The sequence below is a fragment of the Roseovarius sp. A-2 genome (assembly GCF_002072155.1).
Classification (GTDB): Bacteria; Pseudomonadota; Alphaproteobacteria; order Rhodobacterales; family Rhodobacteraceae; genus Roseovarius.
In genome coordinates, this window is record NZ_BDIY01000026.1 from 1 (window position 1) to 41,456 (window position 41,456).

Here is a 41,456-nt window from a genome sequence, read left to right on the forward strand (position 1 = left end):
TCGCTGAAATCCACGCCCGGGGTCGGTTGGCCTGGCAAGTCAGCAGTGGCTACAATCAGCGCAGCCGGGTGGAAGCGCAGATGGGGCGCTGGAAAGGTATGATCGGGCCAAAACTGCAGGCACGGTGCTTCGAAAATCAGAAGACGGAAGTCAGGATCGCCGTCAATGTTCTCAACAAAATGACCGGACTGGGCCGCCCCGAATTCGAGGCGGTCGTGTGAGGCAATTCTTGGGTAAGGGCGCGCTCCGACCTTCACCGGATACGTGCAACATGGCCTCGTGCCGTAGGTTTGCGACTTCCGCCAGCTCCAGTCGTCGATCCCGATGACCGTCGGCGCCTCGGCGGTGCCTTGAGCACACTTCTTCAGCTGCCTGAGCACCGTGTCATCGCTGACCCCAAGGCCCACACGATGCAACAACCGCTCGGCAGGCCGTCCGCCGGTCGCATGCCCAAGATGGCTGACAATCTCCCCGACAGGCGAAGTACGACGTGCAAATGAACGCGCAATCGAGGCGATTTGGTCTGAGAAAGTCCGGCGTGGGCAAGCGGGTGCCTGACATCGCCAACGGCAAATCGCGAGACCAACCGTTACCTGGTCTCCATGCGCGGGATAATCCTGCAGCCGCCGACGCCGCCAGCCGTGACGTCGGCGTGAATGCAATCCACAGTCTGGGCAAATGCCGTTGGGTGCCAAAACGCCAGATACAATCCACCCGCCGGATTCACTTCGCTCAACGCTTTGAACGGCAACATCGCTCCCGGGCGACCAGTGCTTCTTCGAACTCACAACTATCCCTCCTGAATTTTTCAGTTTCAGGATAGTTCCGCCACACAAATTGAGGCAGAGCCCCTATTTCCTCTATTCGGCGTCGAAGGTGCGCCTTTGATGTCGCAAGCTCTTCTTGGGTCAATTCTGGCCTGGGTTTCAGGCATAGGAGACGCGCTGCAACAAAGGGCTCTGCATCCTCGTGTGCGCAGTGCAGTTCTTCCGCGATACTTGAAATGAAGGCGTGGCGGTTAAGCTCTGCGCTCTGCAACCCACCCAAGGTCCGCTGGAGGAAGATGGAGGCGGATGCGATATCCTGATACCCCAACGCAGCAGCCTTTTCGAACTGTCGTGCATCGAGCTGGCCATCAAGGGCATCGAGTGCTTTGCGCAGATCACCGACCGCCTGGGCGACACCAAAGACTTCGGCCATGACCGCTTGATCGACATTTTCAAGCTCACCTGTCCTTGCGTCCAAAACTCAGTCGGCATCGGTCATATCCACCAAGGCCCCCTACCCTGCTGCGCGATCCAGAACCTCTTCGGCCCACTGGTTCAGGCTCTTGCCGGAAAGCTCGGCTGCGAGCGCGGCCTTGCGATGCACTTCGGGATCGACACGGAACATAACCTGGCCGGAAAAGGCCTTCTGCGGCTCCTTGCCGACCTTTGCGCAGGTTTCGATGTAATCTTCGACCGCTTCGTGAAAGGCATCCCGCAAAGCTTCAACCGTGTCCGCGTGAAAGCCGACACCATCGCGGATACCGGCGAGGCGTCCGGTAAAGATTCCATCATCGTCGTCATATTCGATGCGGGCCGTATAGCCTTTATAGGTCATGGAATTGGTCATGGTGTAACTCCGATCCGTTCCAAGAACGCGCGGGCGGCGCGAACTTGGTACCGTTTGGCTTCCTTGGCGGGGTGTGGACGATGAAATGTCTCGACCTCGCCATCCTTTTCGAACCGCACCCGCGAGCCGCGTCCTTCGATCACCTGTGCGCCAGCAGCGACAAGTAAACGCTCGATTGCCGACCATTCGACAGTGCCGGACACCGGGTCTGTGAAGACAACGGCTAGGGTCTGGCGGTGTTTGCTGTTCATCAGGTCATATAGCAAGTGCTAGCGAAAAATGCAAGCACACTTTATTCTCAGAGTAGGGGCAGGATGTCATCCATCATCGAGAGCTGTAGAGTTCCCACATCTGTTCGATCAGTTGGCCCTGGGTGATTCCAAGTTTTTCCGCTTCGGCCTCAATAGCCTCCCCTTCTTTGGGAAAAACCTTCGGGTGCAGCTGGTGGGTGCGAGGACTGGGTTTGCGGCCAGGCTTCTTGCGAGGGGTGCGATCAAGGAACCCCCTAGCCGCCATAATTCACCACGGTCGGATTTTTGCCTGGGGTCGTGCGGTTTGTTGCGTGCATGACCTTGATGCGCAACCGGAGTGTTCGCCCCTGGGCTGAAGGCCGGGCGTTTTCTTGTTTTGAGGGAGCAAATGAACCTTCACGGCCGTGCGACCGGCAGGGCGCTGCTGTCCGACGCCGACAACATCACCGCAGCCGGCAGCCTTCTGAAGTCACGCCTTGCGCACAGGACGTCTCGGGAAGAGATTTTCACCACCATCCATGCGCTCCGAAATCAGGGGCTTTCCTGCAGCGAGATCGGGCGGCGAACAGGGTTCCCGCGTCGCAGCATCGCGAAATGGCTGCAATTCGAGACACCACCGGACCGCAGGCGGGCAGCTTTGAAACCAACTTCGCCGTGGTACTTTGAACCGTTCCTGAGCAAAAGCTGGAAAGACGGCATTCGAACTGGAAGCGCCCTGTTCCGTCTGATCCGAGAGCGTGGTTACGAGGGGAGTCAAACGCATTTGCAGCGGCTGCTGGCGGGCTGGCGCAGAGCCGAAAAGCAAGCGAGCGACCCCAAGGTAGCGCACGAAATCCTTAAACCAGTCCGGGACCCGGAAACGGGGCACGCGATTTCCCCAGTCATCGCGGCCGCGCTGTGCATCAAACCGCGCGGCAAGCTCACCCCGGATCAGGCGCGTAAAGTCGACGCTCTCAAGACCGGCTCTCCCGCCTTCGTAACGATGCGCAGCCTCGCCATGCGGTTCAACGGTATCCTGCGCGGCCGCGAAGCAGACCCGCTTCCAGCATGGATCGACAACGCGATCGAAACCGACCTGGCGCCACTCGTGCGCTTCGCCCGCACCTTGAACCGAGACTTCGATGCGGTCAAAAACGCCATCGAGACGCCTTGGAGCAACGGCCAAGCAGAAGGTCAGATCAATCGCCTGAAGACCCTCAAACGCGCCATGTACGGCCGAGCCGGTCCAGAATTGTTGCGGGTGAGAATGTTACCGTTCCGCCACACAAATTGAGGCAGAGCCCTTTTTTGGGTGATATCGCGTAAGCTCTGTGCTCTCAGCGTTTGATGTTCGGTCGCTAGTTCCGGTGGCATCGCCAAAACACTATCAGTATCGTTGGCTTGCGATGTTATCTTGAATCAACTGTTTATAGAGGATTTGTATTTTCATTGTGACCGAACGCTGGCTGGTGCCGATGGATTTGCCGTCAATCTCGGCGACGGGGGTTTGCGCACCGAATGTGCCGGTCAGAAAGGCCTCATCTGCACCATAAGCCTCGTAAAGCGAATAGTTTTTCTCGAACACCGGAATGTCATTGGCGCGGCAAAGGTCGATCACCTTCTGCCGCGTCACCCCGTTCATGCAGTAATCCCCCGTCGAGGTCCAAACCTCGCCCCGCCGCACGATGAAGAAGTTGCAGGCGTTGGTGGTATTTACGAAACCGTGCGGATCCAGCATCAGGCCTTCGTCCGCGCCGGCCTGCTCGGCCTGCAGACAGGCAATTACGCAGTTGAGTTTTGAATGGCTGTTGTATTTCGCGTCTTGGCTCATCGGCAGCCCGCGTACCTGCGGGACGGTGGCCAGCCGGATACCTTTTTTGCGCAGGCCCTCAACGGGCTTTGAATGCTCCATGATGATGACCAGCGTGGGCCCGGTTCGGCTGAGCGAGGGATGCTGGAACGGCTTTACCTTCACGCCGCGCGTCACCATCAGGCGGCAATGGACATCCGATGTCATCCCGTTCGCTTCGGCCGTGCGGGTCAACGCATCGAGGATGCCTGCCGCATCGGTGCCGACATCCAGCGACACGGCCTTGCAGGAGTTGAAGAACCGATCCATGTGCTCGTCGAAGAACGCCCATTTGCCATCGTAGAGGCGCATGCCCTCCCACATCCCGTCGCCCAGCATGAAACCGCTGTCATAGACGGAAACCTTGGCCTCGTCGCGGTGGACGATTTCGCCGTTCACATAGATCTTGATGTCGCGGTTGCGGGCGTCTTCGTCGGCATCATGGGTCGTGATCGGCTGATCGGCTTTGGCTTGGGTCATGGTCTTTCCGGTGTATCGTGTTGGGATGAAGTCGGACATGCCGGGCGGTTCGCACACCCGGCATGTCTGCTGTTCAAGTCGCCGTCACTTGCTGAAAAGAAGCTCGCGCTGGATGGCGGGTGAGGCTTTGGGATCCAGACCAAACTCCGTCAGGAAATCAGCATACCATTTCTGCGTCTCACCCGTTTCGTACCAGAAGAAGATCGACGTATCGACCCAGTCGCGAAACGTCTTGTCCGCCTCTTTGCGCACGCCAACCGACGTGGGCGACGAGAAGGCAGGTGTCGGGATCACCAGCTGACCACGGCCCAGCTTCTTGCGTGCGGCCAGCAGCGGCGGATGAAACAGGGATACGGCATCGACACGGCCGGACTGGAATGCCGCGATGGATGCGCCATTGTCGGGGAAACGCTGGATATCCGCCAGGGGCAGGGCTTCGGTGACGAAGCTGTCCATGCTGGACCCTTGCGGCACGGCGAGTGTCACACCTTCCTTGTTGAGATCCTCCCAGGTGTCTGCGGCCAGATCTTCATTCGCCAGCACCGCCAGCGAGATATAGAGCAACGGATTGCTTGGGAAATCGATCGACATCGCGCGTTCGGGCTTGGGATCGAGTATGGGCATGAAATCGATCTTGTTGGATTGAAGCGCCGCCACTGCCGTACCCCAGGTCACCTCAACGAATTCAAGCTCCGCGCCAAGCGTTTCGGCCATCTTTTCTCCGAGGGTTACGGCAAGACCGCTGTCCCATGTTCCGGTTGCGGGGTTCTTGCTCCACCAAGGCGGAGCCTGCAACGCACCCATACGCAATTTGCCGGTTTCCTGGATCTGATCCCAGGTCGACTGGTCCTGCGCCGCGACGGGCGCGGTCGATAGCGCGGCGGCGGCGGCTATCCCCGCCATCCATGTCGCCGCATGTTTGAGCAAATGTTTCATTTTTCTACCTTTCCTGTTGGTGTTTTTGGTTATTCGGGAAGTTTGAACAGCGCATGGCCTTCCAAGAATTCCTTCATCCGCTGTGTTTGAGGATTGCGCAGCAGCGTCTGCGGCTCCCCTTCTTCGTGAATTGCCCCTTGGTCCAGGAACAATACCCGGTTGGCCACGTGATAGGCGAAGCCCAGCTCGTGTGTGACGCAGATCATCGTCATGCCTTCTTCGGCCAGTTGGCGCATGGTTTTCAAAACCTCTCCCACCAGTTCGGGATCGAGCGCCGACGTGACTTCATCGAAAAGCATCACGTCCGGGTCCATCGCCAGCGCGCGCGCGATCGCGACCCGCTGTTTCTGCCCGCCCGAAAGCCGCGATGGATATTCCGCGGCCTTGTCGGCCAGACCCACGCGGGTCAGCTGGCTCATGGATTTCTCCTGCGCTTCGGACTTGTCCCGGCCGAGGACTGTCAGCTGTCCCTCCATGACATTTTGCAGGACGGTCATATGCGGGAACAGGTTGAAATGCTGGAACACCATGCCGATGCGGGTGCGCAGCTTGCACAGATCCGCCTCCTTGTAGCGGGTCTTGCCGCCTGCGGCGGTCCCGACGGCCTCACCGTTCAGATAGACCCGGCCGCTGGTCGGTGTTTCCATGAAGTTGATGCATCGCAGCAGCGTTGACTTGCCCGATCCGCTGGATCCCAGCAGGACCATGGTTTCACCCGCGTTCACTTGCAGGTCGATCCCCTTGAGGACATCAAGAGTTCCAAAGCTCTTGTGCAGGCCTTCTACGCGGATAAGTTCGGTCATCGGTCACTCCGGTTCAAAACGCGTTCCAGTGCATATGTTCCCTGCACGACCGGGTAGAGCACCACGAAAAAGATCAGGGCGACGGCGGTGTAGGATTCAATCGGGTTGTAGTTGAGATCGGCGATCAGCTTGGCCTGAAGGAGCGTTTCGACATAGGCGACGACCGAGGCCAGAGTGGACATCTTGAAGACCTCGATGCCCCGGTTGGTCAGCGCAGGCAGCACCCGTTTCAGGGCAACGGGCAGAATGACCCGGCGCATGGTCTGGGCAAAATTCATGCCGATGGCCTTGCCGCCCTCCCACTGGCCTTTTTCGATGGATTGGATGCCGGCGCGGTAAATTTCCGCCGAGAACGCCATTGTGTTCAAGGAGATGCCAAGAGCGGCGGCCTGAAACGGAGAGGTTTCGATCCCGGTCAGAACCGGGAAGGCGTAGTAGAACCAGATGATCTGCACCAGCACGGGTGTGTTGCGGAATACCTCGACAAAGACGCGGGCAGGCCATGCGGCGACGGGATGCTTGATGTAGCGAAGGATGCCGATGATAAGCCCGCCGAACATGCCAAACGTGACCGTCACGCCAAACATCAGCAAGGTGCCCTGCAGCCCGACCCAATAGACGCGCCAGTTTTGAAAGATGGTTGCGAAGTCCCAGTTGTGATCCATCTTAACCCACCGTTCCTTCGCCAGATTTGGCAAGCCTGCGCTCCACCATGATCGACAGTTGGCTGAACCCGAAGATGAGGACGAAATAGATCAGCGCTACCACGGAATAGACCTCGAGCGGGCGGAAGGTCCGCTGCGCGAGATCGTTGGCTTGATACATCAAGTCCGTGTAGGCGATGGTCGAGACCAGCGTCGTCGTCTTCAACAGTTCGATCGAGCGTTCCATGAAGGCCGGGATCATGCGCTTGACAGCTTGCGGCAGGATCACCCGGCGCAGGCTCTGGTTGCGGTTCATCCCGATGGCCTTGGACCCCTCCCACTGACCGTGATCGATCGACTGGATGCCGCTGCGGAAAATCTCGGCGAAAAAGGCCGAAGATTGGATCGAGAACGTCACGATGGCCGCCGTAAACGGGGTCATGTTGATGCTGAACAGGATCGGGAAGGCAAAGAAGAACCAGAAAAGCTGGACCAGCGGTGGCGTGGTGCGAAAAAACTCGATGATGAATGCGGAGACCATCGACACCGGCCGCAACGTCGACAGTCGCATCAGCGCCAGGCCAAGGCCGAGCGGCACACCGAAGGCCAGCGCAAGCCCGGTGATTTTGAGGGTGTTCAACAATCCCCAAAGCAACAGGTCCATACCGCCAAGGACGGGTGCAAAATTCCATTCCATATCAGCAGACTTCCATTTGGCGCGCATGGGCGGATTGCGTTCGCGTGTGATTCCGCTCGCCCATGAATCGTGACACGCGGTAGGGGGTGATGTCGATGTTCGGGATGCTGCCGCCAATCATATCGGCCAGGATCCGGCCCGTCCGGGCGCTTCCGGTCAATCCAACATGCTGGTGCCCGAAGCCCAGATAGACACCATCGAGATCGGGCAGCTGGTCGATGATCGGGATCGAATCCGTCGGCGCGGGCCGGTGGCCCATCCAGCGGGTTTCCTTGGCAAAGCGCAGACCGGGAAGGACGCGGTCAACGCCGCGTTTCAGCGCCTCGAACGGCGCGCCCCGCCCCTTGTTGTTCAATCCGCCGAATTCGACCCCGCCAGCAGCGCGCAGACGTCCCGCCATCGGGGACAGGATGAACTTTCCGCTCGGGACCAAAGTGGGGGCTTTCGGCATGACTGACGGCTCCCAGAATTCCAGGTGGTATCCGCTTTCGGCCTCGACCGGGATTTTCACGCCGAGTTTTTTGGTCACGAGCGGGGACCACGCGCCGGCGGTGATTGCAACGGCGGATGCGTCCAGCCGCCCGCGCGGCGTGACAACCCCTGTCGCCCGGCCATTCTCATGGGCAATATCAGTCACTTCCGCGTGCAGGAAAGTGCCGCCCGAGGCGACGAAGTGGTCCCGCAGGTCGGCCAGATAGGCACCTGGATCCGTGATCTGCCCGTGATCGTGCAGGGTTGCGAGCAAATCGAAGCTATCGGGAAACAGCGGATCGCACGCGGCCCGCGCCGCGCCTTCATGCTCGGTCCAGCGGAACCCCAGATCCTTGCGGATGCTCCACCCCAGAGCATCTTTCTCGAAAGCGGCGCGATCCTTGAACAGGACGGCAAAGTCACATGGCTTGATGTGGCGGCGCGCTGGAGTGCCTTCGCTCAGCGCCAGATGATCGTCGAGACTGTTGCCGACGATGGGGGCCATCGCCGATGCGATGCGGCGAACGTCAGCCTCGTTCGCGTGCGACAGATAGCGCAAGGCCCACGGGAGCAGCTTCGGCAGGTAAGGCCAACGCACAAAGATCGGATCGGACGGGTTCAGCAGCATTTTGGGCAGTTTGCCCAAAAGCCCCGGCATCGTGACCGGCAATACCGAAGACGACGCCAACACCCCGGCATTGCCGAAGCTGGCCCGATCTCCGGGCGCGTCGGCCTTGTCGATCAACGTGACCCGGCGTCCGGCCCGTTGCAGCCAGATGGCCGTCGCAATCCCGACCATGCCGCCGCCAACCACGACGACGGGTGGTATCTGGTCCGTTGCGGGATTGCGCGGCTCACTTGGCATATGACTTATTCCAGCCGCGCTTTTTCAAGATCGGCAAAGCTGCGATCCAGCGCATCCAGCACCGGCTGCACGTCCTCCATCTGCAAACACAGAGGCGGCACCATGCGCAACACGTTTTTGAAGGTGCCGGATTTCGACAGGATCAGGCCATGCTCACGGGTCCGCTCAAACACATGGGCTGTATGTTCCGGTGCCGGTTCTTTGGTGTCGCGGTCCTTGACCAGTTCGATGGCTTGCATGAAACCACGCCCCCGCACGTCGCCGATAATCGAGTAGCGATCTTTCAGCTGCGCGAGCCCCTCGCTCAGCTTGGCACCGACCGTCTTGGCGTTGTCGATCAGGTTGTCTTCGCGGATCACGCGCAGCACGGCACGCGCCGCCGCACAGGCAACCGGGTTGGCACCGTATGTGTGGAACAGAAACTTGCCGGCCATGCACTCGGCAATCTCTTTCCTGGCGACGACAGCCCCGATCGGGATGCCATTGCCCAAGCCCTTTGCGATGACCATCATATCCGGCACGACGCCGTGATGATCGAAGCACCACATCGCGTCTCCGGTTTTGCCAAAGCCGGACTGAACTTCGTCGATAATCATCAGACCACCCGCCGCGCGGATTTTCTCGGCGGCACCCTTCATGTAGCCGGGTGGCATCGGAATGATCCCTCCGTAACCCTGAACAGGCTCGATCAGCATCGCCGCCAACTCGCCGCATGTGGAATATGCGATCGTGCGATCGATTTCGTCCAGATAGGGATCTGTCCCCGGTCCGAAGATGCCACGATACTGGTTCGGCTCTGCCGCGAACGAGATGTTCGACAGCTGCGCCACGTTGTGGCGAAACCCGTGCACACCCGTGACGGCTTGGGCACCATACGTGGCACCGTGGTAGGAATTGCGCAGCGCGACGATGTCATGGTTCCCGGTCGAGGCCCGCGCCATCATCATTGCAAGATCGATCGCTTCGGCACCCGAGTTCGTGAAGTGAACGACCCATTCATGACCGGCAGGCATGGTCGCCGCCAGCTCTTCGGCCAGATGGGCGGGTACAGGATGGTGAAACATCGTGGTGCAGTGGGTAAGCTCCTTCACCTGGTCGGTGACGGCCTCGACAACTGCCGGATGCGCGTGACCCACACTGATACACAGGTTCATGCCCAGAAGATCGGTCATCTTGTTGCCAAGCTCGTCCCAGCAATACTGCATCTTTCCGTTTTTCAGGATGAGTGGCTTTTGATAGGGCACGAATGCGCGCTGAGACGCGGCATAGTACCTGTCACGCTTTTCGATTATGGATTTCGTTGACCAATCCACATCAGGTGTCATGTCGCTCATTTTTCGCAATCCTCATTGGGTAACATAGGTCTGTGACCTGCCGTCATGGTACCGGTTGCCGGTTGATTAGACAGAGCATCACACATTCACGAGACCCTGTGCATGGACAGTTCGCGGCAATAGGCAGGACAGTTGCAAATGTTTTTCACTCGGTCGCCTGGCGGACTTCCTGCGCAATAATTTTAATCCCGTCGAGGATCGCCGCGCGCGATAAAGCCGCGAAACCGAGACGAAGTTTGCGGCTTCCCTCGGACGGGTCGCGATAAAAAACCGAACCTTCGTCGACCAGAACCCCACGGTGTTTCAGTCGCCGCGCCAGATCCGTCGTGTCGAGATCGGCCGGACCCGTCAGCCAGACACAGGTGCCACCCCGAGATACCTGCAGATCGAAGTCCGGCATGTATTCCGTCAGCGCAGACAGCATGATTTCCCAGCGCGATTTGTACCGCCGCTCCATCCGGCGCAGATGCGCGTCAAGCGCGCCGCTTGCAATGAAATGCGCCATCGAATCCTGTAGCAATATTGGCGGATGGCGCATGTTCGAACGCCGGATTGCCTTGGCCTCTCGCACGATGTCGGGATGGGCCACCATATACCCGATACGCAGTCCCGGAGCGACGCTTTTGGACAGGCTCCCCACATAGATCGTGCGGCCCGACGGGTCCAGTGATCGAATGGGCCTCTCACGGGTTTTGACAAAGTTCAGCTCCGCTTCGTAGTCGTCCTCGCAGATCAGGAAGTCATCTCGGGCCGCACGGGCGCAAAGCGCAAGCCGCCGCTGCCGCGGCATTGTGACCGTGGTCGGGAACTGGTGACTGGGGGTCGTGTAGACCAAACCCACTCCGGCTGGGATCCGATCGACGATCAATCCGCACTGATCCACCGGAACGGCGCACAACCTGTTTCCGGCAACTTCGAACGCGTTTCGCGCCTCAGGGTAGCACGGGTCTTCGATGGCGACGCTTCTTCCCACATAGGCGTTCAGCATCGCCAGCAACGAGATGGCATTCTGAGCGCCTGACGTGACCAGAATTTCATCCGGCTCGGCGCTGATTCCACGATACCCCAAAAGGCGTTGCTGCAACTGCTTGATGAGATTGGGGCTGTCTGCCTCGCCCGCGTCGCGGCTCCAGCTGGCGAGCGCCGAGGCGGCCATCGCTGCCCGCATGCTTTCGCGCCATTCCTGGATCGGAAACCATTTCGGATCGATCTGATTGTAGACGAACGGATACGGATAGCTGCTCAAATCCTTTGGGTGATCCACCTTCGCCATCTGCGACGGGCGCTGGACATGCGACATCATTTTCTCCAATGGCGAAGGCCCGGATGTTTTTTCATCTTTGCTCGCGATTGCGGCGCGTTCGCGGTCTGCAACCGCTTCGTCGACAAAATAGCCGCTGCGATCCTTCGACGTCACCAAACCGATATCGATCAACCGGCAATAGGCATCGTGAACGGTATTGCGCGACACGCCCAAATGCGCCGACAAATCCCGGCACGAGGGCAGGGGCGCGCCCCTGGGGAACAAATCCCGAGCGATCGCGGAGCTGACGAGTTCACAAACTTGATCGCGAAGACACAATGTCGAGTCTTCGGGCAGTGTCAGGAAGTGCGCTTTGAGCATCGTGGCATCCGATGTGGGCCTCAAGGAAGGTTATCCAGCTTAGATTGAGTTGCCAAGGCGGCGCTTCTATCGCATCGGAACGGCGTTGTTGCAGGGATCGTCTCCGAGCTGATATCGGTTGCGATCTGTTCTCTTGAGGGTGCTGTAGATGCCGCACAAGTTCAATGCTGATCGTCGTGACAAAATCCCGAAGCAAAAGCATCGGGTGAACAACTGGACTGAGTATAACGAAGGCCTGCGGCGACGTGGTGATCTGACTGTCTGGATCAGCGAAGAGGCGCTTGCCTTGTGGTCGGCACCACCGCGAACGACGCCTGGCGGTCAGCCTGTCTATTCGGATTTGGCGATTGAGCTTTGCCTGACCTTTGGCATGGTGTTCAAGCAGCCACTGCGCCAGACCCAAGGCTTGATGCGCTCCATCGCCGGGCTGCTGGGGATGGATATCGCGGTGCCGGACTTTTCCACTCTATCGCGCAGAGGCAATGGGTTGAGCTTGTCCGCCAGAACCGCCTCCAAGAGCCCCAAGCCGCTAAAGCTGGTCGTTGATAGCACGGGCCTGAAGATCTTCGGCGAAGGCGAATGGCTGGAGGAAAAGCATCAAACCAAGCGTAACCGGCGCTCTTGGCGCAAGCTGCACCTCGGTCTTGACCTTGTCAGCGGTCAGATCGTCTGCTCGGATCTCACCAGAGATGATGTCGGTGATCCGACCGCCCTGCCGGGCTTGCTGGATCAGGTCGATGGCCCGCTTGACCTGTTTCTGGCGGACGGCGCTTACGATGGAGAGCGAACATACGTCGTTCTTACCGCACGCTTCGGGTCAATGATCAAAGTCACGATCCCACCGCCCAAGAACGCGATCCTGAGCCCCGACACTGCCCGGAACCCGGGCATTCGTGATCGCCATATCGCCGATATACGAACGCACGGTCGGATGGCTTGGCAGAAGGCATCGGGCTACAATCAGCGCAGCCGGGGTGAAACCCTGATGGGCCGTTGGAAAACCGTCATCGGGCCCAAGCTAAAGGCGCGGTCGTTCGAAAATCAGAAAACCGAGGCCAGGATTGGCGTCCGTATTCTTAACCGCATGACCGAACTTGGCCGACCCAATTTCGAACGCACCGCCTGAAATCCGTCTCGGGTAGGGCGCGTTCCGAGTTGGAGTCGATCCGTGCAACACGGCCCAGCACCCTCAAGAGAACAGATCGCAACCGATATCAGCTCGGAGACGATCCCTGCAACAACGCCTGTGTCAACTATTGACCGGCGCTCCGATGCGAAGCTTTATGGTTGACAACACCACCTTTCTGGTGGTGCTGTATTAAAAGCCTCAACAGCGCGGCTTCTACCAGTAATCGCAGACATCAGCGCTTCAAGTGCATGGCAACAGAGCCCTTAGGTGACATAGGAGTCTCCTAGGGCTTTTTTTGTTGGAGATCAATGATGAAAGCAACGCTCGAAATCGGTATTGTGGTATCTACGTCGGGGTCTTACGGCGAGATTGGCCAAGCTATCTGTGCCGGTGCTGAGCTGGCAATTGCAGAGGTCAATGCCGATTCACGAGCCAAGGTCAGCTTGCGACCGGTTGTCATGGATCCTGGCGGTGTGCCTGCCTCTTATGCAGATGCGGCTAAGGATCTCCTGACAGGTTCGGGGCTCACCCAAGTGCTGGGTTGCTATACCTCGTCAAGCCGCAAGGAGGTACTTCCGCTTTTCGAGAAGTACGACGCACTGCTTTGGTATCCATCACATTACGAAGGGTTCGAGACCAGCGACAATGTGATCTACACCGGCGCGGCACCGAACCAACATGTCGTACCGCTGGCGCGGCATCTGCTGGACAATCACGGCAATCGCGGCTGGTTTGTCGGGTCGAATTACGTTTGGGCTTGGGAGAACAACCGCATCCTGCGGGAGTCGCTGACGGAGGTGGGCGGAACCATCTTGGGCGAGCGGTATTTTCCGGTCGGAGAAACTGATTTCAGCGCACTCGTTGAGCAGATTGTGCAGGATCGTCCTGATTTTGTGTTCAACACACTCATCGGCGAGTCTTGCTATGAATTCCTCCGGCTGCTGCGGGCAGAGGCTGTGGCGTCGGGTTTTGACCAGCCCCGTCGCCTGCCGGTTGCAAGCTGTAGCCTTTCCGAGGCGGAGTTGCCGCTGATCGGCGATGCTGCGGCGGGGCACCTGTCGTCCTCGGTCTATTTCTCGACCGTCGATTCGCCTGAAAACGCTAGATTTACGGCGCAGTGGGATGGCCGATACAGTCATCTGGGACGCGCTTGCGCTGACGGCGAGGCGGCGTATATCGCGGTGCACCTTCTGGCCATGGCGGTGGAAAAAGCGGGATCAACTGGCCTGTCCGAAGTACGCGAAGCCGCGCGCGGTCTGCGTTTTGCTGCGCCGCAGGGGCTTGTGACGGTCGATCCTGACAATCTGCATTGCAGCATGCGCCCCCGCATAGGCAGATCCACTGCGGATGGGACGTTTGAAATCCTCTGCGAAGAAAGTAGCCCGGTGCGGCCTGATCCCTATCTGGTATGGGCGAGCGCAAAGCAGAAAGATGGCCGTCTTGGCCCCGATCACCTGCGGAGCGTCTCGTGAAGGCCGCTGTCAAGACAAATTTCCGCGGCATGCGTGCGCTGGTCGTACTTGGGAACGATAGCAACCGCCTTGCGCTCGCTTCTGTGCTTGGAAAGCTTGGCTTGGACGTGCAGCTACATGACCCTCATGACGCTGGCGTGCAGACGGCGCTTGAGAAATGTGACGTGGTTCTGCTGGACGCGGATGTCAATCTCGAGGTTCTGTCCGAGCCCAATGCGCTGCCTGACGTGCCTTGCATAGCTCTTATCGGAACCGAAACACCAAGCCAACTTGCGCGCGTGGTACGACAAGGCTGCATAAGCCATATTCTGAAACCGGTTCGGAGCTCAGGGGTATTCACTGCGCTGTTACTCGCGGTGAACGAGCACGAGAAACGCCAGAAGATCGCGAGAGAAATGGCCGTTTTGCGTCAGCGCCTGGCCGGGCGGCGTGAGGTCACGGCTGCAATTCTGAAGCTGATGATGGCCGACGGCATCGACCAGGACGCGGCCTATGAAAGGTTGCGTGTCGAAGCGATGAACCGGCGCATGCCCATTGAAGAATTGGCGCGTGAATACTTGGCCTGCGACGCGCGTGCCCAGGGGGGCGGTCGGCGCCCGCGGATCAAAGCCGACGACACTGCAAAGAAACTATCCACCAACAGGAGACTTAGACAATGAAAAAAAATCCCAATCGCCATCTCATGACCGCGATGCTGATAAGTACCTGCATCGCGGCGCTGCCCGCACTGGCTCAGGACGGCCCGATCAAGATCGGCGTTCTGGAGGACCAGTCGGGCGATTTCGCCGCCGCGACCAATGTCAAAGTCCATGCGATCGAACTGGCCACGAAGGAGATCAACGATGCTGGTGGTATCGATGGACGAACGATCGAACTGGTGATCTACGACACCCAGTCGGACAACCGGCGGTATCAGGAGTTCATGCGTCGCGTGCTGCAACAGGACCAAGTGGACGTGGTCTTCGCCGGTTTCTCATCTGCCTCACGCGAGGCGTACCGCCCTATCGTCAACCAGTTTGACGGCCTGGCCTTCTACAACAATCAGTACGAGGGAGGCGTCTGCGATGCCAACATGATCGTCACTGGCGCGGTGCCGGAACAACAGTTCTCCACCCTCATCCCATGGATGATGGAAGAATACGGACCGAACGTCTACACGCTGGCTGCGGATTACAACTTCGGCCAGATCTCGGCAGAATGGGTCCGCCAGATCGTCGACGAGCAAGGCGGCAACATGGTCGGCGAGGAGTTCATTCCGCTGGGCGTGTCGCAGTTCTCACAGACAATCCAGAACATCCAGGAAAGCGACGCCGATTTCGTCGTCACGCTCCTCGTGGGTGCGGCGCAGGCCTCCTATTATGAACAGGCCAACTCGTCGAATGTGGACCTGCCGATGGCGTCATCGGTCAATGTCGGGCAGGGGTATGAGCACAAGCGCTTCACGCCGCCGAGCCTTGCGCAGATGCACGTGACCACGAACTACATTGAGGAGATCGACACGCCTGCGTCCAACGATTTCGTCGAGCGCTTCCGAGCGATGTTCCCGGACGAGCCTTACATCAACCAGGAAGCTGCAAATTCCTATATTGGGATCAACCTCTACAAGCAGATGGTGGAACGCGCGGGAAGCACCGACCATGACGAGATCCGCGCCGTGCTGGGCGAAGGTGATGTGTGCTTTGACGGGCCGTCCGGTAACGTGTGCCTCGATCCGCAAAGTCAGCACATGTCGCATACGATCTACCTAGCCAAGGTCGAGGAAGATCATTCGATCAGTTTCCCGGAAGTTTGGGAAAACATCGAACCTTACTGGCTGGGCGATGCGGGCTGTGATCTGACGCAGAACGACCCGAGTGCGCAGTACACGCCGTCAAACCCGCCGCCGGCGCAGTGAAACACTGACGCACGCATCCCGGCGGGGCAAGAACCCCGCCGGGCCCCATACTTTACGACAACAGGGAGCGCGTTTCGTGGAGTTCTTCCCGGCGAGTTTTTCCATCTTCTACCAATTCGGCAATGCCTTCGCCTTCCTTGTCATCTCCTGCGCCGGGCTTGCGGTGATCTTCGGGATGATGGGGATAATCAACCTTGCACATGGTGAATTCATCATGTGTGGAGCCTATGTGACGGCCTCAACCGCGCGGGCTGGTTTGCCGCTGCCATTGGCGATCCTCTGTGGAACGCTGACGGCGGCACTGGTTGGGATGGTGCTGGAGCGCACGATCATCCGCCACCTCTATCACCGCCCACTGGACTCCATTATCGCCACGTGGGGTATCAGCCTGATCGCCACGCAGGCGGTGCTGATCCTGCTGGGGCCGACAATGTCAGGAACAGGCACGCCATTGGGCAGCATGGAGGTGGGCGAGCGGTCCTATTCGATCTACCGGCTGGCACTGTTCGCCTCTGCCGTCGGGCTGCTGGGCGGGCTGTACCTGCTGTTCTACCGGACCCGGTTCGGGGTTATCGCCCGTGCAACGATCCAGCGCCCGGAGATGGCGCGGGCGCTCGGCGTTGATACACGGCGCGTCTATGGACTGACCTTTGGGCTTGGCGCGGGACTCGCAGGGCTGGCGGGTGGGCTGTACGCCCCCACGATGACCATGGTGCCGACGATGGGCGCGACCTTTATCGTTGAAAGTTTCGTGACCGTGGTCGTTGGCGGTGCCGATATCTTCGTTGGCGCTGCACCGGCAGCGGCAATTCTGGCGGTTATCAAGGCCGCGCTGACGGCATGGTACGGGCAGCTCTTCGGGCAGATCGGGTTGCTGGTCGCCGTGATCGTGGTGATCCGGGTCATGCCCGGCGGCCTTTCGGCCTTCATCAAAAGGTGGCAGCGATGAATCCTATCGAGCTTCCTGATGCGTCCAAAGCACCCGCCCGGCGCGGACTGAAACTGTGGCTGTCGCGGCTGGAAGGGCCGCAGACCATGGGGCGCGGCCCAGTCTTCTGGGCTGTGGTGGTACTGGCCGTGCTGGCTGCCGTATCCTACCCGGCCTTCGCAAATGACTACGTTGTAGGTAACGCGGCATATTTCTTCGTTTGGACCTTCATGGCCATGGGCCTTGGTGTCGTCTGGGGGTATTGTGGTGCTCTGAGTTTCGGGCAGACTGCATTCTTCGGATTGGCCGGTTATGCGTATGGCGTGATCACGATCAATATTGGGTCGGCGTTTGGCGCGACCTGGCTTGCGCTGCTGCTGGCCGTCGCGCTTGGTGGTGTTTTTGCGCTGCTCATTGGCTATTTCATGTTTTACGGTCGGATCAAGGGCGTGTTCGTTGGTATCGTAACGCTGTCAGTCACCTTGGTGCTTGAGACATTCATGGCGCAGACTGCCGGGCCACAATGGCGCATCGGGGACGCCCGGCTGAACGGATTCAACGGCATGTCGGGAATGCCGCCGCTGACGGTGCCGTGGCCCGGCGGGGACATCATGCTCTACTCCGGCACGGCGCTTTACTATGTATTGTTGGGCATGGTGGTGCTTTGTTATCTGGGCCTGCGGGTGCTGCTGAACGCCCCCTTTGGCAACGTGCTGGTGGCGATCCGCGAAAATCCTGAGCGGGCCGAGATGCTGGGCTACGACATCCGGCTTTACCAGATGCTGGCCTTCGGACTGGGCGGGGCACTGGCCGGGCTCTCGGGTGCGCTTTACACAGCCTGGGGGCAATACATCACACCCTCCAGCATGGGCCTGACAGCCGCAGCGCTGCCCATCGTGTGGGTAGCTGTCGGGGGGCGGCGCGATATTACCGCGACTCTGCTGGGCTGCCTGCTGGTGATCGCGGGTTTCCAGTCGCTGACGATCTATGGCAGCCAGTATGCACTTGTTGTGATGGGCGCGTTGCTGGTTTTCACCGTTCTGGTCACGCCGGACGGCCTTGTGTTCACGGCGATCAACCGGATGGGCCGTCTTTTCAAGAGGGTGCGTCGATGACCCGCATTCTTGAAGTGGCCAAGCTGAACAAGAGTTTCGGCGGCGTGACTGTCGCTCGCGATATCGATTTCGTGTTGGAGGCGGGCGCGATGCATTGCCTGATAGGGCCGAACGGGGCTGGCAAGTCGTCGTTCTTTCGCCTCTTGCTGGGTGAACATGCACCCGATAGCGGGACGATCGGCTTTGCGGGTGATGACATCACAGCGTTGCGATCGTTCCAGCGCATCCGCAAGGGGATCAGCGTCAAGTTCCAAGTGCCGGGGATATTCAAGGCGCTGAGCGTCCGCCAGAACCTGGAGATCGCGTTCCAGTACCACCTGCACGGGGCAAGCCTTGGTGAGACCGTGCGCCGGGTGCTGGAGTTCACAAACCTGACCGGCGAGATCCATACGCCCGCGGGAGTGTTATCTCATGGTCAGCAGCAATGGCTGGAGATCGGCATGGCTGTCGGGGTGGAGCCAAAGCTGCTGCTACTGGACGAGCCTACGGCCGGCATGTCGCCCGATGAAACCCGCAAGACCGGCGAGATGCTGCATGAGCTCAATGCGCGCGGCATAACGATTCTGGCGGTGGAACACGACATGGCCTTCGTGCAGCAGATCGCCCGCAGTGTCACCGTGCTGCACATGGGCGCCATTTTCGCTGAGGGCGACATCGATGAGATTACCGCCCATCCTGGGGTTCAGGAAATTTATCTGGGGGCCGCAGATGACTGACACAACGCTTCTGAGCGTAGAGGGCCTGTGCGGCGGCTATGGCGGCGAGCAGGTCCTGCAGGGCGTCGACCTGAGCCTGGACGCGGGCGAAATCGTGGCCGTCATCGGCCGCAACGGCGTGGGCAAGAGCACGCTGATGCGTACGCTAACCGGGCTTCTGTCGTCCAGCGCGGGCACGATCCGGCTTGCAGGCGCGGACGTCTCGCGCGAGCCGGCCAACAAGCGCGCCCTGCGCGGCATCGGATATATCCCGCAAGGGCGCGAGGTTTTTCCCGAACTGACAGTGCGCGAGAACCTGATGGTCGGAGAAGTGGCGGGTCAGGGCCGTACGGCGCCCGATTACGACATGATCCACCGGTTCTTTCCGATCCTGAAGGAACGTGCGCACCAGCGCGCCGGCACCTTGTCGGGTGGGCAGCAGCAACAGCTTGCCATCGCACGCGCGATGATCGGACAGCCGAGCATGATGCTGCTGGATGAGCCGTCCGAGGGCATCCAGCCGTCGATCATCAATGACATCTCTCGCAATGTGCGCGAGTTGAACGCGAGTACCGGGGTCGCGGTGCTGCTGGTCGAACAGAACCTCGATCTGATCGTGTCGATGGCGCAGCGCGGCTACGTCATGGAAAAGGGCCGGATCGTGGCAAGCCTCGGCCCGGACGAGATCATCTCGCGCGATGCGGTGCGGCGTTATCTGACTATCTGAGTACCCTTAACAGAAGACTTGAAGGAGCAAGAACATGAGCTGGCTGGAAACTTCGATCATGGGCCGCAAGGGCGTTGCAAAAGGCAAGGCTGGCGATACCCACAAGATCACCATCGCCGACCAAGGCATCTTTCACTATGTCTACGGCCCCTATGCCGATCCTGTGCTACAGGTCGAACCCGGCGCAGTGGTTACGGTGGAAACCCATGATGCATTCGAGGGCAAGATCACGAAGGAAACCGACACACCGTCGGAGATCCTGAATTTTCCTTATCTCAACCCGCAGACCGGGCCTATCCATGTTAAGGGAGCGGAAAAAGGCGATGCGCTGGCGGTGCGGATCTTGTCGATCACGCCACGCGGGGAACAGCCGGTGGGCACCACATGCCTGATTCCGGAATTCGGTGGGCTGGTCGGCACCAGCAACACCGCAATGCTTAATGCGCCTCTGGCCGAGCGGGTGAAGAAGATCAACGTCGACACTGATGGCGTCTACTGGTCCGACAAGGTCACGCTACCCTATGAGCCATTCATCGGGACTATCGGCACTTCGCCCGAGATTGAGGCAATCTCGTCTCTCCAGCCAGATTACTATGGCGGAAATATGGATTTACCGGATGTCGGTCCCGGTGCGATCATCTATTTGCCAGTGAACAAGGCCGGCGGCTTGCTTTACCTAGGCGACTGCCACGCGATCCAGGGCGATGGCGAGCTTTGTGGCGTGGCACTGGAGATCCCCTCGACGGTAGAATTGCAGATCGACCTGATCAAGGGGCACGGCAACTCTTGGCCACAGCTGGAAACAGAGGAGATGATGATGTTCATTGGCTCTGCACGGCCGCTGGAGGACGCCTCGCGCATCGCCTATCGTGAACTGGTGCGCTGGCTGGCGGCGGAAACGGGCCAGAGCGAGACCGACGCGTATATGTTGCTGACGATGTGCGGCAAGGTGCGACTGGGGAATATGGTCGATCCGAAATACTCAGTCGGTGCGTCCATCGCGAAACGGTACGTGAAATAACGACAAGGATTATCTGGTATGGATCTGGGACTAAAGGGCCTGAAGGCGTTGGTGACGGGCGGCAGCAAGGGGATCGGGCGGCGCTGCGCTGAGATCCTTGTTGCCGAAGGGGCGGAAGTGGCGATATGCGCACGCACTGAAGTGGACGTAAAGGCGGTTGCGGACGAGCTTGGCTTGCTAGGTGCAGCGGTTGACGTATCTGACAAGGCTTCGCTTGAGGCATGGGTGAAGGCCAGCGCCAGCACTTTGGGCGGCATCGACATTGTGATTGGCAACGTCTCGGCGCTGGCGGTCAATGATGACGAGGCCGCGTGGCAGACGGGCTTCGATACCGACATGATGCATTGCGTCCGAATGGTGAATGCCGCACTGCCGTGGCTGGAGACGTCGAAAGACGCGTCGATCACGCTCGTCTCGTCGGTCTCGGGGCGCGAGATCGACTTCACCGGACCGGCCTATGGCGCGTTCAAAGCGGCGCTGGTGCATTATGCTCAGGGTCTGGCCTACAAGCTGGCGCCGCAGGGTATCAGGGCGAACACGGTGTCGCCAGGCAACACCTTTTTCGAAGGCGGGATCTGGAACAAGATCGAAACTGGCAACCCGGAGTTATTCGCCACAGCGCTTGGGCTGAATCCAACGGGGCGCATGGCCACACCCGAGGAAATTGCTCGTGGCGTGGTGTTCCTCGCGAGCCCAGCCTCAAGCTTCACGAGCGGCACCAATCTTGTAATTGACGGGGCGCTTACCAAGGGGGTGCAGCTTTAGTATCCACGCCCTGGAGCAAACCCTCCGACTTCCAGTCGGACCCGCTTCAGCGTGAGAGAATCGTGTTATGACACTGGCAAACACTGCATTTACTATCACCGCTACCACATCGTCTGGTCGACCAAGTACCGTTACAAGGTGCTGACCGGGGCGCTGCGCCTGCGGGTGCGCGACATCTGCCGTCAGGTCTGCCGCGAGAACGAGGTCGACATCTTGCGCGGGGTGCTGTCGAGCGATCACGTGCACATGTTCGTGTCGGTGCCGCCGAAGCTCGCGATTTCCGATCTGGTGCGCAAGATGAAGGGCCGTTCGTCTCACCGGGCGCAGCGGGAATTCCCGCATATCCGTAAACGCTACTGGGGCTGCCGGTTTTGGGGCAGGGGGTATTTTTCAACCACCAACGGCGCCATCACGGAAGACATCGTACTTCAGTACCTGGAAAATCACATCGCTGATCCTACCGGCGCCAGATGGAGTGGTTGCCGCCCTCCCATGACGGCATCAATTTGTGCCAAGGTTGTGGTGTTAAAAGCCACACAACGAGGAGGACGGCGAGATGAAGGATATGATGATTGGGGTGGATCTGGCAAAGAATGTTTTTCAGGTCCACGGTGCCCTGCGGACAGGAGAGGTACAGTTTCGCAAAAAGCTCACGCGAAAGCAGTTCCCCGCATTCATGGCCCGGCAGGCCCCCTGCCTGATCATCTTTGAAGCCTGCGGCAGCGCACACTATTGGGCGCGTGAGATGGAAGCGCTTGGGCACGAGGTGAAGCTGATCGCACCGCAATATGCGTGCCCGATATTGACTGGATTGACGGCGCTGATCTATGCACCAGCGTCTGGGGCATCCTCTCGGGTAGCGTCCAGCCGGGCAACGACATCGTGATCTATGACGGCTCGGGGCGCCATCCGGCGCCGCATTGCGCAGAGTATTGCGCGATGGCTGGCAAATCGGTGAAGCTCGTTGGCCGAGACGGCTTTTTGGCGGCCGAGCTGACCTATGTCGAGCGTGTTAGCTGGAAATCCAAGCTCTACGAAAAGGAGGTTCCCACACGGTTTGATCATCGGCTCGTGCGGGCGGAAAGGCGCGACAATCGCGTCGTGGGGATTTTTGTCAACGAATTGACACAGAAAGAAATTGAGCTGTTCTGCGATCAACTTGTTGTCGAACACGGCACAATCCCGGAGGACGAGGTCTTTCAGGGATTGCGCGCTGCATCAATCAACGACGGTGTGACGGACATTGATGCGCTTTTGGCCGGTAGCGCCCAGATATCATCGGGACGACGCCAAGAGGCCCGGTTCGAACTCCATCGCATTGGCGACGCTGTGGCCAGCCGCAATATCCAGTCAGCGGTTCTGGATGCCTTCCGCCTTTGCCGGATGCTCTGACCCCACCTCCTTCACTGGTCCGCTACCAGAGGGCGGGGGTGATGGCGGTGATCCTGGCTCACCGCTAGGTGGCACCGCTGTTGTCGGATGAGCATTTCTCGGTTGTTGGGATATTGATCAAGGCTTGGGCGTCGATGAAAGGTTTCCAGTCGAAGGCGGAGGATACGCCAGTATCGGCGAATCTCCGTCATTTGTGAATCGGCGCGCATGTTTGGATGTATATGGACCCCGCCTGATTGCAACGGTTTGGTTAGCTCTGGATCGGCAGTCACATTGCGGACGTATATTCGGCTTCCTTGAGCGGCTCGAACCTTCGTCGCCGCGAGCCCCGATGGATTTCCGCGCGCTTCCTCCTCAATGCCCCCGTGGCATCAGCCTCTGCCGTGCCGGTCCACACATCAGGTTCTGAAAGCGATGGGAGTAACCCTTTCACCATCGCCAGCCAGATTGCTGCAATGTTCCGTGGGTGACCTCCGTGCTGTTGTTACGCAGCTGGTTTAGCCTGCGGTCATGGCTTACGCCGGTCGATAGTTCTCACCACATGACAGAATCGACCAGACGATCCGGGCGTTCTTGTTCGCGAGGGCAACGGCAACGACATTCGGATGCCGCCGCTCGCGCATGCGACCGATCCACTGACTTCTGGGGTCGGTCTTGCCGTGTGCCTTGCCGAGAACGGCGCGCGCGCCATGGATCATCAAGGTGCGCAAATACAGATTACCCCGTTTACTGATGCCGAACAGGCGAGATTTCCCGCCACTTGATCGCTGTTTCGGGACCAGACCCAGCCAAGCGGCAAACTGACGTCCGTTCCTGAAGCAGGTTCGATCACCAACCGCCGCGACCAGCGCGGTTGCTGTAATTGGCCCGATCCCTTCGATCTGACCGATACGCTGGCACGCCTCATTGCTCCGGAACAGGGCGCGAATCCTGCGGTTGGAGGATGCAATACGCAGATCAAGCTCAGCCAGTTCCTCTCGGATTTCCCCCGCAAGCTCGCGGATCAAGTCCGGCAAGCCGTCGTCGGCACAATCTCCCTCTGCAATCTGGCAGAGCGCGCGGCGCAGATGATGTATGTCACGGGCAACGCGACGCCATGTTCGGCCAGAAGGCCACGGATCTGGTTCACCAGCCGTGTCCGGTCAGAGACCAGTCGCTGCCGGATGCGGTGAACTGCCTGGATTTCAAGTTGTTCGGGAGATTTTCAAAGATTGGCATAGCACCGTCAGCGCGCGCCTCGGCAAAAGCTCGGGCGATGTTCTGTTCGCTTTCGCCAATCCATTTCGAGATCAGATCCGAGGCGCGCTTCTCGATCACCGGCATACCGATCACGCGGGCTACGGCTTGGTGATTTTTTCGGGCATAGTGATGAGTGTCTTATCAGTTGGACTCGGCATCGTACTGAGAAGGGCGATGATTTGGTATGGAAAGCAATGGCGCTTGTAGCTGATGGTCGGTGTCTGCATCGCAGATAGCTATGACCAAATCGCCACGCGAACAACCGCGCGGACGTTAACGTGGCAACGTCTCTAAAAGGTATAGAAATTATGCTACTTTTACCCTATATTGTGTCTCATGAAGTTCGAGTTTGACCCCGACAAAAGCGCCGCGAACCGTGAAAAGCACGAGATCGACTTCGATGAGGCCCAGGCTCTCTGGGATGATCCTTATCTGATCGAGGCCCCCGCCAACGTCATGGATGAGCCGCGCTTTCTGGCCGTTGGCGTGATCGGGGCCAAGCACTGGACGGCGGTCTATACATACCGGAGCGACCGGGTGCGGATCATCTCCGTGCGCCGCGCCCGCAGGCAGGAGATTGACTATTATGAAGGCGACTGAATTCGACAAACGCTTCGATGCGGGCGAGGACATGTCCGCCCATGTCGATTGGACAAAGGCCCGCCGCCTCAATGTTGAGGCCAAGCGGGTGAACGTGGATTTTCCGACCTGGGTTGTCGCAGGCCTGGACCGGCAGGCCCAGAAGCTCGGCATCACCCGCCAAGCGCTGATCAAGATGTGGATTGCTGAGCGGCTGCAGTGAAAACGATATTGCCAAATTGCTGATGATGGCGGTGCAAACCGGTTCTCTGTGTGATCAGGCGGCCATTTCTGCGGTGTAGTCTGCCCCCCACTGGCGCTGCAACTCGTTCAGGCCTTGATGGTCTACGTGAACACCCGGATGGTTCAATCTGTTCTACGTGATCAGGATTTGGCGGCACGATTGTCGCCGGAGGATTACCGCGGCCCGACCCCGCTGATCTACTCTCATATCAACCCTTATGGCCGCTACGACATCGATCTGACCTCGCGGATCGATTTCGATAGACAAGCCGCATAGGAAGCCTCTGAATGCCCGTCTCGAAAAAGCCCCGCAGGAAATCTTCCCCATCATCTGTCAGGACCGAGCTGGCGGCTTTACCCAATCCGATGACGCTTGAGGGAGAGTGGAGCAAACTCGGTGCGGGGCCTGAGGACGAAGCACTCGGTGAGGCGCAGGACCTGGTTTATGAGGCTTGGGAAGCCGCCGATGGCCGCAGTCGCTATGCGCTTGCCCGCCGGGCGCTGAAGATCTCGCCGCTCTGCGCGGATGCCTGGCTCATCCTGGCCGAGCGTCCGTCGCTATCGCGGCAGGATCGCCGGGAATTTCTTGAACGTGCGGTCAAGGTCGGCGAACTGGCGCTCGGAGAGGACGGCTTCGCCGAATATGAGGGGCATTTCTGGGGATTTCTGGAAACCCGTCCTTATATGCGCGCGCGGCATTGCCTGGCCGAGGATCTCTGGAGATCCGGTGATCACGAAGCCGCCATTGCCCATCTGCGCGAAATGCTTGACCTCAATCCGGGTGACAATCAGGGGCTGAGATACGTTCTTCTCGCCTGGCTGCTGAACATGCGGGATGACACCGCCGTCGAAGAGCTTCTTCGTGCGCACAGCGACGAAGCCAGCGCTTTCATCTGCTACACTCAGGCCTTGTTTGCCTTTCGGAAAGCAGGTGACGGAAAAGCCGCGCGCAAGGCCGCCATGGAGGCCTGGGAGTGCAATCGCCACGTGCCAAAACTTCTCGCCCGGAAAGGCCGTGTCCGTTTCGAGGACACAGGATACTACACTTTGGGCGGCGAAGATGAGGCCGCCTGCTATATTGAGGAGTACGGGTTCGCCTGGAAGGAGACGCCCGGAGCCGTCGATTGGTTGGTGGAGGTGACGAAAGACCTGAACCGGCGCCGGAGCGGAGACACGACGCTGCACTGACAATGCCGACATTCTGGGTATACCCAAAACGACATGGCGCATGAACACTGAGACGTACCGTTTTTGTGTTCACTTTGGGCCTATTTATCGATAATGAACACGTTATGACGAAGGCACACCCAAAATGAACACATCCAGCGCAAAAATCGGCTACGCCCGCACCTCAACCACAGATCAGAACCCTGCTGCCCAGATCACGGCGCTTAAGGCGGCTGGATGTGGGATGGTGCGCACTGAGCAAAAGAGCGGCGCCACGTTGAGCGGCCGCCCTGAATTGAAGACCATCCTCGACTTCATCCATCCGGGTGAGACTCTGGTCGTGACACGGATAGACCGGCTGGCCCGATCTCTCAGCGACCTTCAGGTCATCGTTGCGGCGCTGAAGGACAAGGGCGCACATCTGGCTGCAACCGAGCAGCCGGTGGACACATCAAACGCCACGGGCAAGGCTTTCTTCGACATGCTCGGTGTCTTTGCCGAGTTTGAGACCAATCTGCGCCGGGAGCGGCAGGCCGAAGGCATTAGCGCCGCAAAACAACGTGGCGTGTATAGGGGTCGCCTCCCAAAAATCGATGTGGCCACCATTCAGGCGAAGCTGTCAGAGGGCTTGTCGCCAACGGAAATCGCACGCGACATGGGAATATCGCGGGGCACTGTTTATAAAGCAAAGGCCTTGATGTGAAAAAGAACAAGATAAAGCAGCGGTCGCCAACCGCCAAACCGCCCGCCAAAACAAACACAAAAGTACCGCCGCCGCGCAACCTTACGCCCCCGCTCTGTGAGAAATTGCGCCACGACATGATGCAAGCGTGTCTCAAGGTAGCGGAGACACACGGGTTGACGGTTGAAGGCGGGGAGTTGAACGACATCGATCTGCGTCACGGCTTCGACATCAGCTTCCGTGTCGGCATTCCGATGCCAGACGGCGCGATCTATTCGCCGGACAAAGCCCTCTTCGAAGTCCTCGCTCCACATTTTGGCCTTGAGCCATCTGACTATGGACGGACCTTCAAGTCGCGGGGAGACCTCTACCGGATCGTGGCGATCAACCCCAACAGACCAAAGTACCCGATTAGCACTGAGCGTGTCTCCGATGGGCGCGGGTTCAAGATGCCGGCCGAAAACGTCGTGATGTATCTACAGTATTCAGGAGCCTGAAAGTTCATGAATTGTTCCCGAAGAAGCCCAAATACGATGGGGTGGACACCTCCTCACGGCATCGCTTTGTGCCAAGGTAGCGATGTCGAAACGAGCTACAGAGGAGACGTCAAAGATGGAAGCTACTATAATCGGGATCGATATTGCGAAGAATGTGTTTCAGTTTCACGGAGCTGGAGCCGACGGGACCACGGTATTCCGGCGCAAGCTCCGGCGATCCGCGGTGCTGGATTTTCTGAAGGCTCTACCGCACTGCCTGGTCGCGATGGAAGCCTGTGCCAGTTCGCATTATTGGGGCCGAGAGATTGAGCGGCTAGGGCATGAGGTTCGCTTGATCCCACCGCAATATGTTAAACCCTTCGTGAAGCGGCAGAAGAATGATGCGGCCGATGCCCAGGCGATTGTCGAAGCCGCAACGCGACCGGAGATGCATTTTGTTGCTGTGAAATCGGCTGAACAGCAAGGTCAATCCATGCTGCTGAAAACGCGGGAGTTGTTTCTGATGCAACGTACCCAGATGATCAATGCGTTACGCGGCCATCTCGCGGAATATGGGATCGTAGCCGCCCAGGGGGCCTCGAATGTGAATAAGCTCGAAGCCTTCGTTCTGGAGCGCGACAAAGACGACTTGCCCCAGACTATGCGCAACATGTGCATCCGGCTTTTCGACCATTTGCGCATTCTTGATTGGCAGATCGACGATCTGACGTCCAGAATTGAGACTGCTGCACGCAATGATGAAACCGCCCGCCGACTGATGACTATCCCCGGCATCGGGCCGATGTGTGCGATGGCAATCACAACCCTTGCGCCACCGCGCGAGAGCTTTCGAAAGGGCCGTGACTTTGCGGCCTGGGCTGGATTGACCCCAAAACAGCATTCGACTGGCGGTAAGACGCGGTTGGGGCGAACGTCGAAGATGGGCCAGAGAGATATTCGAAGATTACTCATCTTGGGGGCCATGTCTGTCATTCAATCGGTTGAACGGAAAGGTGGTGCCCCCGAGGGTTCTTGGCTTGACCGTATGCTGAAGCGAAAACCCAAGTTGCTGGTTGCGGTCGCACTTGCAAACAAGCTTGCCCGGATGGCCTGGGCATTGATGAAGAATGAAGATGTGTATCGAGTTCAGCTGGCGGCTTAAAGCCATCCAGTTGTTGCCTGGAATGCGGTAGGTCTTAGCGGAGGATTATGGGCGAACAGTCGAGAATGACGGGATCTGGAGAACCAGAGAAGCTGTATGCGGAACCGACCGCGGAAATACGATTTGGACCAGATCTTCGAACTAACCATAAGGGCCCGTGGCAAGAGATGCTGCAATACAGAGGCCGGACACACGTAGGAACTCGACCGCATTCACTCAAAATCACCGTGAAAATTCACTTGCATTCCCGGAGGTGTCCACACACGCATTATTGGGGCCGAGAGATTGAGCGGCTAGGGCATGAGGTTCGCTTGATCCCACCGCAATATGTTAAACCCTTCGTGAAGCGGCAGAAGAATGATGCGGCCGATGCCCAGGCGATTGTCGAAGCCGCAACGCGACCGGAGATGCATTTTGTTGCTGTGAAATCGGCTGAACAGCAAGGTCAATCCATGCTGCTGAAAACGCGGGAGTTGTTTCTGATGCAACGTACCCAGATGATCAATGCGTTACGCGGCCATCTCGCGGAATATGGGATCGTAGCCGCCCAGGGGGCCTCGAATGTGAATAAGCTCGAAGCCTTCGTTCTGGAGCGCGACAAAGACGACTTGCCCCAGACTATGCGCAACATGTGCATCCGGCTTTTCGACCATTTGCGCATTCTTGATTGGCAGATCGACGATCTGACGTCCAGAATTGAGACTGCTGCACGCAATGATGAAACCGCCCGCCGACTGATGACTATCCCCGGCATCGGGCCGATGTGTGCGATGGCAATCACAACCCTTGCGCCACCGCGCGAGAGCTTTCGAAAGGGCCGTGACTTTGCGGCCTGGGCTGGATTGACCCCAAAACAGCATTCGACTGGCGGTAAGACGCGGTTGGGGCGAACGTCGAAGATGGGCCAAAGAGATATTCGAAGATTACTCATCTTGGGGGCCATGTCTGTCATTCAATCGGTTGAACGGAAAGGTGGTGCCCCCGAGGGTTCTTGGCTTGACCGTATGCTGAAGCGAAAACCCAAGTTGCTGGTTGCGGTCGCACTTGCAAACAAGCTTGCCCGGATGGCCTGGGCATTGATGAAGAATGAAGATGTGTATCGAGTTCAGCTGGCGGCTTAAAGCCATCCAGTTGTTGCCTGGAATGCGGTAGGTCTTAGCGGAGGATTATGGGCGAACAGTCGAGAATGACGGGATCTGGAGAACCAGAGAAGCTGTATGCGGAACCGACCGCGGAAATACGATTTGGACCAGATCTTCGAACTAACCATAAGGGCCCGTGGCAAGAGATGCTGCAATACAGAGGCCGGACACACGTAGGAACTCGACCGCATTCACTCAAAATCACCGTGAAAATTCACTTGCATTCCCGGAGGTGTCCACACACAGCTTCGGGCCAGCTAGGCCGGATAGGACGGAAAAACTGGCTCTTCGCGGGAGCCGATACTGGAGCGGAAACCCTGTCCCGCGCCATGACCATCATCGAGACCGCCAAGCTCAACGGCCTCGATCCGCTGGCCTATCTCGCCGACGTGCTCGACCGCATCCATGATCACAAGATCAACAAGCTAAATGAGTTGCTGCCGTGGAATTGGGTGCCACTGGCATCCGTGACACGCAGTCAAGCCGCGTAAGCTGCGGTATCAAAGAGGCGGTTACGACCTCGTGACCAAAGCCCGCAATCAGCCGACCCCAATGATGGGCGCTGCCACAGGCCTCCATGGCAACAACGCAGCGCGGGTGATCTTCTATAAATTTGGCAAACTGCAATCGGGACAGTTGCTTACGGAACACAACCGATCCATCCCCAGCAGCGCCGTGCAAATGAAAAACTCTCTTGGCCAAGTCGACCCCTATAAGTGTAACATCCTCCATGGATACCCTCCTCTTTGCTTGGTGATACTTCACCATTCTGGCACAAAACGATGCCGTTGAGCGGGGGTATCCACACCATCAATGTCGGTACATCAGGTGCATCTGAAAGTTGCAAAATAGCCACGTTCATCTGCGTAAAAGGCTTGAAACTGCCTGTTTTTGGGCATTTCCTTATCATTCAAATTGTAGTGAACAGGGTCTTTTACCGCCGTTCTTGTCAAAGGCTTCCCTCAAACGATATTCATCTTTACGGTATAGTCATGCCCTAGGCATATCTCTCCCCGGATAACCCTGCCCGAGGCAATCAAACAAAGCTAAAAAGGAGCATTCCATGCTTAAGACAACAACAGCACTGGCCGCCATGACCGCCTTTCTGGCCGCCCCTGCCTTTGCAGGCGCTTTGAGCGAACCCGAGCCCGAGCCCTATATCGCGCCCGTCGCGGTCGTCGCCCCCGCAAGCCCGAACTGGACCGGGTTCTATTTCGGTGGTGAAGTTGGGTATGGCGATTTCGACTTCGGCCCGAGCGACGATGGTATCATCGGCGGTGTGATCCTTGGGTATGACTATGACCTTGGCAACAACTTCGTTGTCGGTGGCGGTCTTGATTATGATTTCGCCGATATCGACGGTCTCGACGAAGTGTTCCGCGCGAAACTGCGTGGCGGCTATAAAATTGGCAATGGCCTGCTTTATGGCACCGGCGGTTACACCTTCGCCAACACGGACAATGCCGGCACTGACGATGGCTATGTTGTCGGTGGTGGCTACGAGCACATGTTGACCCAGAACATCTCCGTTGGTGGTGAGGTTCTTTACCACGACTACGGCAGCTTCAACAATTCCGGGGCAGATCTTGACGGCACAACCGCTCAGGTCCGCGCCAGCTTCCGCTTCTGATCGACTTACCTCTTCAGAGCAAACATCAACGGGCGGTCCTTGGGCCGCCCGTTTACGTCTCTCACACCGTTATGGCGCGGCTCAATCGTATTGAAACGGGGTGATGCTATGCTGCGCTGCGCTCAACACTATATGAAGCGGCCAGTAGTTTGCTAAAGCGCGCCTTCAGCAGATTGCTGATCGGTTCGTCGTCATAAGCACCATCCGCCAAAAATCTTGAAACGGGCCGTCAATCTGGTTGAGAAGTCCCGGCAGGGCTGACGGATCGCCGACGTTGTCCAAGGTCAAATCCGAGCAGATGATCTCTCCGGCGGCGAGGTCTAGACCGAGGTGCAGCTTGCGCCATTTCTTGCGTTTGGCCGGCTTGGTCATGTCGCTACATGACAACCTGACAAAGCCCGTCAAAGCTGGTACAGGTACAATATGATGGCCAACCGCTTTCTCATCGACCCTGAACCTTGATCTTAGGAACTACCCTTGGGGCCATGATGAAGCCATCGTTGACCAAGATCAATGATCCGATTTTGCGAGTCGTGATAACGCGAGCGTGGGCTCGGAGTCAGAATCGGTTCGCGTTATGAACGCGGCAGCAATAACTTGTATCGTGATTTTGGAACCAGTATTTGGTACGAATAGATGTCGCCCGAAGAACGAATAATCCAGCTCGAACGCGACCTGATCGAAACCCGCAATACGGCCGCCGAGATGATCACGGATGCGATCCGGGAGTTGGTGCCCTCCGAGGCTGGCAGAGACGTCGTGGCCCGTGCGTTCGAGGATTTCGGCAAGGCAGAGGGTGTCGGCTCGATCAAAGCCAGACTGGCGCGGCTGATCGCCGCGAAGATCCGGGAACGCGGCTGACATCACAGTCGATCAACATGAGAAGATTTGGGAGGTATCGATGCCAACGAAAGACTTTCAGTCCGCGATTGTCGGAGAGCTTGAGCGCCAGGCAGCCTTTTCTCCAGAAGACGCCATCGAGCCGCATGCGATGCGTCAGAGTTTGGGCATTCTGATGACACCTTTCGACGCGGCCGTTTCAGATTTGACCGACAGAGGCATGGTGGGTTCGGTGATGGGGGCTCTCTACCTCAAACAATAGCCCGCCATCGACCCGAGACAGGACCGGACATTCCGGAGCAGAAAGACGCTAGGCGAAATCGAGCTGGTCGCAATCAGGCCTCGCGACACCGCGGCTGGCAGAGTTGGCGCGCCACTCAAAACAAACCGAACGCCGGATAAATGCAATTCCTACACATCCCCATCACTTGGCAGGGGGAGTGGGCAAAACCTGGGGGTTACCGATCATGCTATGATGGTTTCTTTGCGAGGAGAGCTGCAGTTCTCGACGGTCGATTGGCGCTCTCATATCAAACACTGGCCGCCTGATCCCCAGGTTTTGCCCACTCCCGACAACACCGGCAGCGGTCTTGCGCGGGACAGATGCTGGACCGATCGGTCGCGCAGGAGTAACCGCTGCCGCCCGTTGGACTGGGCGCATCTCGGGCCGGGTTGCGGCCACGGCGTCGACAAAAGGAAGGGCTTCATCCAAGTCCCGGACACTGGCGCGGATCATCTCGCCGTCTTCCTGCACCTTGTCGAAGACCATCAGCTGGGTTTCGACAGAGGTGCCGAGCTTGCGGTAAACCTGCCCCTGCATCGTCAGCGCCAAGCGCGGCGTCAGGAGGCCGCAGGCGCGGGACCAATGCGCGGCATCGCGTTCGGGCGTGAACCCCGGCGGCATGATCGCCACCAGCCGCCCACCGGGCGCGAGACGCTTTGCAGCCGCGATGAGATGTTTGGCGGCGATGTGCTTGTCTCGGGAGCGATCGACCGAGGAGGCGAAGGGCGGATTCATCACCACGACGTCGGGTAGAACCGGCGTCTGCAGCAGATCATCGATATGCTCGCCGTCATGGCCTGTGACCTCGCCGCCGAAAACTGCGCGCAGGAGGCGCTGGCGAAAGGGGTCGATTTCATTGAGCACAAGCGTGGCACCGGCCCGGGCAGCGAAAGCAGCCAGGGCACCGGTGCCAGCCGAGGGCTCCAGCACGGTCTCGCCCTTGCGGATCGCCGCCGCCCGCAAGACCAGCGCCGCAAATGGCAGCGGCGTGGAAAATTCCGATGCAGCCGGATCTGCTGCTCTGACCGGCGGGTTTCCGTGAGGAGCCGTGAGGCAAGCAGTTTTGCGGTGGCGATGTCACTTGCCGCGCCGTCCCCACGCAGCAGCACCTGGACAGCCGCGGCCTGCATCAGGTCATATGCCATGCGCCAGTCCCAGGCACCGCCAGCATCGCTGCCATGAAACGTCTCGCGCATGATGCGCGCGAGCGCTGAGCTGCGCAGAGGTAGATGATCGATCTCCGCGCCGATCTGCGCGATGGCATTGGCGAGGTTAGCGTTGGATTCAACAGGATTGGGGAGCGTTGAGCGAGGCTTGGACATGGGGAATTCCTTTGGATCAGGGTCTGAGTTCCAAAGGACAAAAAGCCCGCTCTACACTTTGACGGCGTAGAGCGGGCAATTTCTTAGCGGGGGGCCTGCACTCCGATCATGGCCACTGCTGCGCTGCATGAAGAACGCGCAAAATGGTCACCATCTCAGGGCCTTCAACATAAACCAAGATGTAGTTTGGCCGAACAACCATCTCCCGGGTCCCGTCCACACGGCCCGCGCGGTACATCTGAGGGCGTTCTGGAAGGAGGGACGTCTTGTGTTCAATCTCGTCTTTGAGAACTTGAGCGGCATCCGGGTTGTCGTCAGAGATGTAGTCAATGATTGCCAACAGATCGGCTATGGCCGTGGCTTTCCATTCAAGATTTGGCAAGGCGCTTCCCGTCAATCAATGCCTGGGCGTCTTGCATCGCCTTGGCATGGGGCGTTGTGGGCCTTGGATCGTCCAGCGCTTCCTGTACCTTCGCCCGGAACCAGGCGTCATAGGCATCCGGATCAGCGGTCAATCCGGCAGGCAAGCCGCCTTCTGCGGCCACGCGGGTCAGAAGAATACGCACCGCATCGGAGAGCGTCAGACCGACGCCCGCAAGTGCGTCCGAAGCCTGTGCTTTCAGCTGATCGTCAACACGGACATGAAGCATGGATGTTTGGGCAGGCATGGATGGTCCTCCAATTGATGGGAATCATGTATCTCATTTGAGATACGATTTCAAGTCGGCAGTATGTGCGCGCGTGGTCCCGTGGTGTTGTCTCAGCGGGAAACTCAGCCACCCTGCCCCGCCAGAAACTCCGCCAGCACCGGACTGGCCGCACCCTTCGCAGAGCTGAGCAGCTCCGAGCCCGCGAGCGTCGCTTTCGACAGGCGCACGAGCCCGCCGGTTTCCTCGATGCGGTAGCAGCGGCGCTTTTGCCGCCCGCGCCTGTAGTGGGTCGCGGTGACGATCTGGCAGGTGCTGCCATCGGTGAGTGTCACAGGTGCTGCGAGCCTGATCTTGTCGCCTTCCTCGTAGTCCGGAATCGACGCCCAGTCCCGGCAGCGCTGGCGCCAGGCATGGGCGTAGCTGCCTTCTTCCTTCAGGTTGGAGAGAAGCCCGATCAGCCCAAGGGGAGCACGAGACTCGTTCGGGCCAGCGCTTTCCTCCATATCCCTGTAGCCCCAGTATCCGTCATCGTATCGGGTGAGGAAGACAGCCCCGAAAGTGATCGAGCCATCCGCATCTTCGACAGGGGTGCCGTCGAGATTGGTGACCTTTGCCGCCGCGTACCAAGTCGTACCCACCTTGCAGGCTTTGACCAGTTCCGTCCTGCGCCTGTCGGCTTCGAAGGTGCAGAGCCGGGCGATTTCCGCTTTCTCATCCGCGTAGGTCTGGACGCGGCCGTCGGTGTAGAAAAGCCATCCCATTATGCCGCCCTCCGGTCATCGATCTCCATCAATGCATCGAGCGGCACGCGGTAGGGCTGCATGGCATCGAAATCCTCACAATTGCCGCAGCTCTGCACGATCGCGAAGGTGTCGCAGGCATCCTTGAGGATGACCCGGAAGGTGCCGCCAAGACCTGAAGGCACCTCGTAGGTTCCGCCGATGAGATAGTCCGAGGCCCGGCGCACGAAGACGCGGATGCTGTGGCCGTCGGTGGCAAGCCGGATCGTGCCCCGCCCCCGGTCGATGAGCACCTGCACATCGTCGAGGATGTCGGTGTAGAATTGGCCGGTCAAATCGCGAAACGCCATGCGGCGCTGCGCCATCCAGTCGGTATCCCGAAACGGGTTCATGCCGTCGGCGAAGGCGAAGGAGGGATCGGCCTGTTCGGTGGTGACGATACGGGTGGTGGTGCCATCGATGCCGTTTGAGCGCAGATGCACACCATTGCCGACGATCAGGATCAGGGCGGGCCTGTCCACGGGCCCGTTCCAGTTGGGCAGGAAGGTTTTGCAGCCGCGCGCATGAGCGATTTGCGCTGCAACAGCGGACGCAGAGAACTTGAGAATAGCCATGGGGATGTCTTTCCGTTGGGGGTGTGGGAGGGTCGACCCGCGCAGGCGGCGTGGTCCATGTGCGGATCGCGTGATGGCTCAGGCCGCTTGCGCGACCTCGCTGTCAGCCTCCGGGATTTCCGCAGTGGGCGCCGCCTCATCAAAGGCGAGACCGGCGGACTGCATCATCGGCGGGCGGCTTTGTCAGGTTATTGACGCGCCCCGGCTGCACGCATAGTCCCCTGTCATGATCAGCCAAGTTTCACAGCCTCGCCTGAAGGGCTTTCGCTTCCCCCGTTCCGTCATCTCTTACGCCGTCTGGGCGTATCACCGCTTTGCGCTGAGCCTGCGCGATGTCGAGGACCTGCTGGCCGAGCGAGGTGTGATCGTCTCCTACGAAAGCATCCGCGTTTGGTGCCAACGGGTCGGAACGCAGATCGCCGCGAGTATCCGTCGCGACCGTCCGGCCCCGACCGACAAATGGTACCTCGACGAGGTCGTGATCACAATCCGAGGCCAGAAGCACTGGCTTTGGCGGGCGGTCGACGTGAACGGTGACGTGCTGGAGATCCTGGTCCAAAGTCGCAGGAATGCCCATGCTGCCAAGCGATATCTTCGAAAACTGGTGCGGCGGTGGGGCGTGCCGCGGGTCATCGTGACCGACAAGCTGCGCAGCTATGGCGTCGCCGTCCGGGGGCTTTGACGGTGGGCAGCACCAGCGCGAAAGCGCTCTCGCCGCCGGGGCGGGCGGTGCCGAAGAGATACGTCCATTCGTGGCGCTGATCCTGAACCCCCGGCGGGCGTTTGCCGCGCGTCCACCAGCGATGACAGAGCCGGCCCTTCTGGCCCACGCGCATCTCATCCTGAAACCAGAGGGTTATCCGCTTGCCGGGATGGGCCTCGGCGGCGCTCTCCAGTGCCGTTTGGAGCCCCCTTTTTCGAAGCGGCGCTGCGCTTTCTCGTCGGTCTTTGGATGGGTGGGGCGGGTCTTCTGTCGCGAGAACCCCTCGCGCCGCAGGATCCGCGACAGGCTCTGCGGCGGCAAGCGCTTGTCAAAGTGCTCTTCGATCCAGCGGCAGAGGTCGGGCAGCGTCCAGCTGCTCACCCCATCGGTCTCGGGATCGGGACCGCGCAAGATGCGCTCCGACAACCGCGCCAACTCGGCTTCCGTCAGCGCCTGCGGCCGGCCAGGCGTCGGGCGGTCGTAGAGCCCCGCGAGCCCCTCGGCGTTGTAACGCACCACCGCGTCGCGAAGCGCCTGCCGATCCATTCCCGCGGCGCGCGCCGCAGCGGCCCGGCTCATGCCCTCCAGCGCGTTCGCGACCGCCAGCATACGCCGCGCCACCCGGTTCGCCTTCTCACGCGCCGCCAGTGCTCGCAGCTCTGCCGCGCTCAGTTCGTCCTTGATCTCCAACGTTCGTCCCATACCTGCCTCTTGATCCGCTTTCCCGCACGGAATCACGGATCAGGCAGGTTGGAAAGGGCCGCAGAGTCAGACGTTTCGCGCGCTGATATTAGGGTATTCGTATCATATATCAATATTCTAATTCCGCATATTGACACAGATCAGACGTCAACACGTTCCAGGTTCTGCGCAACGCGGTGGCTGAGCACGGCCCACTGATCTGCGTCTGGTCTGTAACGCGTGCCGCGCGGTGGGATCTTGCATGCAGCTGACGTCACTTCATGTAACCGCGGCATCAGAACCGATCCGATAGCTCAATTCGCGAGCAAAGACATAATACCGCGACCATTCCAGCCAGATTTCATTTCCGGGCGGTTTGAGCGGGACCCATTTTCAATACAGCCACCCCAACGGCCCCACATAAGCATGAAGGAGATAACCCCATGAGCCTTGATTTCGGATTCAATCGCCAAGACGAGTCCGTGGCCCTCTGGTTTCACAATCACTGGGATTTCCTCGATATGTTCACCGAAGAACCGCTGGTGCAACTCGAAACCCCAAACGATTTCTACGTTACGCGCCCGATGGTATCTGCCGTCATCAAGAAAATCGAAGCGGAGATGGTTGAGAACGACCAACCGGTGCCCGCGATGCCCGCCTGTCACACCCAGGAATTCGCAATGCTCGAGGAAGCAATTCCTTGGGATTTTCACTGCGCTGAGCCGGAGGACTGGGAAGCTGCCCTGCCCCATTACCGCGTCTTGCTCTATCGATTGCTCGCGGATGTTCGCACTGACGGCTGCCTGATTTGCGGCTGGGACGCATGATCCTCGGCGCAGAACAAGCGAAGGCGCTCTCGCGCGGACGCTTGTCGCCCCGATGCCTCCCCTGACCAGAGCGGTGCCGTTCTTACGTGATGAGGCAGGCCCGTTTTTTGCACTGTCTCTTTTCGGCGATGCGGCAATCGCCCGGGAGGCTGGACCACATCGCCTCAATGCCATCCCCCAGCGGGATTTCCGGAGAGTTGCGAATGGTCCCACATATTCTTCGGCTGCCAAGTTGGCCGCTTCGAAACCAGTAGGGTGCCCATGTACCAGCTAACCCGAAAAATTCATGAAGAGGCGGTGAGAGTGGCGTAAAGTTATGAAATCGTGTAGATTTTGAGTGTCGAAGCCAAAATCCTGGATTTCGAGGAGCCACCGCTCACCATGGGACAAATCTACACGCCCTCACCCCCGTTTGTCACCTGTGAATGGCAAGCCGATCCTGCTCGGTTTTGACGGTGCGGACATGAGTTCCGATGCGGGACTGAGCCTGCTGCGCGAGATCGAGCGGAAGGCCGGTCTGGCCGATCGCCTTGCGGCCTGCATCGCGGATACGCGTGATCCGCAGCGACATCAGGCGATCTTGTTGGCGAGCGACAGTCCACTTGGGGAATGCCGGATCAAAGGAGCGGCATCGAACCGTGACACGTCGTCCATGCCTATTTCAGCCCCCGTTTAGCGCCAACGTGGCCTCAAGAGCCGGTAGTATGGATCTGCGTCATATTCACTGGTTCATTCGTCGAGAAGGTGCCGGTAGGGCCTCCCGGAAATAGCCTCCTGAACGATCATCAGTCCGCGGGGGCACGGCTCAGCCGGTTCATGATTTACAACGATATCATCGACGCAGCGCCAGCTATCGATCGGCGTACCGTCTCTTTTTTCCAGGCGCTCGAGGAGGCTGATGATGTCCACGGCGGCCAGGTAGTCTGCGAACATGGCATAGAGGCGTCGGGAAAGCTCTTCCTGTTCGATTTTGTAGACAACCTTATGTGCGAGGTACTTGTTCTGGCGTAGCTCCTCTTCTCCATAGTTGATATACGGCAGGTGTTCGATTGTATTTCGACGATTTGTCACGGGATATTCCTTCTTCGGTTGGTTGCGAGCAAAAGATTCTCAGACATGTGCGCGGCGTGATCCGTTCCGGGACCGCACCGCTGTTGCAGTGGTCGGAGTGGCGCCGGGCGAGCTTCAGACGCACCCGCCCGGCCGGGACGGCAGACTACCGCACGAAGGCATAGTCAGGACCGCCGCTGACATAGAAGTCTTCGGGGCGCGGCAGTTCGAGGCGCCGGTTCGGGGCTGAGCGGACCTGCGGCGGAAGGGCGGAACGGAAGAGTTTCATGTAACGCCTGGTCTTCTCGAGGCAGTGCGCGGCCTCCTCGCGTGACTGTGCCCCTTTCAGCATCATCATCAGGGGGCGGGACGTCGCGTGACCGAGATGGAGGCCCCAGATGCCTTGTAACCAGTCCGGATGCACGTAGAGCATGGCATCGGCGAACTGGACCAGGTGGATCTGATAGGGTTGCTGGTCCTCGACCATCTTCGCCTGCCGGACAATCCGGTGATGATCCAGGCCGCCAAACGGGACGGCGGTGATCTCCCGGAACACCGCGGCATCCGCGTCCGACATCTCGTCGATGAAGAAGCTTTCCGGTTCGGAAACGCCCTTCCTGTAGGCGACCTCGATGTGCATGTCCGGTGCGAACCCAAGGTCGGGGCGGTAGCTGATACCCCCGAACACGCCGATGAAGTCTCCGATGCTGGCGCGTTCGGAGGTGACGAGGTGGGATGCCTGCGGCAGGGGGCCTGTCAGCGGAAGAGCGGACAGGCAGGCGGTGGCGGAGCTGGCTTGCAGCGAGATGGTCATTGCGTGGTCCTCTTTGTCGGGGTTGTAAGGGGAAGGTCGGATCGTTGATCTCAGCCGGAAGCGATTTTTCGGGCAATCGGGAATTTTTTTCGCAGGGCCCGGAGAGGGAGGCGTCGACGTCCACGCAGCGATCAGCACGTCCTGTCGTGTGACAGTCCCTGACCAGGAAAACTCTGTGCAGCTCCCTGAAGGCTCGGCGATCGCGCGCCTGCTCGTCGCTTTTCGCCAAATTGCGCACCGAATTCGAAGTCCACCCGGAACCGAGCCCGGACGGTGTGTATGCGCACCAAGGCCGCGTTATCGAGATGGCCGATGATTTCCAGATCCTCGGCGCCAGTGAGGCCGCTGTTGCGAACATGCACGCTGATCCAGCGGATCCCGATGACGCGCGTCGGCTTCCCGCTCCGTTGGCAATCCCTTGTCCGGGCTCGATTGCGATGCCCCCGGGGGTCGATCCCGGCCCCGGGAGCATCGCGGCTTTCAGTCTATGCACATTGTGTCGGGACCGGGCGCCGCAACATGAACGGCGCGCCCCGGGGCGTGACGGTGACGACCACGAGCTCGTCACCGAGCAGGAAGAACGGCAAGTCCGGCGATCCGGTCACGATCTCGCACAGGATTGTCGCGCCCGCGAGGAAAGCATCCCTGTACGTGGGGAGCGGGCGTGCTTCCGGCGTGCCGATCGTGTTGGCCTCACCCGGGGCCATGTCGAATTCGATGTTCGCGATGTAGCCGCCGCCCACGTGAGCGATCCGGAAAGCGCGCAGGGCATTGCGATCGAAGCCGCTTGGTCTGACCTTGCCGGGAGATGGTGCGGAAAATACCGGCGACATCGACATCGCCCAATTCGAGCGTCTTTCGCTGGCTTTGGAGGATAAGGTGCAGCCCTCGTTGGTCGACACCTTCACCGCCCTGAAATTCGATCCCATTGACGGACTTGACCCCAACAGCGTTTGGCGCTGGAGGCAAGCGAAGTCCGGCACGCTGGTTGAGTTTCTCACGCCGTCTTTCGAGGAGGACGAGGGGATTAAGGCTCTGCCTGCCCTTGGCGTGAAAGCAAGGGCTCTGCACCACTTGAACTATCTGATCGCTGAACCGATATATGCGGCCGCACTCTACCGCGAGGGCGTTCTGGTGCAGATACCGCGTCCAGAGCGCTATGCGATCCACAAATTGATCGTGGCCGACCGCAGGCGCGACGGTATTGATTCAGACAAGGCGTTCAAGGACCGCGAGCAGGCTGCATGGCTGATAGAGAGCATGGCCGAGGACCGGCCAGCCGATGTCTGGGAGGCCTATCAAGATGCGATGGGACGTGGCCCAAAGTGGAGGGAGCGCATTGGGCGCTCCTTAAACCGGATGTCCGCTACGCGTAAAACGATTGAGGAGTGCGCACTTTGATCGCGCCAACACGGTTTGAGAACAACTCCCAAACTTTCGCCAATCAGGCCAAAACTACACGGCCCCAGGACAGGTGCCGCTTCCTTCAACATATTTCGACCGCAGAGTGTTGGAGAGCGTGGTTAAACCATATGCTGTTCGCACAAAAGTTCATTGAGCCGCTTCGGGTTATTTGAAAGAAGACGTAGCGCCGTGTCAGCGGCCTTGCTCAATACGACATCTCCAGATTCATATTTCTGAAACGCATTCGGCCCACCGCCAATGAAGCGGCCCGCGTCTCGCTGCGAAAGCCTCAGTTTCTTACGCACTGCCCGGACTTCGACCGGCGTCATTACGCCAGCTTCTCGAGCTTTCATGGTGTTGATCGCGCGATCTGACACCTGCATATCCTTGGATGGCATTGCCAAGTTGTTCGAGGTCTCGTTTTCGATTAGGCGGCGGGGATGAAAATACCATCCGATATGCCACGCCTGAAAGGCTTCCGTTTTCCGCGCGAGATTATCGCATACGCGGTATGGGCGTATCA

The 41,456-nt window shown here is 59.0% G+C and carries 45 protein-coding genes and 12 pseudogenes; 32 read left to right on the forward strand and 25 right to left on the reverse strand.

The features are described 5' to 3' along the window. Positions 1-221 (forward strand): annotated as a pseudogene (locus tag BHD06_RS19705) (IS5/IS1182 family transposase); the annotation flags it as partial. Positions 222-611: 390 nt separating this feature from the next. Here BHD06_RS19705 and BHD06_RS24835 read toward each other — a convergent pair. The 4 genes and pseudogenes from BHD06_RS24835 to BHD06_RS19725 form a co-directional block, all read right to left on the reverse strand. Then, positions 612-788: pseudogene (locus BHD06_RS24835) on the reverse strand (hypothetical protein); the annotation flags it as partial. Then, positions 733-1,200 (reverse strand): hypothetical protein, encoded by a 468-nt coding sequence (locus tag BHD06_RS19715; protein WP_080458687.1) that lies wholly within the window; start codon positions 1,198-1,200, stop codon positions 733-735. The gene BHD06_RS19715 and the pseudogene BHD06_RS24835, both read right to left, overlap by 56 nt. 81 nt (positions 1,201-1,281) lie before the next feature. Continuing rightward, complete coding sequence (locus tag BHD06_RS19720; RefSeq protein ID WP_080458688.1) at positions 1,282-1,614, reverse strand: type II toxin-antitoxin system HicB family antitoxin; 333 nt, start codon at positions 1,612-1,614, stop codon at positions 1,282-1,284. After that, positions 1,611-1,865: a type II toxin-antitoxin system HicA family toxin gene (locus BHD06_RS19725; RefSeq protein WP_080458689.1), complete on the reverse strand. Its 255-nt coding sequence runs from the start codon at positions 1,863-1,865 to the stop codon at positions 1,611-1,613. Before BHD06_RS19725 ends, BHD06_RS19720 begins: the two co-directional genes overlap by 4 nt. A gap of 376 nt (positions 1,866-2,241) precedes the next feature. Between BHD06_RS19725 and BHD06_RS19735 the strand changes: the two are divergent. After that, positions 2,242-3,138 (forward strand): annotated as a pseudogene (locus tag BHD06_RS19735) (transposase); the annotation flags it as partial. 93 nt (positions 3,139-3,231) lie between these two features. On the opposite strand, the gene BHD06_RS19740 reads toward BHD06_RS19735, so the two are convergent. The 8 genes from BHD06_RS19740 to BHD06_RS19775 all read right to left on the reverse strand — a co-directional run bounded on the left by BHD06_RS19740 (position 3,232) and on the right by BHD06_RS19775 (position 11,547). After that, entirely contained in the window at positions 3,232-4,173 is a 942-nt protein-coding gene (locus tag BHD06_RS19740; RefSeq protein ID WP_080458691.1) for an aminotransferase class IV, read from the reverse strand. Between the two features lie 84 nt (positions 4,174-4,257). Beyond that, positions 4,258-5,109, reverse strand: coding sequence for a transporter substrate-binding domain-containing protein (locus BHD06_RS19745; protein WP_080458692.1), 852 nt, complete (start codon positions 5,107-5,109; stop codon positions 4,258-4,260). 29 nt (positions 5,110-5,138) lie between these two features. Beyond that, on the reverse strand, positions 5,139-5,912 hold the full coding sequence (locus BHD06_RS19750; RefSeq protein ID WP_080458693.1) for an amino acid ABC transporter ATP-binding protein: 774 nt from the start codon (positions 5,910-5,912) through the stop codon (positions 5,139-5,141). Next, positions 5,909-6,577 carry an amino acid ABC transporter permease gene (locus BHD06_RS19755; protein ID WP_080458694.1) on the reverse strand — a complete coding sequence of 223 codons (669 nt, stop codon included), beginning with the start codon at positions 6,575-6,577 and terminating at the stop codon, positions 5,909-5,911. The genes BHD06_RS19750 and BHD06_RS19755 overlap by 4 nt, the downstream gene beginning before the upstream one ends. A 1-nt stretch (position 6,578) precedes the next feature. Continuing rightward, entirely contained in the window at positions 6,579-7,253 is a 675-nt protein-coding gene (locus BHD06_RS19760; RefSeq protein WP_080458695.1) for an amino acid ABC transporter permease, read from the reverse strand. Between the two features lies 1 nt (position 7,254). After that, on the reverse strand, positions 7,255-8,589 hold the full coding sequence (locus tag BHD06_RS19765; protein ID WP_080458696.1) for an FAD-binding oxidoreductase: 1,335 nt from the start codon (positions 8,587-8,589) through the stop codon (positions 7,255-7,257). A 5-nt stretch (positions 8,590-8,594) separates the two neighbouring features. Then, positions 8,595-9,923: an aspartate aminotransferase family protein gene (locus tag BHD06_RS19770; protein ID WP_080458697.1), complete on the reverse strand. Its 1,329-nt coding sequence runs from the start codon at positions 9,921-9,923 to the stop codon at positions 8,595-8,597. A gap of 145 nt (positions 9,924-10,068) precedes the next feature. Beyond that, the gene (locus tag BHD06_RS19775; RefSeq protein WP_080458698.1) at positions 10,069-11,547 is read right to left on the reverse strand and encodes a PLP-dependent aminotransferase family protein; all 1,479 of its coding nucleotides are present in this window, start codon (positions 11,545-11,547) and stop codon (positions 10,069-10,071) included. 148 nt (positions 11,548-11,695) lie between these two features. Here BHD06_RS19775 and BHD06_RS19780 point away from each other — a divergent pair, with 148 nt between their 5' ends. The 13 genes and pseudogenes from BHD06_RS19780 to BHD06_RS23210 form a co-directional block, all read left to right on the forward strand. Beyond that, complete coding sequence (locus BHD06_RS19780; RefSeq protein ID WP_080458699.1) at positions 11,696-12,673, forward strand: IS5 family transposase; 978 nt, start codon at positions 11,696-11,698, stop codon at positions 12,671-12,673. Positions 12,674-12,987: 314 nt separating this feature from the next. After that, positions 12,988-14,148, forward strand: coding sequence for a transporter substrate-binding domain-containing protein (locus tag BHD06_RS19785; RefSeq protein ID WP_254892496.1), 1,161 nt, complete (start codon positions 12,988-12,990; stop codon positions 14,146-14,148). Beyond that, on the forward strand, positions 14,145-14,807 hold the full coding sequence (locus BHD06_RS19790) for an ANTAR domain-containing response regulator (protein ID WP_176214417.1): 663 nt from the start codon (positions 14,145-14,147) through the stop codon (positions 14,805-14,807). The genes BHD06_RS19785 and BHD06_RS19790 overlap by 4 nt, the downstream gene beginning before the upstream one ends. After that, on the forward strand, positions 14,804-16,042 hold the full coding sequence (locus BHD06_RS19795) for an urea ABC transporter substrate-binding protein (RefSeq protein WP_080458702.1): 1,239 nt from the start codon (positions 14,804-14,806) through the stop codon (positions 16,040-16,042). Before BHD06_RS19790 ends, BHD06_RS19795 begins: the two co-directional genes overlap by 4 nt. Before the next feature lie 76 nt (positions 16,043-16,118). Beyond that, positions 16,119-16,991 carry a branched-chain amino acid ABC transporter permease gene (locus BHD06_RS19800; protein ID WP_080458703.1) on the forward strand — a complete coding sequence of 291 codons (873 nt, stop codon included), beginning with the start codon at positions 16,119-16,121 and terminating at the stop codon, positions 16,989-16,991. Further along, on the forward strand, positions 16,988-18,085 hold the full coding sequence (locus tag BHD06_RS19805; RefSeq protein WP_080458704.1) for an ABC transporter permease: 1,098 nt from the start codon (positions 16,988-16,990) through the stop codon (positions 18,083-18,085). Before BHD06_RS19800 ends, BHD06_RS19805 begins: the two co-directional genes overlap by 4 nt. Then, positions 18,082-18,801, forward strand: coding sequence for an ABC transporter ATP-binding protein (locus tag BHD06_RS19810; protein ID WP_080458705.1), 720 nt, complete (start codon positions 18,082-18,084; stop codon positions 18,799-18,801). The genes BHD06_RS19805 and BHD06_RS19810 overlap by 4 nt, the downstream gene beginning before the upstream one ends. Continuing rightward, the gene (locus BHD06_RS19815; RefSeq protein ID WP_080458706.1) at positions 18,794-19,507 is read left to right on the forward strand and encodes an ABC transporter ATP-binding protein; all 714 of its coding nucleotides are present in this window, start codon (positions 18,794-18,796) and stop codon (positions 19,505-19,507) included. The genes BHD06_RS19810 and BHD06_RS19815 overlap by 8 nt, the downstream gene beginning before the upstream one ends. Before the next feature lie 58 nt (positions 19,508-19,565). Next, positions 19,566-20,528: an acetamidase/formamidase family protein gene (locus tag BHD06_RS19820; protein ID WP_254892497.1), complete on the forward strand. Its 963-nt coding sequence runs from the start codon at positions 19,566-19,568 to the stop codon at positions 20,526-20,528. An 18-nt stretch (positions 20,529-20,546) separates the two neighbouring features. Further along, positions 20,547-21,293, forward strand: a complete 747-nt coding sequence (locus tag BHD06_RS19825; protein ID WP_080458708.1) for an SDR family NAD(P)-dependent oxidoreductase — start codon at positions 20,547-20,549, stop codon at positions 21,291-21,293. Positions 21,294-21,344: 51 nt separating this feature from the next. Next, positions 21,345-21,740 (forward strand): annotated as a pseudogene (gene tnpA / locus BHD06_RS19830) (IS200/IS605 family transposase); the annotation flags it as partial. A gap of 345 nt (positions 21,741-22,085) precedes the next feature. Further along, the gene (locus tag BHD06_RS19835; RefSeq protein WP_080458709.1) at positions 22,086-22,685 is read left to right on the forward strand and encodes a hypothetical protein; all 600 of its coding nucleotides are present in this window, start codon (positions 22,086-22,088) and stop codon (positions 22,683-22,685) included. Between the two features lie 38 nt (positions 22,686-22,723). Then, positions 22,724-22,852, forward strand: a pseudogene (locus tag BHD06_RS23210) (IS5/IS1182 family transposase); the annotation flags it as partial. 348 nt (positions 22,853-23,200) lie between these two features. On the opposite strand, the gene BHD06_RS19845 reads toward BHD06_RS23210, so the two are convergent. Both BHD06_RS19845 and BHD06_RS19850 read right to left on the reverse strand, forming a co-directional pair. Then, the gene (locus BHD06_RS19845) at positions 23,201-23,761 is read right to left on the reverse strand and encodes an IS110 family transposase (protein ID WP_080458710.1); all 561 of its coding nucleotides are present in this window, start codon (positions 23,759-23,761) and stop codon (positions 23,201-23,203) included. 49 nt (positions 23,762-23,810) lie between these two features. Continuing rightward, positions 23,811-24,020 (reverse strand): annotated as a pseudogene (locus BHD06_RS19850) (hypothetical protein); the annotation flags it as partial. A gap of 240 nt (positions 24,021-24,260) precedes the next feature. Between BHD06_RS19850 and BHD06_RS19855 the strand changes: the two are divergent. From BHD06_RS19855 to BHD06_RS19900, 10 genes and pseudogenes are all read left to right on the forward strand, one after another. Next, positions 24,261-24,524 (forward strand): BrnT family toxin, encoded by a 264-nt coding sequence (locus tag BHD06_RS19855; protein ID WP_080458714.1) that lies wholly within the window; start codon positions 24,261-24,263, stop codon positions 24,522-24,524. Then, complete coding sequence (brnA, locus tag BHD06_RS19860; protein ID WP_080458715.1) at positions 24,511-24,726, forward strand: type II toxin-antitoxin system BrnA family antitoxin; 216 nt, start codon at positions 24,511-24,513, stop codon at positions 24,724-24,726. Before BHD06_RS19855 ends, brnA begins: the two co-directional genes overlap by 14 nt. Positions 24,727-24,822: 96 nt before the next feature. Beyond that, positions 24,823-25,023, forward strand: a complete 201-nt coding sequence (locus BHD06_RS19865; RefSeq protein WP_254892505.1) for a transposase — start codon at positions 24,823-24,825, stop codon at positions 25,021-25,023. A gap of 11 nt (positions 25,024-25,034) precedes the next feature. Further along, positions 25,035-25,934: a tetratricopeptide repeat protein gene (locus BHD06_RS19870; protein WP_080458717.1), complete on the forward strand. Its 900-nt coding sequence runs from the start codon at positions 25,035-25,037 to the stop codon at positions 25,932-25,934. A gap of 124 nt (positions 25,935-26,058) precedes the next feature. Next, complete coding sequence (locus BHD06_RS19875; RefSeq protein WP_080458718.1) at positions 26,059-26,616, forward strand: recombinase family protein; 558 nt, start codon at positions 26,059-26,061, stop codon at positions 26,614-26,616. Next, positions 26,613-27,092: a hypothetical protein gene (locus BHD06_RS19880; protein WP_254892498.1), complete on the forward strand. Its 480-nt coding sequence runs from the start codon at positions 26,613-26,615 to the stop codon at positions 27,090-27,092. Before BHD06_RS19875 ends, BHD06_RS19880 begins: the two co-directional genes overlap by 4 nt. Before the next feature lie 115 nt (positions 27,093-27,207). Continuing rightward, complete coding sequence (locus BHD06_RS19885) at positions 27,208-28,233, forward strand: IS110 family transposase (RefSeq protein WP_080458719.1); 1,026 nt, start codon at positions 27,208-27,210, stop codon at positions 28,231-28,233. Positions 28,234-28,487: 254 nt separating this feature from the next. Next, positions 28,488-29,354, forward strand: a pseudogene (locus BHD06_RS19890) (IS110 family transposase); the annotation flags it as partial. Between the two features lie 287 nt (positions 29,355-29,641). After that, positions 29,642-29,866 (forward strand): annotated as a pseudogene (locus tag BHD06_RS19895) (transposase domain-containing protein); the annotation flags it as partial. Positions 29,867-30,438: 572 nt separating this feature from the next. Then, positions 30,439-31,005, forward strand: coding sequence for an outer membrane protein (locus BHD06_RS19900; RefSeq protein WP_080458721.1), 567 nt, complete (start codon positions 30,439-30,441; stop codon positions 31,003-31,005). 165 nt (positions 31,006-31,170) lie between these two features. Here the strand turns inward: BHD06_RS19900 and BHD06_RS19905 are convergent, their stop codons facing one another. Further along, a complete protein-coding gene (locus BHD06_RS19905; RefSeq protein ID WP_254892499.1) occupies positions 31,171-31,377 on the reverse strand; it encodes a hypothetical protein in 207 nt (68 codons plus the stop codon). A 264-nt stretch (positions 31,378-31,641) separates the two neighbouring features. Between BHD06_RS19905 and BHD06_RS19910 the strand changes: the two genes are divergently transcribed. Together BHD06_RS19910 and BHD06_RS19915 are read left to right on the forward strand one after the other, a co-directional pair. Next, positions 31,642-31,866, forward strand: coding sequence for a hypothetical protein (locus BHD06_RS19910; RefSeq protein ID WP_080458722.1), 225 nt, complete (start codon positions 31,642-31,644; stop codon positions 31,864-31,866). 40 nt (positions 31,867-31,906) lie between these two features. Then, positions 31,907-32,107, forward strand: coding sequence for a hypothetical protein (locus BHD06_RS19915; RefSeq protein ID WP_080458723.1), 201 nt, complete (start codon positions 31,907-31,909; stop codon positions 32,105-32,107). Between the two features lie 308 nt (positions 32,108-32,415). Here BHD06_RS19915 and BHD06_RS19920 read toward each other — a convergent pair. The 5 genes and pseudogenes from BHD06_RS19920 to BHD06_RS19940 form a co-directional block, all read right to left on the reverse strand. Next, a pseudogene (locus BHD06_RS19920) lies at positions 32,416-33,450 on the reverse strand (methyltransferase); the annotation flags it as partial. A gap of 106 nt (positions 33,451-33,556) precedes the next feature. Then, positions 33,557-33,832, reverse strand: coding sequence for a type II toxin-antitoxin system mRNA interferase toxin, RelE/StbE family (locus BHD06_RS19925; protein WP_080458724.1), 276 nt, complete (start codon positions 33,830-33,832; stop codon positions 33,557-33,559). Then, the gene (locus BHD06_RS19930; RefSeq protein WP_044353023.1) at positions 33,819-34,118 is read right to left on the reverse strand and encodes a type II toxin-antitoxin system RelB/DinJ family antitoxin; all 300 of its coding nucleotides are present in this window, start codon (positions 34,116-34,118) and stop codon (positions 33,819-33,821) included. The genes BHD06_RS19925 and BHD06_RS19930 overlap by 14 nt, the downstream gene beginning before the upstream one ends. A gap of 104 nt (positions 34,119-34,222) precedes the next feature. Next, positions 34,223-34,861 (reverse strand): DUF6927 domain-containing protein, encoded by a 639-nt coding sequence (locus tag BHD06_RS19935; RefSeq protein ID WP_080458725.1) that lies wholly within the window; start codon positions 34,859-34,861, stop codon positions 34,223-34,225. Further along, complete coding sequence (locus BHD06_RS19940) at positions 34,861-35,454, reverse strand: regulator (protein WP_080458726.1); 594 nt, start codon at positions 35,452-35,454, stop codon at positions 34,861-34,863. The genes BHD06_RS19935 and BHD06_RS19940 overlap by 1 nt, the downstream gene beginning before the upstream one ends. Positions 35,455-35,680: 226 nt before the next feature. Between BHD06_RS19940 and BHD06_RS19945 the strand changes: the two are divergent. Continuing rightward, a pseudogene (locus BHD06_RS19945) lies at positions 35,681-36,133 on the forward strand (IS6 family transposase); the annotation flags it as partial. A 177-nt stretch (positions 36,134-36,310) separates the two neighbouring features. Here BHD06_RS19945 and BHD06_RS19950 read toward each other — a convergent pair. Further along, a complete protein-coding gene (locus tag BHD06_RS19950; RefSeq protein ID WP_080458727.1) occupies positions 36,311-36,859 on the reverse strand; it encodes an IS630 family transposase in 549 nt (182 codons plus the stop codon). Positions 36,860-37,281: 422 nt separating this feature from the next. Between BHD06_RS19950 and BHD06_RS19955 the strand changes: the two genes are divergently transcribed. Both BHD06_RS19955 and BHD06_RS19960 read left to right on the forward strand, forming a co-directional pair. Next, positions 37,282-37,665: a hypothetical protein gene (locus BHD06_RS19955; RefSeq protein ID WP_080458728.1), complete on the forward strand. Its 384-nt coding sequence runs from the start codon at positions 37,282-37,284 to the stop codon at positions 37,663-37,665. A gap of 358 nt (positions 37,666-38,023) precedes the next feature. Then, positions 38,024-38,239, forward strand: a pseudogene (locus BHD06_RS19960) (transposase); the annotation flags it as partial. 155 nt (positions 38,240-38,394) lie between these two features. Here BHD06_RS19960 and BHD06_RS19965 read toward each other — a convergent pair. From BHD06_RS19965 to BHD06_RS24495, 3 genes are all read right to left on the reverse strand, one after another. Then, positions 38,395-38,736: a hypothetical protein gene (locus BHD06_RS19965; protein WP_080458729.1), complete on the reverse strand. Its 342-nt coding sequence runs from the start codon at positions 38,734-38,736 to the stop codon at positions 38,395-38,397. A 145-nt stretch (positions 38,737-38,881) separates the two neighbouring features. Next, positions 38,882-39,529, reverse strand: a complete 648-nt coding sequence (locus tag BHD06_RS19970) for a hypothetical protein (protein WP_080458730.1) — start codon at positions 39,527-39,529, stop codon at positions 38,882-38,884. A gap of 485 nt (positions 39,530-40,014) precedes the next feature. Continuing rightward, a complete protein-coding gene (locus BHD06_RS24495; RefSeq protein WP_254892509.1) occupies positions 40,015-40,431 on the reverse strand; it encodes a hypothetical protein in 417 nt (138 codons plus the stop codon). On the opposite strand from BHD06_RS24495, the gene BHD06_RS19980 reads away from it, so the two are divergent. Continuing rightward, on the forward strand, positions 40,328-40,930 hold the full coding sequence (locus tag BHD06_RS19980; RefSeq protein WP_254892507.1) for a GSU2403 family nucleotidyltransferase fold protein: 603 nt from the start codon (positions 40,328-40,330) through the stop codon (positions 40,928-40,930). The two genes, BHD06_RS24495 and BHD06_RS19980, sit on opposite strands and share 104 nt — an antisense overlap. Positions 40,931-41,052: 122 nt before the next feature. On the opposite strand, the gene BHD06_RS24500 is transcribed toward BHD06_RS19980, so the two are convergent. Next, on the reverse strand, positions 41,053-41,331 hold the full coding sequence (locus BHD06_RS24500; protein ID WP_307718138.1) for a type II TA system antitoxin MqsA family protein: 279 nt from the start codon (positions 41,329-41,331) through the stop codon (positions 41,053-41,055). Between the two features lie 42 nt (positions 41,332-41,373). On the opposite strand from BHD06_RS24500, the pseudogene BHD06_RS23220 reads away from it, so the two are divergent. Then, positions 41,374-41,456: pseudogene (locus tag BHD06_RS23220) on the forward strand (IS6 family transposase); the annotation flags it as partial.

Coding starts and splice junctions, on each gene's coding strand:
- BHD06_RS19715 (WP_080458687.1), bottom strand. CDS start 1,200: ATGGCCGAAGTCTTTGGTGTCGCCCAGGCGGTCGGTGATCTGCGCAAA.
- BHD06_RS19720 (WP_080458688.1), bottom strand. CDS start 1,614: ATGACCAATTCCATGACCTATAAAGGCTATACGGCCCGCATCGAATAT.
- BHD06_RS19725 (WP_080458689.1), bottom strand. CDS start 1,865: ATGAACAGCAAACACCGCCAGACCCTAGCCGTTGTCTTCACAGACCCG.
- BHD06_RS19740 (WP_080458691.1), bottom strand. CDS start 4,173: ATGACCCAAGCCAAAGCCGATCAGCCGATCACGACCCATGATGCCGAC.
- BHD06_RS19745 (WP_080458692.1), bottom strand. CDS start 5,109: ATGAAACATTTGCTCAAACATGCGGCGACATGGATGGCGGGGATAGCC.
- BHD06_RS19750 (WP_080458693.1), bottom strand. CDS start 5,912: ATGACCGAACTTATCCGCGTAGAAGGCCTGCACAAGAGCTTTGGAACT.
- BHD06_RS19755 (WP_080458694.1), bottom strand. CDS start 6,577: ATGGATCACAACTGGGACTTCGCAACCATCTTTCAAAACTGGCGCGTC.
- BHD06_RS19760 (WP_080458695.1), bottom strand. CDS start 7,253: ATGGAATGGAATTTTGCACCCGTCCTTGGCGGTATGGACCTGTTGCTT.
- BHD06_RS19765 (WP_080458696.1), bottom strand. CDS start 8,589: ATGCCAAGTGAGCCGCGCAATCCCGCAACGGACCAGATACCACCCGTC.
- BHD06_RS19770 (WP_080458697.1), bottom strand. CDS start 9,923: ATGAGCGACATGACACCTGATGTGGATTGGTCAACGAAATCCATAATC.
- BHD06_RS19775 (WP_080458698.1), bottom strand. CDS start 11,547: ATGCTCAAAGCGCACTTCCTGACACTGCCCGAAGACTCGACATTGTGT.
- BHD06_RS19780 (WP_080458699.1), top strand. CDS start 11,696: ATGCCGCACAAGTTCAATGCTGATCGTCGTGACAAAATCCCGAAGCAA.
- BHD06_RS19785 (WP_254892496.1), top strand. CDS start 12,988: ATGAAAGCAACGCTCGAAATCGGTATTGTGGTATCTACGTCGGGGTCT.
- BHD06_RS19795 (WP_080458702.1), top strand. CDS start 14,804: ATGAAAAAAAATCCCAATCGCCATCTCATGACCGCGATGCTGATAAGT.
- BHD06_RS19805 (WP_080458704.1), top strand. CDS start 16,988: ATGAATCCTATCGAGCTTCCTGATGCGTCCAAAGCACCCGCCCGGCGC.
- BHD06_RS19810 (WP_080458705.1), top strand. CDS start 18,082: ATGACCCGCATTCTTGAAGTGGCCAAGCTGAACAAGAGTTTCGGCGGC.
- BHD06_RS19815 (WP_080458706.1), top strand. CDS start 18,794: ATGACTGACACAACGCTTCTGAGCGTAGAGGGCCTGTGCGGCGGCTAT.
- BHD06_RS19820 (WP_254892497.1), top strand. CDS start 19,566: ATGGGCCGCAAGGGCGTTGCAAAAGGCAAGGCTGGCGATACCCACAAG.
- BHD06_RS19825 (WP_080458708.1), top strand. CDS start 20,547: ATGGATCTGGGACTAAAGGGCCTGAAGGCGTTGGTGACGGGCGGCAGC.
- BHD06_RS19855 (WP_080458714.1), top strand. CDS start 24,261: ATGAAGTTCGAGTTTGACCCCGACAAAAGCGCCGCGAACCGTGAAAAG.
- brnA (WP_080458715.1), top strand. CDS start 24,511: ATGAAGGCGACTGAATTCGACAAACGCTTCGATGCGGGCGAGGACATG.
- BHD06_RS19870 (WP_080458717.1), top strand. CDS start 25,035: ATGCCCGTCTCGAAAAAGCCCCGCAGGAAATCTTCCCCATCATCTGTC.
- BHD06_RS19875 (WP_080458718.1), top strand. CDS start 26,059: ATGAACACATCCAGCGCAAAAATCGGCTACGCCCGCACCTCAACCACA.
- BHD06_RS19885 (WP_080458719.1), top strand. CDS start 27,208: ATGGAAGCTACTATAATCGGGATCGATATTGCGAAGAATGTGTTTCAG.
- BHD06_RS19900 (WP_080458721.1), top strand. CDS start 30,439: ATGCTTAAGACAACAACAGCACTGGCCGCCATGACCGCCTTTCTGGCC.
- BHD06_RS19905 (WP_254892499.1), bottom strand. CDS start 31,377: ATGACCAAGCCGGCCAAACGCAAGAAATGGCGCAAGCTGCACCTCGGT.
- BHD06_RS19910 (WP_080458722.1), top strand. CDS start 31,642: ATGTCGCCCGAAGAACGAATAATCCAGCTCGAACGCGACCTGATCGAA.
- BHD06_RS19915 (WP_080458723.1), top strand. CDS start 31,907: ATGCCAACGAAAGACTTTCAGTCCGCGATTGTCGGAGAGCTTGAGCGC.
- BHD06_RS19930 (WP_044353023.1), bottom strand. CDS start 34,118: ATGCCTGCCCAAACATCCATGCTTCATGTCCGTGTTGACGATCAGCTG.
- BHD06_RS19935 (WP_080458725.1), bottom strand. CDS start 34,861: ATGGGATGGCTTTTCTACACCGACGGCCGCGTCCAGACCTACGCGGAT.
- BHD06_RS19940 (WP_080458726.1), bottom strand. CDS start 35,454: ATGGCTATTCTCAAGTTCTCTGCGTCCGCTGTTGCAGCGCAAATCGCT.
- BHD06_RS19950 (WP_080458727.1), bottom strand. CDS start 36,859: ATGGGACGAACGTTGGAGATCAAGGACGAACTGAGCGCGGCAGAGCTG.
- BHD06_RS19955 (WP_080458728.1), top strand. CDS start 37,282: ATGAGCCTTGATTTCGGATTCAATCGCCAAGACGAGTCCGTGGCCCTC.
- BHD06_RS19970 (WP_080458730.1), bottom strand. CDS start 39,529: ATGACCATCTCGCTGCAAGCCAGCTCCGCCACCGCCTGCCTGTCCGCT.
- BHD06_RS24500 (WP_307718138.1), bottom strand. CDS start 41,331: ATGCCATCCAAGGATATGCAGGTGTCAGATCGCGCGATCAACACCATG.